Raw genomic sequence first — 57,671 nt, 5'->3', positions numbered from 1 at the left:
GTGATCACAAAGCTGATCACGCCTTATATCAAGGGGCGGAAGATCTTCACCATCGGCAACAGCATGGGCGGGTTCAACGCCATTCTGGCGGGTCACTATTTCCCTGTTGAGGCCTGCGTCGCCTTTGCACCCCAGTTCAGCGTCGATCGCCGTGTGGTGCCGTGGGAAGATCGCTGGAGCAAGGCGATTGCCAGAATTAAATCGTTCGACGTCGGCGTGATCTCGGATTTTATGAACGATACCACACGATATTACCTGTTTTCGGGTGGGCGCGGGCTGGATTATTTCCATGCGGCGCTGTTTCCCAAGGGGCCGAATATCTTTCACTATCGCTTCAACCGCCTTGGTCATCACCTGAGTGGCAAGCTGAAGAAAAGAGGTGCGCTGGATGATCTGATCCGCGGCTGCTTTGAGGGGGATGTGACCATGCCCAAAGGCCAGCCCGCAGAGGTGCTAAGCCCCGTGCGTCTGCGCCGTGAGCAAAAGCAGCGTATGCGCTTAGCGCGCGCTTCGGGCCGCCGCGCTGGCGCTGCACAGGCGGGATAGGGTCTGAAGGGCTGTGCTGGCGTCGGCCTGAAGCATGTCAGGCAGCGCCAGCTTCAGCGTTTCGGTCTGCCCCGCGCGCGAGCCAAGTTCGTGCTGGGTGTCCCACCGACGCTCCCACAATGAGACCGGCTGGCTCAGGGTAAAGCGCAGGAAGGTGCCATCGGATTCGGCAGGCTCTAGGGTCAGTGCCCCAAGATCAACGCTGGCATGGACCTCGACAAAGGGCATTTCGACGGCGCTTTCGGGGGCGGCCTCAAGGGCGGCGGTGGCGGGCAGTTGATCTTGTAGCACGCTCAGGCGGCACAGGGCCCCAAGGGTTTCACGGCTTTCCGGCAGCACACGTGTGGTGATCTGGTAGGGTAGCACCGGTCCAGCTGCGTTCTGCGTGTCAATGGGTGCGTCGGCGATCACCTTGTCCTGCGCCAAGAGCAGTTGCAACTGGTCCAAGAGACCCGCGCCATAGCTGAGATAGGGATCAATGACCGGCAAACCGCAGCCGCCTGCATCGGTCAGGAATAGGGGCGCACCACTTTCGGCAAGCGTCATTTGTGCGGTGCAACCATCTGCGATGAAATGCACCTGATACACGCCCTCTTCGGGTCGCGCAAAGAACTGCGTGTCCGAGCGGGGGGCACTGTCGGGAAAGACCACCAACTGCGCTCCGGCGCGGCAGACCATCTGGGCATAGTCCGACTGGCGCAGGGGAGGGATCACCGTCTCTGAAGCGCCTTCTTTCAGGCTGGCCAGATCTTCCGCAGCTTGAGTGCCCCAGATCGAAAGGCAGCCGCTGTCCACGTGAACCTCTTGTTCGCGCAGGCCGGTGACCGCGGAAAGCGCGTCATTCTGAACCAACGGCAGGAAGCCCTCAGAGATGCCGGCGATGCGGTCGGGGGACTGGCGTTCGTAGGTTTGCGCCTCGGCCATGGGGGTTAGTGTCATGGCGGCCTTGAAGGCCGTCGCCGTTTCTTCGTCCGTAAAGGGGCCGACCGCAGGCGCGATGCGTCCGCTGGTCAGTTGCAAGCCCAGAACGTAAAGGTCGAAATCCGCCAATGCGCCGCTGGTCAAAGCGTCCTGCAAGGCGGCCAGAATATCGGCGGTGCGGGTGCCACCTGCCTCGGCGGCGATTTCGGTCGCGACCTCGGGAGCTGTCAGCCAGAAGGTTCCTTCGGTGAACAGCATGTCCCGAAGGGCAAGACGGGCTTTGTCGGCCAATGACGGCTCGGGCGCTTCGGGGGCCACATCGGGATCGGCCAGCGCTTCGGGTGGGGTTTCGGGCGGCGTGTTCTTGGCGGGCAGCACAGGCACTGCAAAGCCGCTGTCCAACGGCGCGATGTATAGCACATCGGCAAAGGGCTCGGCGTCGGGGCCGCGGCCATCGGCCAGCATCAGGACGTTGTCGCGGTTGACGGTGTAAAGGCAGCGGGGCGGCGCGCCGGTCAGGGCCAGACAAATCTCGTCCGGATCAGAGAGGTTTACCAGCCCCAGCGCCTGCGTGTTGTCAGGACCGGTATAGCGCACCTCTTCGTCGAAATCGAAATCCAGATAGCGGATGTCGCCGGTGTCGTGATCACGCAGGTAAACGCGCTTGCCTTCCCAGTTCTGGACGCTGCCGTCATAGGTCGCAGGGTTGTGGGCAAAGCGGCCCGGCTTGGCCATGAAAATCTGCGAGCGGCCAATGGGTGCGTTCACCTCATATGCGCCATTCGATTCCGTTACGGTCGTCCAGTCGCGGCCACGGCCCAAAGGGGGCAGCGCCTTGCATTCCTCATTCGCGTCGGGGGCAAAGCGAAAGCATAGCACATCCTCAGAGGCCAGCCGCCACGGCACAGCGATCTGGGTGCCTGACTGGAACGAGAATTCGGCTACCCCCGCAGGGTCCAGATAGAGCGAGAACAGGGCATTATCAGCGGCATCTGCACCTACCAACGTATAGCCTGCAAGGTCCTTGGCGGCAGGAATGTCGGGGTCATCAGTTTGCTGTGCCTGCAAGGGCGCGATGCCCGTCATGGCAATCAAGCAAAAGGTGCCGAAAAGATGCTTTAAATAATTCAAGAGCGTGGCCAAGTGTGTTCCGGTAAACGCATCTTTCGCGATAGTCTGGTTTGATGAAACCTGCAATGCGCTGTTCGTATCCATTCGTATAGTAAGTTTCGATTTATTCCCGCAAGTTTTGCATCTTTTTGGGCGGTTGGTCGTAATTTATGCAGCGTCTGGATCATCCGCGTTTCCGAGATTGTAAGCAGCTGAATCGAAACAAACACTTAAAGGCGGGCGGCTGATTTGATGCGCTGAGGACAATTCTGATGTTACCCCAGCGGCATTTCCTCTCATAGCGGGACAGAGTCACATACTCTTATGCAACTTAAGCGGGAAATTACCCTTATCTGTCAAGGTGTCTGAGGTCTTCGATCGTACAATCTCTTATCTCACCATTGCCTGCGTGCCCTGAAAGGGGTGTTCTTGTCGGGTGGCTCTTGCCGAGCATCCTCAGGGTTGTGTCCTGAATGGGTAGAGCATTTTCCGATCCTATGATTTTGGAGGTCTACAAAATCCCAATTCAAGGGCCGGACAGCCTGCAATAATGTTCGAAACAGCTCATGTTTCTGTCGCATCATTTTTGCGGAAATATCGTGACTGATTCACAAAAAATTTTGCACATTTTCTGCAAATAGAACGAAAATTCTGCGAACATTTGATGGTGCGTCCGATGCCGCGGGTGCGGGGCTCAAACTGAAAGCGGTGCCTAAGTACTGCCCTTTGCCTCTGTCGGGTGTGGCCGATATGCACAAGTCCTACAGTTTTTAGTCGTGTAAGCGCGTCTTGCATTCGTCTGCGGGTTGAAATGACGGGCGCCGCAGCCCTACACCTGTGGAAAAGTGCCCGTTTAGAGGTGCTTAACACATGTTAACGAGCAGTTTTTATGACGATTTCTTATCTAGTGACCCACTCGGGCGGCTTTCATGCCGACGAGCTTCTCAGCTCTGTGGTGCTGACGCGCCTTTACCCTGAGGCGCAGATCGTGCGCACCCGAGATGAGGGCTGGATTACCCCTGCAGCGGGGCGGCTGATTTATGATGTGGGCCGCGATTATGATGCGGCGCGGGGGGTCTTCGATCATCACCAGCAGCAGAATCCCCTGCGGCCCGATGGGCGGCCGTACAGCAGTTTCGGGCTGATCTGGCATCACTACGGGCAGGATTATCTGCGCAGTCACAGCGTGCCAGAGGCGGATATCGCGGCGATCCATGACAAGATGGACCAGAATTGCGTGCTGCCGATTGACCTGATGGACAATGGCGCGGTGCAGCCTTCGGTCGCGGGGCCGCTGCTGTCGAAGCTGACCTTGCCGGTGCTGCTGGAAAGCCTGAAGCCGGTATTCGATGATCCCGATGACGGGGCCGAGGATCGGGCCTTTGCCCGCGCTTTGGACATCGCCCGTACCTTTGTCGAGGCCGCCGTTGCCGCCGAGGCTGCCAAGCGGCGGGCCGATGCGATGGTTAGGGACGCCATTCAAGCTGCTGGGACCGGGCGGGTGCTGGAATTGCAAAAGGGCATGCCGTTCCGGTCAGCGATCAAGGCAGCGCGGGCGGATCATCTGCTGTTTGTCGTCCATCCCCGCGCGACCGACTGGGTGCTGATGGGCATCCGCTTGGGCAGTGACACCTTTGACCAGCGGGCCGATCTGCCTGCCTCTTGGGCGGGGCTGACGGACGGGGCACTAGAGGCGGCCTCGGGGGTCAAGGGGGGCAAGTTCTGTCACAACCGCCGCTTTATCGCCGTGGCCGACAGCCGTGACGCCATTCTGGCGATGGCCGCAATCGCCGTGCAAGAGGCCACCACCTGACATCAACAAACGGAATCGGACGGGCGCGACAGATTCCGTTAATTCATTGGACGAAAGGGGGCTTTCGGGGCGACTCTGGGCTATGTCCCATGATCTGCCCTCGCCTCTTTATTTGACCCGCCGTGACGCCGCCCGCAATATGGCGCGGTTCTACGTGCTGTCGCTGGAAGAGACCCTGTTCGGAGAGATCGCCTTGGTCCGCAACTGGGGCCGCATCGGATCGGCGGGGCAAATGCAGCGGCAGACCTTTGACGGGCGCGGGGCGGCGGTGACGGTCTATCAGCGCCTGCTGAGGGTCAAGCAGCGCAAGGGCTATCGCGCCTCTGCAGCTTAGGCCACTTGCCGCAGGTCGTAATCCTCGGACCCGTTCCAGACCAGCAGCCAGGATGCACCGGGACGGACGTTCTGGATCGCTTGCGGCTCAAAGCAGACCAGACAGTTGCCCTCGGGTGCGCGGACCGAAGGGTAGATCAACCCCCGCGACCCATTGCGGCGCAACTGTTGGGCCAGCGCCTGCCCCTCAGGGTAGCCGGTGGCGGGGTCGGGGTGTAGGGCCGGATGATCGGGCGTGTCGGTCAGATCGTCAAAGGGGCCGATGAAATCCGCGTGCAGTTCCACATAGCGGGCTTCATCTTGGAAGATGCCGATATATGACAGCTCGCGCGTCCGGTGAAATGCCACCTCCGCGACCGAGGTCATCACGTCCCACGCGCAATACCACGCGCCCCGCTCGCCGCTGTTAAAGCGGTTGCCGCCGGTGCGGGTGTAGGTGAAGGCCGCGTTCACATGGGTTTCGCCATAAACACGCAGATCGGCGCGGCGGCGATGCCAAGCCAATTCGCGCGGGTCTAAATGAGGGCTCTTGCCGCGCTCGGCTGTCAGACGGGCGCTGGTCAAGCCTTCGAGTTCGGCCAGCAGGTCAGCCTCTTCGTCGCTGTCCACAAGGCCGCGCAGGACGGGGGGCTTGTGATAGGTGGCAGGCAACAGACGGATCAGGCCACGGTCCGAAAGCTGGGTGGTCTTCATAGACCGCCCCGCAGGGCATCCAGATAGGTGCGGATGTTCAGGATATGGGGCAGGCCCCCGTCAATCGCGCTGTCCACGGGCCGCGACCCATCGAACAAGGGGCCGGTGTTGGGCTGGGTGAACCACAGGCGGGCGACGGGTTCGGAAAAGTAAAGCTCTAGCGATTTGAAGATCCCCACCACCGCAGACAGGCGTAGCAACTGGTCTTTGGTCAGATCACCGGTAAAGCCTGGCTTCTTCGCCCGTTTCCACGTGCTTTCTGACATATCGGCCAAGGCGGCGGCCTCTTTCAGGCTTAGGCCCCATGCGCTGGCAATGCGGCCGTAGGCCTTTAGGGCCACGGCGTTCATGTCCGGCGTCTGGGTAACGGTCTGGCGCGGTTTCGCTGCGCTGTGCATGGCTGTGCCCTCAGGTTAGGGTCATTTGATCCTAATATATGGGCCATATGGACCGATATCAAGCACGATATGGGGGCATCTCTTTCGGATAGGGTCGGGATATCCACCAGTGCTGCAGTTGAAAATTGCCCGATGCAGGCGCAGCGGGTATTTGATCTTTATAAACTATTTCTTTGCCCTTCGGTTCTTAGGGTGAATTTTTTTCAGTACCGCACCTGCAATTCAATTGATTGAGGATGACGTCCCATGATGAACGGCGAAACCGTAATGATCGTTTCTACCATGCGGAACGAAGGCCCCTATATTCTGGAGTGGGTGGCCCATCATCTGTCAGTCGGTGTGGATGAGTTTCTGATTTTTACCAACGACTGCGATGACGGCACCGATGCGATCCTGTCGCGTTTGGGGCGGTTCCACAGGGTCACTCAGGTGCCGAACCCGAAGGTGATGTTCCGCGAAAAAGGCAACTGGCAGGTGATGGCGCAGCGCTATGCGCAGCAGTTCGGTGACTATCGGACTGCGGACTGGATTTACCACACGGATGCGGATGAATTTCTGCACATCAGGGCAGGCGATGGCACGCTGGAGGATTTCTATAAGGCCGCCGCTGACAAATCGGGGGATTTTCACGCGGTCTCTTTCTCGTCGATGCCGTTTTCGTCGGGGAACCAGAAGGCGCTGGATGATCAACTGGTCCAAAGCCGCTACACCCAGATGAGCAAATCCTATGGTGCGAGCCGTGAAGAGGGAACGCCGGTGCTGACTGCAGTGAAGACCATGTTCCGCAACGATGTATCCTTTGATCTGCGCCGCAACCACCGGCCCTATATGGCGGATTTCTCAGGGCAGGGGCTGACATGGGTTGATGGATCGGGCCGGTGGCTGGGGCCGGACTATACGGATAGCCGCATAAAGGCGCTGGATGCAGTTAGCAGTACGGATCTGGCGCAGATGAGCCACTATGCCATCAAATGTGCTGAGGCTTATATGGTCAAGCTGGATCGCGGAGATGTTGTTGGCTCGGACCGGTTGGGCAAGCAGTCCAACTATTGGAAGAACTACAACACCCAAGGCGATGAGGAGTTCGCATTCGCGACCCTGTCCCCTAAGGCGCAGGCGCTGTTGGACGGGTTTTTGGCGGACCCAGAACTGGCGCAACTGCACCGCGAGGCGCTGGACGTGCACAAGGCCAAAGTGGCCGCTATGCGCGAAAAGCCGGAATGGGAAGCAGTGGCGAGCCATATCGGGTTGGAATAGAGCCGCCCATCGCCAAACTGTGATTGTAAGAGCGCCTACCGCTTTGGTTATAGAGGGTCTGAACGGCCATTCGTGCCGGATTCCCTTGTTCCGCGATATCGGCTGAGATGCAGCCCGATCCCTTACCTGAGTGAGCCTACCTGTCATGCGCACCCTTCCTGTTCTTGCGTCTCTGCTTTTGGCATCTGCCGCGCCTGCCTTGGCGGATGTCTGCGATTATCGCCCCAGTGCCTTGATCAGTGGCGCGGGCGCTGCGGTGAAGAATGTGGACGCGGCAGACTTGGGCGCCAAGGCGGTCAGCTTTTACACCCTGACCCATGAGGTGACCGGCGCGACGATGTTGGGAACCTCGGCGGCGGGGGCCTCGGTCGCGGGGGGCTCGGGTCTGCTTGGGGGGTCCAGCGGCGCGCTGGGGGCGATGGCGGCGATTGCCACCGCGCCTGCCACCTTGATCGCGGCGGCGGTCGTGGGCACCGGTGTCGCGGCCTATGAGGGGGCGTGCTATTTCACCGTCGAGCGTCTGAAGGACCCCGAAGCGATCCGCGGCATTCTGAAGAACCTGGAAGAAAACGCCGACCCCGAGTATCTGCGCCTGACCCAGATCGACGGGAAAGAATATCTGCTGATTGCCAAAGAGCATGATGGGGCAGGGCGGGCCATCGATTGGACCCGGTATCGGGTCAGTAAGCTGTATATCGAGGACGGCATCCTGATGCACAGCGATCTGGGCCGGAACAGCAAGATCGGCCGTGTGCAGATGGTGCAAGCCGAGGCCGAGGAGTAAGCAGTCTTCTTTCTGGTCTTGGGGCGCGTTGCGAGGCGGGGCTCTGCCCCGCACCCCGAGGTATTTGTGCCAAGATGAAGAAGGCGGCACGCAAAGGGGTTTGGGTCAATAGGGGCACGTTGATTCCCATTCCGATGGCTATGCCCGAAAGACTTTGGTCCATCCGAAATAGCGTTTAAGTGCCCTTCGGAGATATTCGTATTTGCATGTATAAAATGCTGTGTTTGCGAATTTCCGTATAGGAATCGCGATACGGGCTGTCGGTGCCGAAAGATATGGCTGCCCTAGGGTAAAGGGGGCGAGCCGAAATTTTGTAGAACTTTTGGTATATTACGGATGGTTGTGGGGCTTGTCTCTTTGCAGGGTTTTGGATTTTGGGGTGTTTGCGTGGGTTTGGCTCAAGCTGCGTTGAGCGGACGAAAACCGATTTCTGCAAAGCGTTTTCAAACATCGCACTTGCAATATTGTCGTGTAGGGCCGACCTTTAGGGAAGCGAAAAGCCCAGTTGTCGGGGAGGTGTGTGCCCCAACGTCTGGGCTTTTTTTGTTCAGATTCTGGTTTCGTCCGGTTCCCTGCACCCCGCATTTTTCGGAAGGCGATCATGCTTCAGGTTGTACAGACAACCCATTATCTTGAAGATGAGCTTGCAGCCGTTGTGGCCGCAGGGGCACCTTTAGCAGGATATGTGACGCATCAGTCCCATGATGGAATGTGGGTGTGGGATTTGCAGGCGCCACAGAACGTCTGGGTCAGCCCCGAGTTCTGGCTGGTTCTTGGCTACGATCCTGCGGATCGGGACCACAGCGCCGAGGCGCTGGCAGAGGTCATATGGGAAAATGATCGGGTGAACTTCCCCGCCAGCCTTCTGGATGCAGATGTCGGGCACAATGGCATGATTGACCGGATCGTGCATTTCACCACCGCCTCGGGCGCGTTGATGCATTTCCGGTGCCGCGGGACGGCCTCTCGGCGCGAGGACGGGGCGGCGACCCGTATGCTGTTGGTGCTGGAAGACCTGAGCCCTCTGTTCAAGATGATCGAATTCCGCGAGTTGGCGGGTCTTTACGTGCAGCTGGCGGAAAAATCGCGCCAGACCGATGATTTCGAGCATTTCATGTTCGGCATGTCCCATGACATGCTGTCGCCGCTGAATGTGGCCTCATCGGCGCTGAAAGAGATCAAATACGAGCTTGAGGTCGGCAATCCGGACGAGGCCCATGCTTTGCTGGATTTGTGCGAGGATAGTCTGGCGCGGATGATTGGCTTGCTGAAAGGCATGCGCTCTTATTTCACCACGTCAAAGCCGGATGAGACCTATGCGGCGAGCGTCAGCTTGGCATCCGTGGCTAAGGCGGCGCGGGATGAATTGGCGCAGATGATTGAAAGCGCCCGGGCCGATGTCCATCTGGATTGTCCTCATCAGGTGGCGGGATCGGCGGCCCAGTTGCAGCTGCTGCTAAAGAACCTTCTGTCCAATGCCATCAAATTTTCCGGCCATAAGGGGGCGATATCGGTGCAGGTGCAGACGCGGCTGTTGCCGGGCGGCAAGGCTGTGCGCTTGAGCGTGCTCGACAATGGGATGGGCATTGATGAAAAGCACCGCCGGATCGTGTTCCATCCGTTCAAACGGTTACACCGGAACGCGAAGGGATCGGGATCGGGGCTTGGGCTTTCAATTTGCAAGCGGATCGCCAGCAATCACGGCACCACCGTCGAGATCAACGCCCTGCCCGAGGGCGGTACCGAAGTTTACATCGACTTACATGTGGGAGAGGCGCAATGAGAAGTGACAAAGCTCTTTCTTCCGTCTTGATTATTGACGACGACGAGATTGAGGTGATGCTGTACAGCCGACTGTGCAAACGTTCTGACGTTGTGGGGCGGATTGATGCCATTCATGATCCCGAGGCGGCGCTGCAGCATCTGCTGAGCCTGCCAAAGGTCGAATACGATCTGATCTTCGTTGATTACAATATGCCGTGCCTTGACGGGATCGAGTTGCTGCAGATGCTGCAAGAAAAGTCCGATCACCCTGTCTCGAAGGCCAATATCGTTATGCTGACCTCCTCGATCTGCCCTGCGGACGAGGCGGCTGCAAGAGGGTGCAGTTTGCTCTCGGATTTTATTACCAAGCCGCTCACCGAAGACATGCTCTTCAAACTCGCGCAGCGCTACGGTTCCGATGTAGGTGTCACCGCCCAAAGTTCACCCGCAGCCTGAAGCCAGAGGTTTCTCTGAGTTAGTGCACGAATTAGGGCGATGGTAACATCGCCCCTTTTTCTGTGCTGTGACAGTTCGGGTTTAGTCCAGCGTTGTGATGATTGCGGCGACCACCGCGTTCTTCTGAAGCGTACGGGGGCGGGCCATGCTGACGGTCAGGCGCACGTTGACGCCGTTCAGCATCCCTTCGGCCTGTACAGGGCGCTGGGTGGTCATGGCCCGTTCGCCCAGACTACCCCAATCGGCAAAATCCATTTTCACGCCGACGGACCGGATGTAGCGGCCCTTGTCGGTGTTCACCAGTTCCAGCAACTCACCTGCGCCGCGGGTGAAGGACGACAGGCGCATATCATGGGTTAGGAACAAGGCCGAGGTGCCGATCATATCCAGCGCGAATTCATAGGTGTCGATCTGCTCGGCCTCGCTTTGGATTTGCTTTTCGAAATCGGACGAGATCATCTGCAATTTTTCGTTCACCGCGTGCAACTCTTCGTTCGAGGCCTGTAGCTCCTCGTTCGAGGCCTGCAACTCTTCGTTGGACGAACTGAGTTCCTGGTTCGAGGCCCGCAGCAAGGCTGCGTGGTTCTCCAGGCGGTCGCTGACGAATTGCAGGCTTTCTTCGGTCAGACGCAGGTCACGGGTCAAATCAATGATCCGGCCGCGCAACTGGTCCAGATTTTCGTCCTTCATGACGGCCTTGAGGTAGGCTTCGTCCTCTTCGTTGATGTCGTCCAGACGGTGCAGGATCACCACGGCGCAGCGGGGGTAGGGGGGCGTCAGGGCCAGAGGCTCGACCTGAATGCGGACCTTGTGGGTGTCGGTCTCGGTCAGCTTGACGGTGACGGTGTCTTCGAAAACTTCGATGTCCCGTTCGCTAAAGCTTTGCAGGCCCTTGTAAATCGCGGGATGCAGGGCGGGGTGGACAACCGCGTCCACAGTCCAGTTGCCGGTCTGACCCTTGGCGTCCACGTAAAGGCCCGCCGATCCGCACCACGTCAGGACCTCATGGGCGGTGTTGACCAGAATGGACGAGGGCGCATAACGGCGCAGCATCGCATCAAAGCCTGCGTGGATCTTGGCGTTGGAGGTTGCGCTGCCTTGCGCGGGCTGGCTTTGGTGGGCCGGTGTCGCGGGGCGTTTCGGTGCGGGAAAGCTCTGGTCGCGGTCTTGATCGTTGCTCCAGCGCGAGGGTTGCTCGATCCGGCGCTGGGGGCTGGATTTCTGGAAGATGCGCCATGTCTCGTCGATGGTGGTCATCTTTTCTGTCAGCACGCTGGCTGATTCAGAAGGCCCTAATGCCAGAAACCCTTCATGCTTGAGGCCGAAAAAGAAGTTCGACAGCGCCAGATTTTGCCCGTGATCGCTGAAATAGATCAGCATGTTCCGGCAAGAGACCATGTCCAGCCGCAAGAAGGGCGCGTCTGTCAGCACGTTGTGCACCGAAAAGATGATCTTCTGGCGCAGGGTGTTCTTGATCCGGTAGCCGACGCCGGACACGTCGAAATACTTGTTGCGCAGGCGCGGGCTGAAAGGAACCAGCTGGTCCTCATTGTAGAACCCCAGCGATGCCTTCTTGATGGCGGGTTCATAGACATCGGTGGCGATAATGCGGAAGTTGGGCTCTAGCCCCAGTTCTTCCATCGCCTCATTCAACTCGATCGCGATCGAGTAGGCCTCTTCGCCGGTCGAGCAGGCAGGCACCCAGATCCGCAGCGGGTTGTTGCCGTTCAGGGTCTGGAACATCTCGGGGAAGACAGACTGGGTCAGGGACCGGTAATAGGCCGGATCGCGTATGAATTGGGTCACGTTGATCAGCACGTCACCGTAAAGTTCGGTCAGGGCCTCTGCATCGTTTTCCAGTAGGTCCAGATAGTCTTCGTCATTCTTGATTTCGCGCAGGCTCATGCGGCGGGCAATGCGCCGTTTGATGTTTTCCTGTTTGTATTCAAGGATATCCAGGCCATAGGTGTCATGGATCAGCTTGATGATACTTTGGTAAGTGCTTTCCATATCTGCATCGATGGCGGGCACCGGCATGCCGGACAGGCGGTCCTCGATCAACTGGGGCAGGTCTTCGGCAAAGGCGGCTTCGGCCTCGGGGACGGCCTTGATGGTGGCGTTAGGCATGGCCGAGAATTCGGCTTCCGAGGGGTCCTCGACGAAGACGTGACCGCCGGCCTGCGCGATGACACCAGCCCCTTTCGCCCCGTCCGAGCCCGAGCCCGACATGATCACCGCCGCAATTGGCTGGTGCTTGCTTTGGGCCAGCGAGATGAAAAAGTGGTCGATCGGCAGACGCGGCACATGGCCCGAGCTCAGGAACGGCTGGACGCGGAATTCGTCGCCTTCGATCTCGACATAGATTGAGGGGCTGTTCAGGTAGATCGTATTGGGCTGGATCGGATCGCCGTCTTCGATCTTTTTGATACGGATTTTCGACTGCCGCCCCAAGAGCTTGTCCATCATGGACTCAAAGCCCGGATGCAAATGCTGTATCACCACATAGCAAACGTCGGTTTGATCTGGCGCAGCAGAAAAGAACCGTTGCAAGGGCGTCAATCCTCCGGCGGATGTTCCGATGGCGACGACTTTGACCATATCTTCTCCCCTACCACGTTGAATGACGTGGAATTCGGCCGGAAAATCTCAACCTCTTGCTAAAGTATATCACTGAAACCTACCCTATAGACTAGGGAAACCGTACCAGTTGCGTCATATGGTGTTGTTTGCTCAGCCCTGTATCTTAGGTAGATGGCCCAAAAGCCGGAGACTGCAAAGAATGGCCCGTATTTTATGGTGCGATGACGATCCGATGTATTCGGTCGCCTTGTCGGCCATTCTGGGTGACTGGGGGCATCGCGTGCTGCTTGCGGAAAGCGCCGCAGAGGCTTTGAAGGTTCTGGAGGCCGAGCCGGTTGATCTGGCGATTTTGGACGTGGTGATGCCCGGCGGTGGCGGGGTCAGCCTGTTGCACCGGATCAAGGACATCTACCCGCGTCTGCCCACAGTGATCTGCACCGGCCGCGACTTTCTTTTTGAGACCCCTCTGATGGAGATCGGCCTGAGCAAGGCAGACGTTAAGATCAAAAAGGACATCTCGCCCGAAGATCTGTTCGACGTGATCAATCAACTGCTGGTCGCCTACGGAAGCTAGAGCCGATGCCGTTCAGCCAGTTCCTCGGAAAGAGCATCGTCTGGATTGCCGGTGCCCTGTGGATTCTGGTCTCGGTCGTGTGGCTGACGGTCACTTCGCTGCAAGTGCGTGACATCCTTCCGCAAGAAACGGCTCTGCGCCAGACCCTGCTGACCGCCGATGAGGCGCTGATCGAGTTGAACAACCAGCTTGGGTTCGGCGGTTTCATCCATAACTTCAAGAACGCCGTCCTGCGCCCCGCGGAAAAGCAGAGCTATCTAGAGGCTTTCCAGCAAAACGCTCTTGCGATCCGGCGCAGCAGTCAGCAGCTTTTGACCTACTGTCCCGACTTGGGTCTTCAGATAGGGGCGCTGCTTTCGACCGTTCAGGAATATGAGGACAAGGCGGAATTTCTGGCGCAGACGCAGCTGACGGGTCCGCTTGAGATCGACCCGCTGGTGCGGGTCAGTGATGACAACGCGATCGAGGCGTTGTTGGACATCGTTCACCAAAGTCAGGTGGCCACGATCCAGCACGCTGCAGAACTGGACCAGCGAAAGACGCGGCTTTACGGCCTTAGCGCCTTGCTGCTGTTCGGGATCATCGTGACGGCGCTGGGGCTTTACGCCTATGCCTTGCTGATCGTCCAGCGCAACCGCGCCAATACCGAAGCGATCCGCCTGTCCGCCGAAACGGTCGAAGGCATGAACGCCGCCATCCTGCGTCTGGACACAGACGGCGAGATCGAGGCTTCGAACAAGAACGCCCGCAAGCTTTTCGGTGATATCCTTGAGCCGGGGTCAGAGCCGCTGATCACCCGATTGATGCACAGCTTTCCCTCGGTGCGGTCCGAAGATCCTTTGTTTCGGGCTTTTCTGGGCATGTCGGTCGACAATGAGGTGGGGCTTTACACCTTGCCTGACGGGTCCCAGCGCTATCTGCGTATTCTGGGAATGCCCCGTTCCAACGATCTGGAGGACCGAAAAGGCGTGATCGAGGTGTCCGACGTCACTGAAAAAGTGGTGGCCGATACCCTGAAAGAGCAGAACCGGAACGTGCTGGTCCTGGGGCAGATGGCGCGGGGCATCGTCCATGATGTGCGCAACATCAACGCCACAATGCGCTTTACTCTGATGGCATTGGCAAAGCGGGGTGGGTCGGAAGATGCGCAGGGGCTGATCGAGAACGCCAACGCGGCGCTTTCGGCCAGTGATCAGCTGACCACGCGCCTTCTGGACTTTGCAACCGCCGGTCAGGAAGAGATGAGCACCTATCCTCTGTCCAAGGTCTTTGATACCCTGCGCAGCATGTCGTGTGGTCTGTCACTGGGGGATACGGCGATTGTGATCGAGCCCGCCTCTGATACCGCCTGTCTTAGCGGCAACCCCGATGCATTGCTGGCAGCCCTGATCAATCTGGTGGTGAATGCCCGCAATGCCCTGTCCAAAGTGCCGGAGGTGCAAGGCGAAATCCGTGTTTCCGTTGTCCCTGGTGAGACTGTCATCGGGCATCAGGGATGGAAAATCTGTCTGGTTGATAACGGCCCGGGCTTTCCCGATGCCATTCTGGCTGGGGCGCAGCCGGGCCGTATCAAGGGCGAGGGCTATGGTTTGGGCCTTTCGATTGCCCGCTCGGTCGCGGCGGATATGGGCGGTTATATGGACCTGTCCAACCGCCCCGAAGGTGGCGCCAGAGTTGTGCTGGAATTGCCCGCCGCACTGGCAGACCCTGATCATGATGCCGAGGAAACGGGTGATAGTGCAGCGCCAATTCTGGTGGTGGACGACAGCCATACCTCAGCTTGGTTGGTAACGCGCGAGTTGAAGGCCCTTGGCTATCCCACTCTGATCGCTTTGACGCCCCAAGAGGCGCTGACCGTGATACGGGGGACGGCGCTTCGGGCGGTGATCTCGGATCTGGATCTGAGAGATCACATGAGCGGTTACGATGTGCTGGCGGCGGCGCAAACGGTCACGGCAAGCCTGCCGGTCATGCTGTTCACCCGCACGCCGGAACTGGCCAAAGGGCATCCCGAGGTGCCGGTCTTTGGCAAGGGCAAGGACATGAAAATCCTGCTGACGCATCTTCAAGCCGAACTTGAAAAATCGGGTAATGCGATATTGCAAGAATGAAAGACCAGCCGCTTTTTGCAAAGATGATCTATGATTTCTTATGACAAACAGGGTGGTACAAATGTTGTGAAACGTGCAAATATTGTCTTGTATCGTTGAAGTATTCTGAAAAAGAAAATTTCGCCGCGCGTTGGGTTTGGCCGCGGCCCAAGACGGGATCGTTATGCAAAAGCCGGAAATTATCGTGGCCATTGGAGGCTCAGCCGGTGGGCTTGAGGCCTTGTCGGAATTTGTCGCGGCTTTGACATCCAGTGCCCCGATCTCGGTGGTGGTGGCGCAACCCTTGCCCCTCATAACAGTTCGGTGCTGACCCAGCTGATCTCTCGTCAGACGTCGTTGTCGGTGCATACGCTGGAACAGGATGTCGAGCCCGAGCGCGGCACCATCTATATCACGCCGCCCGATTCCGATGTGATCCTTGAGAACGGTATCATCCGGCTAATCAAACCCAGCGAGAAAGTCGGCCCGAAACCCAGTATCAACCGCCTGTTTCATTCGATCGCCAATGAGGCCACAAACCATCCGGATGCGCCGCAATATGTGGCGGCGGTGTTTTCGGGGACCGGCTCGGACGGGTCTGAATATTTGGGCGAATTGCGTAAGGCGGGCGTCACGGTGGTGGTTCAGGACCCCGAAAGCGCACGCTATAACGGCATGCCCTTCGCGGCGATCCACAAGAACCAATATGATCTGGTCGTGACCGCCGACCGCTTTGGCGAATTGCTGAATGGTGGCGATGTGATGGCCCTGAAAGAGGCCAGTTCAGGGCGCGATTTCAAAGATACCCAGATTTTGCGGTCCATCACCGATATCGTTCTTCAGGAAACCGGCATCGATTTTTCGGACTACAAGCGCTCGACGATGGAGCGGCGGGTTAAACGCCGCATGTCCGCCTTGGGCGTCACGAAATTTGAAGATTACTACGAATTCCTCGGCACACATGAGACCGAGGCGCATGTGCTACAGCAAGAACTGCTGGTGCCTGTGACCGAGTTCTTTCGCGACTACCAAGCCTTTGATGTCCTGCGTAAGCACATGCTGGTCTATCTTCAGCAAATGGAACCGGGCAGCACATACCGCATCTGGTGTGTGGGCTGTAGTTCTGGGCAAGAGGCCTACAGTCTGGCGATACTGGCCAGTGACCTGATTGAGGCGAATAGCTTTAAAATCGGTGTGCAGATCTTCGGCGCCGATCTGGACGAAAAAGCATTGGCCGAGGCCCGTAAAGCCGAGTACGACGTGCGCGAAATCTCGGGGATTCCGTCGCAGACTGTGAACCGGTATTTTACCTATCGCGACGGTATCTATCATGTGAAAGACATCATTCGGGATATGGTGACCTTTTCCAAGCACGGGCTTGGCACGGATGCGCCGTTTTCACGGATTGACCTGATTTCGTGCCGGAACCTGCTGATTTATTACAATGCCACCAGTCAGGAAACCTTCAGTCGCATCTTCCGCTATTCGCTGAACCGCGCTCGGGCTGTTGTTCCTGGGACAGGCCGAGGCCTTGGGGGATGAGAACGGCTTTGACACCCTTGATCTGCGCGGCAAGGTCTTTTCCCGTTCCATGAGTGCGAATTACTATTCCGGCCTTTCAATGACGATCCCGAATTTCAGCAGCAACTCTACAACAACAGCTGTGCGCAAGCAGCCTTCCAAGGCTGTGACCAGCCTGTCGGACCCGACGCTGAACATGCTGAACGTGCTGTTTCAGAAGTCATTCATCGGGGTCACGGACCGGCGCCGGCTTGCCTATATCTCGGAAAAGCTGCGGCACATCTTCCAGCTGCGCACCGGCTTGGTGGGCGGCACGATCGAGGATTTCTTCGAGCCCGAGATTGCCGATGCCATGAAGGCCAGCGTGTCTTCGGTGTCCAAACAGCATCTTCGTATGAACATCGTCCCGATCGAGATGCCGGACGCGGAAACCGGCGAAGTGCGCCGGTTCTACACGCAGGCATTCTCGGTTCCGCGGAATAATCTGGGGATCACAGTGGCCATCGTCTTTATCGAAGGCCACGCGGATGACAGCGCCACCGGCCTGACCGATGCCCACCATGAGATCATCTATCTGAAAGAGGCTCTGCACAACGCGGTGCAAGAGCTGGAACAGGCCAACGAGGCCCTGCAACTGGCCAACGAAGAACTGCAAAGTTCGAACGAAGAGTTGCAGAGCTCGAACGAAGAGCTTCAGACCACCAACGAAGAATTGCAGTCCACCAACGAAGAACTGCTGACTGTGAACGATGAAGTGCTGGCCAAGTCCGCGATCCTGAACACAGCGCAGCAGACCCTGACCGCCTTGCGGGCGGTGGTGCATGGGGATGTTCTGGTGATGTCCGAAGACGGAGAGTTGATGTTCGGTCAGAGCAGCGGCGTGGCGATCTCGAACAAGTCCGGCTCGCTGGACGGGCTGAAGTTCAGCGAATTGCGTTGGAACGTCGACGTGGGCGAGCTGACAAACATGCTGTTCGGCCCCAAGCAGTGGGGCGGCGAGACGACAACGCTGCTGCTTGGCAGCGGGGACGAAAGCTGTCAGGCTACGGTTTCGGCGGATAAGCAAAGCGGCAAGAAAACCATCTCGGTGGCGTTCCGCAAGATCTGACCCTGCTTTCGGGCCATGCGTCGATGATGCCCGGCCCATGTGCGTTTCATGTGCGATCTGTTTCCCTTTCAGTAGGCCCTGACAAACACTCGGGGCCCAGTGGCGGGTGGGAAATCCGCTGACGCAAAAGAGAGCACCTTTGCCGCAACCCTTGATGCTTGTTCAGAACCTTGTCGGGATCAGTCGGCTATTCCTGCTGTATTTCACTGCAGTGCCTCTTGTTTGCGTTGTGATTGATGTTCAGACGAACGGATTGACGCCGCAAACCTTCGGGCTGGTTCTGGCCAGTTTCTTCAGCCTTTTGTTCTCGGTCCCCCAGTCGTTCGGCGCGGCGCGGCAATTGTTGCTGGAGGCGTCACTGTTTGGCGCGCTTGTGCTGGTGTATTTCGCGTTCGCGGATTGGGGCCTTATGGCGGGGCTGGCGCAGGTCATGGGGATGTCCTTTGGCTATGGTTGCCTAAGGCGGTCCAAAGCCCGCGCGATGGCGGTGGTGGGTTTTATCCTGCTGGCGGCTTCTCCATTGCAGTCGCCGGACATCCAGCCGGTGCATCTGGTGCTATATTTGATTGGCTACGGCAACATGGTGCTGTTGGCTGAGTGGACGCGCACAACGATCAACCAGCAGCGGCGGCAGATGTCCGATGCGAATGACGATCTGGCGCGTGTGAACCAGCAACTACAGCGGACCCGTCACCTGTCCCGCGCTTATCTGGAGCATACCAATGCGGGCGTCATCATCCGCGACCCAGATCTGAGGGTGCTGGAATTCAACAAGCCTGCCACAGAGCTATTCGATTTTCTGGGGCTAGAGCTGTGTGTGGGCAGTAAATCCCGTGTCAGCGACGCCGACCCCGAGAGGTTCGAGGTCATAGTTGACCAGCCAGATGACTCGGTTCCGGCTTTGAAGGCGGTGGGCAACCATAAAGCCAGTATCACTTGCCCGAATGGTGAGACGCGGCATTTTATTTTCTCTGTCGGCTGCATTGAGGCCGATGAAGAGGTGCTGTGGCTGTCATCGTGGAACGATATCACAGAGACTGTCCTGACCGAGGAGCTGATGCGCAAGCGGCAAAACGAACTGACTGCGCTGTTTGACAATCAGTCGGTTCCCGCAGCGGTGTGGCGTTTGGGTCCGGAGATCGAACTGGCCTATATGAACAGTGCCTATATGGGGCTGGACGGGGCGGTTCTGACTTCGGACAAGGCTGAAACGCTGCAAGGCAAATGTTTGGAAAAGGTTTTCCGGCCCAACTACGTCAGCGTTGCCAAGTTGAACCTGAAACGCATCCTGAACGCGCTTGAAGCGGGCACCCAAAGCTTGGTGCTGCCCAAGCAGGATCACCAGAACGGGCGGCGCTATCAGGTTGAATTCAGTCTGGTGACCATCACGGCCGACAAGAACGAACGCTTTATCGTTCTGAACTATGTGGATGTGACCGTCATCGAAAAGACCCGCGCGGGGCTGGAAAAGCAGCTGATGGTAGATGATCTGACTGGCGTTCTGTCCCGCCGCGGCATCAACCATCACTGCGAGACGCGCGGGAAAGAGGACCAGGCTTTGTTTCTGATCGATCTGGACCAGTTCAAATCGGTGAATGACGGCTATGGTCACGATGTCGGCGACCGGCTGCTGGCCTCTTGCGGCGGGGTGCTGTCCGATCTGGTGGACGATCACGGCGTCGCAGGGCGGCTCGGGGGCGAGGAATTCGTGATCATCCGTCCGATGAGCGACTGGGATGAAATCAGCAGCTATGCGGAAAAGATAAGAGCGTCCATCGCCGCCTTGGAACTTGAAACCGAAGATGGCAGCCTGTCTCGTTCCGCCAGCATCGGTGTGTCTGCTTTCAAGTCGGATGACAGCCTGTCGGATGCCTTGGCCCAAGCTGATGTTGCCTTGGTGGATTCCAAGCGGTCGGGGCGCGACAAGGTGACTTTGGCGACCCCTGCCTACATCAGGAAATGCGAGGAAGAAGGCCGTTTCGTCACCGAACGGGATATCTATGACGCGCTGGTCAACAAAGAGATGTATTACGCTGTCCAGCCCATCATGAACACAAAGCGCAACAACATCAGCGGGTTCGAGGCGCTGATCCGCTGGGAACGCGCCGACGGCACGACGATCTCGCCCAGTACATTTTCGTCTCGGCTTTATGAGGCCGTCAAAAATCCCGAGTTCCGCGAACTCATGCTGGACCTACGGCTGCGGACGGTGCGTGATCTGACCTACTTTGACGACCGCTACATCAGCTTCAACCATCACGTTGAGGAACTTAATACTGCTGGGGCTAGTCGGATCCTGCTTGATCAGTTCAGCAGTATTCGCGATGTTCCGGGTCGGATCTTCGTGATCGAACTGTCAGAAAAGGCCCTGACCGAGCGCGTGGATATGGGCAGCGTAATCCGCAATCTGCAAGATTTGCGGCGGGAGGGGATATTGATCGCGCTCGATGACTTCGGGATTCAGGCCAGCAACCTGAACCGTTTGGCCGAGCTGCCCATCGATGTTATCAAGCTGGACAAATCACTGGTCCAGCGGGTCGTGTCGGACAATAAAACGCTGGAAGTTGTCCGCTCGACCGCGATCATGGCGGGGAAACTGGGGATCAAGACCATTGCCGAGGGGATTGAAACCCCTGCACAAGGGCGGATGATCCATCATATGAGCTCGGTAGAGCAGCAGGGCTTTCTACATGGCCGCCCGATGAAGACCTCTGACGTTTTCGATAACCTGATCAAAATCGGTTATGACCTGCGCAGCCCCTTACATTTGGGATATTAGGCTTCGCGGCTGACTGGCGGCACTCACCGGCCCTGAACCTGACATCTGCTGTAGCCTTTCGGTAGGCGCATAGCGGCTTTGCGGCATCGTCAGTTGTTAGCGCAAGCTTCACGCGCCATATAGCCCCCAGAGATGCGGTCCTCCTCCTCCCTGACCGGCATCTTTGATATTCAGGCGACGCACTTCTCCTCCTCCCTAGTGCGTCGCCTTTATTTTTCTCAGATCACAATGGCTTGGGCGATTTCCGGTGGCTTATTCCGCGGCCTTGATCGGCGCGGTGCTGTCTTGCCAATCGGTGCCACGCAGGCCAATGGGCATCGAACCCTACGGGATCGAGTGGAAATGGAAGTGACGCGAAGGCGCGCAAATCGCCTGTGCTGGCAATTGGATAGTGCGTTTAGCGGGACATCATCATTTCATGGACCGCCTGCATTCCGCGCTCGGCCATGGCCGAGACCTCTGCGGCGTGGACATGCATCGCCTCGACCAGTTCGGGATCGTCCGAGGTCTGGGTAACCACGATGCCTTCGTCGGTCACGTCGATGGTGCTGTCGATCTCTTCGGCGCGGTCAAAGAAGATATCCAGCGTCGGGCTCTGGATGAAGATTTTGGGGTCATCCTTGGCCTCGACCCGTCCGATCATGCCGACCACATGGCTGACCAGCGCCTCCATCACCGCAGGATCGCTAGAGCGGGTGACGGTGCGGATGCCGTTGGGCAGGTTCTTGACCTCACGGGAAAGGGTCTGGAAGTTGTTGAACATTACCGCCAGTTCGGCGCTTTCAGCCTCGGTCGCGTTTTCACCGCGCAGGCCGGGCATGTTCGTCTCATCGTGCTGGCCATCCTGACCATGCATCATGCCGTGGCCATGCCCGTTTCCGTGCATCTGCGCGATGGCACCGGAGCCAGCAATCAGCCCAAGCCCCAGCAGCGCCGCAAAACGTCCCGCGCGTAGATATCCCATCGTCAGACCCCTCCAAGAATACATGCGACTATAGGAATATTTTCATGCAGGACGCCAGCGCAAATCACCGTTACGTGCGGATCCAGGCCGCGGCGTCGGGCATGTCGTCCATGTCAAAGACCATGACTTGGGCGGGGGTCAGGTGACCAAAGAATTTGGTGCTGTGGCGCAGCCAGTCGACGTCCGTGACCAGCGCCACCTTGGTGAAGGTCGTCAGATGCCCAAGCCCCAGCCGCGCATCATCCCAGACCGCGCCAGCGGTGTAGCCTTCGAAATCGGGCCCGATCCGCACAAGGGTCTTTAGCTTGTCATGGCGTTTCAGCTTTTCCGAGACCAGAGGTACCAGCATGTCGCGGTAGACCTCGGACGAGATCGTGCCCACAACATCCAGAGCGATCACGTCGTTGGGAAAGCCGCTGAGCAGTTTGAACCCGCCCTTGCTGGTCTCATGGGAGGTCAGCCATGCTTTGGCTTGATCCAGTGCCTTTTCCGGGAAATGCCGCAGGCGTGCCGAGACGAAGACATCCGCCAGCGGCGGCAACAGGTTCAGCAGGACGCCATCCCCCACAAGCGCCACCTTCGAGATCATCTTCTGGTGGTTGCGCACGAACTGGATGTGGCGCGTCATGGCCGAGAAATCCTTCCATCCGGGAAAGGATTTGGCGTGGATCAGCAGGTTTGGAACACGGTCGTTGGCGTTGATATAGTCATTCGCCGCCTGTTTCAGTTCCGCGATATCCTCGGCCGAGATCGCGCCCTCGGGCGAGACGGTTATTAGGTTGGTGCTGGGATTGGTATGAATATGCATTGCTAAAATCTCCGGATCATACGGGACGTTCCGCGGGGCTTGGGGACTGTTCCCATGACATAGGAATGAAACTCTCCAAAGCCGCCCGAGTCTTTGATGCGGGTCAACACATTGTTGTGAAAGAGAAATATTTGCAGGGTGAATAACCGGCAATCGTGCCTTGTTGTCTGATGGCCGTATTAAGTTCTGCAATTATATCGGGAGGGCCCCGTTTCAGGGTTACGCCATTTTCCAAGTTTTATTCGCTGCATAAGGTATTGCGATTTCCAAAGGCGTCCCCTTCGCAGGGGGTATACGCCTCTTGTTTAGGTGCGTTTTTCATTACCCGCATAAGTATATTTTAAGATTGACCCATCGCGCCAGACGTTCCCATCATGTTACCTAGAGTGAGGAATCCGGCAAGTTAGCCTATATAATAAGGCCCTGAAAAATTTCGGCTCAGGGCCGCGTACGCAGGTTGAAAAAAGAAATTCCCTGCAAGGAAGCGTGCCTACCCTCTCTAACGCAAATTAGAGGATCAAGCGTGTTCCATTCGCGCTAATTATAAAGGCTTATTTTTATGACGACGAAATTAAGATACACAAAAGGCACGGTCGAGAGCGACAATATCCACGGCTACGGCTGGAAGGATAAGATGTCGGGCTATGAGGGTGATGACATTCTCTGGGGCGTCGGGGGTTGGGATACTCTGGCGGGCGGAAACGGGAATGACACCCTACTTGGCGGTGCGGGCAGCGACGTGATGGGTGGCGGCGCTGGCAATGACCTGTTGATCGGTAGCGAGGACGTGGGCCCAGAAGACTACCGGACCATGACGCTTGAGGAATACCTGCGCAAAATCATCTACGACAACGATCGCCTTTACGGCGGTGCGGGCGATGACACCATCTATGGCGGCTTTGGTCAGGACAAGCTGGTCGGCGGCTCTGGCCGTGATTATCTGGACGGGGGCGTCGGGCATGACTCGCTGAATGGCGGGTCGGGCAACGACATGCTGCACGGCGGTGAGGGGCGCGATACCCTGAAGGGTGGCGCGGGCGGCGATGTGCTGGACGGGGGCCGTGGCAATGACCGCGTGTTCGGTGGCGCAGGCGACGATCTGGGGGTCTTCGACTGGGGCGAGAACGTCGGGTTCCACAACATCTATAACGGCGGTCGCGGGGTGGATTACCTGCGGATCAAACTGACCGCAGCCGAATGGGCACGGGCCGATATCAAGGCTGACATTCTGGCGCTGGCCGAGGCGATGGCCGACCACACCGACCCCGTCACAGGCGAGCATGACAATACGGTCTTCAGGCTGGCCACCACCAATCTGAAAGTGCGCGGCTTCGAGAACCTGCAGGTCATGGTGGACAACTCTGTGTTGCCGACGCTGGTCGAGGCAGTGAATGATCACGTCACCGTGCAGGAAGATGCGCCCGTGACGGTCTTGGGCTCGGTTCTGTCGAATGATGTGAACGCCCATCTGGTGGACAAGGTCGAGGTGATCTGGGGCCCCGCGCAAGGTACGCTGGTGATGGATGCGAACACGGGCAATTACACCTTTGACAGCAGTACCGCGTTTACGGGTCTGTCCAGCGGGCAGAGCGCTGAGGTGACCTTCCGCTACCGGATCACCGATGTATTCGGCGGCACCGATGAGGCCGTTGGCCGGATCACCGTCAACGGCATCGACGATGTGCCGGTGGCCGCTGACGATTATTATACGATTTCCGAAGATGAAGTTCTGACCGTCTCCGTAGTTCCGGGCCTTTTGTCCAATGACACCTCGACCATTGGTACACCGTCGCTGACGGTTCAGGCGATCACTGGGTTCTCTGCCTTGGGCGCGCGGGTTACTATGAACGCTGATGGCAGCTTTACCTATGATCCCACAGGCTCTGCGGCTTTGCAGGGGTTGAACGAAGGCCAAGTTGAGGTAGATCGCTTTTCCTACACCGTAGAAGAGCCTGATGGAGATACGGCCTTCGGCACCGCCTTTGTCAACGTCTCTGGCCGATATGAGCTGCCCACTGCGGTTGATGATTTACATTTCGCAGTGCTGGAAACTGACGTTGCGTTGGGCAGCGACCGACTTCTCGATAATGACATTCCGGGAACCGTTGGCGACACCTTGTCGTTGGTCCCGGGAACGGTGACAACGGCCTATGGCGCGACAGTTGTCTTTAGAAACGATGGCTGGTTCATCTATGATCAGACAACCTCGCAAGCTCTGGATGAGTTGGCAGAAGGTGAAAAGGTGCAAGACACCTTTAGCTATACTGTCATTGATCAGAATTCGCAGACGGACACCGCGACAGTGAGGATTGAGGTCACTGGCGTTGCCGATCTGCCGACCGCCTCGCCCGATAGCTATAGCGCCTCAGAGGGTGTCGTGCTGACGGTGGATGCCGCCTCTGGCGTGCTGGCAAATGACACGACAGATGGCAACGCAGGGCATACCATCGCCGCAAAACCGCAGGTACTGACCTCGGCCACCACGGGGGCCACCCTTAGCCTGAACGCCGATGGCAGCTTTGTGTATGATCCAACGTCCTCATCGGTGATTGAAGCGTTGGAAGAAGGCCAGTTCCTGACCGACTCTTTCCAATACACCATTGAGGAAAGTGACAAGGATACGGCCACGGCCGAGATTGGCATTCTTGTCGCGGGGGCAGCCGAGACCATCGCGCCGATTTCCAATGACTACACCTATGAAGATGTCGAAGACACGTCGCCCCGCACAGGTATGCGACTGAATTCCGGCAATGACGACACCCTGTTCGATCACGTTCAGAAGGGGGCCGCGACAGATGTTCTGACCATGGATTTCGCTACCGAAGGTAGTTCCAGCATCAGAACTGACAAAGGTGGCACGGTCTTTGTCGCCGAAAACAGCTCATTCAGCTACTATGCGCCCTACACCAAGGAAACCGCGCTGCTGAACGCCGGGGAAAGCTTCACCGACACCTTTGATTTCACAGTCGAGAACCAGGCAGGACAGTCGTCAACCGGAACGATTACGCTGAAACTTGACGGGGTCGATGACAATCCAGATGCGACAGATGACAGCTATCCCGTATATCACTATGTCGGTCTCGATTGGAATATTCCCCAACACTTTGGCCTTCTGACCAATGACACCCCGCACATGTCCGGTGACGAGTTGATTGCGGTGCCCATGGCAGTCTTTGATGCAGATCCGGATAAAAACATTACTACCTTGCTCACGGACACTTCTAATTCCGCGACATTCTCCACCGATAAGGGCGGCGTTGTTACGCTATATGAGGATGGCAGCTTCACCTATGAAACAGCCGGAGTGGATGGCATAGGTGATTTGATAGCGGGGCAGAAGATTGTAGACAGTTTCGATTATCTGCTGCTCGACGAGTACTATAACGGCGATGTGGGGACGGTGACGCTCGATATCATGCTTGGCGAATACAGATAAGCGCCATCGCGCAGACAGATCACCCCCGCGCCCTTTCATCAGGGTGCGGGGTTTATTTTAGCCGCTGATGGGATCGAACTGATCGGCGGCAAAGACGGTGTGGATGACGTGGCCGTCGAACATCTCGAACAGTTTTTTCGAGGTTTCCTTGCTGGCCCAACGGGTGTCCGAGGCTAATGCCGCCTCGATATCCGCGCGGCTGGCGAATTTCATCGCCATGACCAGCGGGAAGGGGCTTTCGGGATCGTCGCTTTCAACCTCGCGCAGGACGCGCAGTTCTAGCAGATGGGGAAAGGCGCTCCAGAGGGGGACAAGGTTTTCCTGCCAATGGGCGTGAAAGGCTTCTTCCTGTCCGGCTTTGATTTTGCCTTTGAAGAACGCGCAACGGATGAACATTCGGGGTCTCACTTTCCTGAAAAGCGCCGTGGCGCTGTTACCGGTAACAGATCTACTGCGTTGCGCGTGCGCCGCCAAGCAAAACCCGCGGTCTTGGGGTGCTTGGCATGGGCGGCTTTCAAGTTTTTTCGACGGGATTTCCTGCCCGCTGCGTATCACTTGCGCGAACAGGAAAGAAAATGGCTTTGACGTATCACAAATACGCCCTCGCGGGCGTCGCCGCCCCTGCTTGTCTTGGGTGGTTCACCCTATCTGAAATCTCTGCACAAGGTGGGCTGCAAACTCCGCCAGTTGCGACCACTGTGCTGGACGATATTCCTGTCCCCTCGGCCGATGCGCAGACATTGGCGATCACCGATGCGGCGCAGGCTTTTCTGGCCACTCTTAGCGATGAACAGCGGGCGGCTGCGGTGTTTGACTTTGCCGACAACACCCAGCGCGCGAACTGGTCCAACTTTCCTGACGGGCCGGTGGTGCGCAAAGGCGTGATGCGGGGCGATATGACCGCGCCGCAACTGGCCGCGCTAGAGGCTCTGCTAAAGACCGTCATGAGCGATGAAGGTTATCGCAACATCGCCCTGCAATTGGCGGCTGAGGACGCGCTGGACAACGGGTTTGGCGGGCCGAACTTTGGATCACCCTATTACTATGTCTCGTTCCTTGGCACCCCCGCGACGGATGCTCCGTGGATGTTGCAATTCGGGGGCCACCATCTGGCGATTAACTTGACGATTGTCGGGCCGGACCTCAGCTTTTCGCCCATGCTGACAGGGGGCGAGCCGCTGCGGATCAATTTCGAAGATCAGGACGTTTACATCACCGAAGCTGAGACCGCCGCTGCGCAGGCGCTGATGGACAGTCTGGATGCGGCGCAGAAACAGCAGGCGATCCGAGGCAGCCGCCCGATCAATCTTCTGTTGGGGCCGGGAGCCTTCGGCAGCCAAGTCGCACCGGAAGGCATTCGGGGCGCTGATCTGAACGCGGGGCAGCGTCAGCTTTTGCTGGATGTGATCGCCGCGCGGCTGGGGTTCATCAACGCAGACGATTTTGCCGCCAAGATGACGGTCGTGCGCGCCGAACTGAATGACACCTATTTCGGCTGGTGGGGGCCAGAGGGCACCCTTGGCGCGGCTTATTTCCGTGTGACGGGGCCTTCGGTGGTGATGGAATATGCGCCGCAGGATCAGGACGGCGACAACACCGATCACGCGCACAACATGTACCGCGATCCGCAGAATGACTACGGCGCTGCGTGGATTGCCGCCAAATGAAGGCTCCTGTGACCTGCGCCCTTGCCCTTTGGGCAGGGGCGGCAATGGCCCATCCGCACAGCAGCGTGGATCAGCAGGTTCACCTGTCTGTCGGTTCGGATTGGGTGGAAATAGCCGTGCTGATCGTCCCCGCTGCCACCGATGGCGCGACAACGCGCGAGGTGCTGGATCTGGACGGCAACGGCAACTTTGACCCCGCCGAAGCGGCGGTCTTTCGGGACACTGTTTTGGCGAACCTTGAGGTGACGTTAAACGGTGCGCCCCTGACGCTGGAAGGAGGCGGGATACGCCACGATCCACTGGATACTTTGGCCGAGGGGCTTGGACACATCCAGATCACCGCCCAAGCGCCTGTTCAGGCTGATCTGCAAAGCCTGAGCGTTGCGATCCACTATGATGGGCTGGGGCCTGACTGGTTTATCCAGCCGTTCTACGCCAACGATCTGCCCGCGCCGTGGCCACAAGTGCTGCGCAGTGACGACACGCGGCGGATTGAGTTGCGCAAGTGAAACAGGGCGGCACCATAGGCCGCCCTTTTCCTTAACTCATCAGCCCGTTGCGCAGGGCAACCATATCCACATGTTTGGACATGAAGACCGCCCCCGCTTCAATCGCCGCGTCATAGACCTGCGGCGATGTGGTTAGCGCCCCCGCCGGTTTGCCCGCCGCTGTGATGCGGCGGATGCCGTCCAGTAGCGCCTTTGTCACGTCGGGGTGCGATGGTTCGCCCACGTGGCCCATGCTGGCGGCCAGATCGGCAGGGCCGATGAAGATGGCATCAATCCCGTCCACGGCTGCGATGGCCTCGATCTGGTCCAGCGCCTCAAGGGTTTCGACCTGCACGATCAGGCAAATCTCAGCGCGGGCCTGCTTGTGATAGCCCGCCACTTTGCCGAACCGCGTTGCCCGCGTGACGCCGGACACCCCGCGAATGCCTGCGGGCGCGTATTCCACAGCGGCCACCGCCTGCGCGGCCTCATCGGCGTTCTGCACATAGGGGATCAGCAAGGTCTGCGCCCCCAAATCCAACAGCTTTTTGATCTCTGCCGCGTGCAGCGATCCGGGCCGCACAATGGGCGAGACCGGATAGGGCGCGACTGCCTGCAACAGTGGCAGGACCGAGATCGGGTCCATCGGCGAATGCTCGGTGTCGAACATCATCCAATCGAAACCGCAGTCGGCCATCATCTCTGCCGCCAAGCTGTCGCGCAGGGTGCACCAGATTCCCCGTTGCAGCCGCCCCTCTTTCAGGGCGGCCTTGAAGGCATTTTTGTATGGGTCTGCCAAAGCCGCCCTCCTGTTATTCGAAGCTGACGCCGATAGACCCAAGCGGGCCGTAATCTGCAAAGATGACATCCCCAGAGGCAATATCGACAGGCCGCGTGAACGAGCCACCCAGCACGATATCGCCCTTCTTCAAGCCATCCCCCAGCGGCGCCAGCTTGTTCACCAACCACGCAATGCCCGCCGCTGGATGCCCCATGATCGCGGCCGAGACGCCAGATTCCTCGATCACGCCGTTCTTGGCCAGTGTCGCACCCACCCAGCGCACATCGATGTCGAAGGGCCGGAAAATGCGGCCCCCCATGACAATCGCGCCGAAGGCCGCGTTATCCGCGATGGTGTCCACGATTTGACGCGGCACTTCGGTGCGATAGTCGATGATCTCCAGCGCAGGGGTGACGAATTCGGTCGCCCGCATCACGTCATGCATCTGGCAGCCGCCCCCTTGCAGGTCTTCGCCCATAACAAAGGCCAGCTCGGTCTCAAGGCGCGGTTTGATAAAGGTGCCTGCGGGAATGCGGGCGCCGTCCTTGAACAGGGCATCGTCCAGAATGACGCCGTAGTCGGGCTCGGTCATTTTGCTGGCCATCTGCATGGCGCGGCTGGTCAGGCCGATCTTGCGGCCCACAATCTTTGCCCCTTTGGCCAGACGCCCTGCGGCCCAACGGCGCTGCACGTCATAGGCGTCCTCGATCTGCATCGCGGGGTAGGTTTTCGAGAGCTGGGGCACGGTGATGCGGGTCTGCTCGGCGGTCAGCAGGCTATCAGCCGCCGCCTGACGCTGTTCGTCGGAAAGCATAGCAGGTTCCTTATGATATCAGAGGGTTAAAGCGCGGCCTGAGTCAGTTCCTCGACCACGAAAGCGGCGCTGCCAAGCAGGGCGCAGCCGGTCATCAGGATGATGACAGCGGTGGTGAAGAGGGTGACGTTGGCATCGCACACGCCGAAAACGGGCAGCTTGAACGGGGGTACGCCGTTGACCTCATCCACCAGCGCGCCGCCGTAGATCGGGCGCATCAGAACGGCGGTCCAAAAGCCCCCGTAGGCGCAAACGCTCAGCAGGGCGGCGATCCAGATCGGCCACGCGTTGGTGCCTGCGGTCCAGATCAGGAACAGGGCCAGCACGCCGATGTAGACGTAGGACATCACCTGCCAGACGCAGTGAAAGCGGGCGTGCGGGGTCCAGCTGGGGTTGAACCAATGGGTTTTGTTGGAATCGAAGGCAAAGGGAATAAGGCTGTAGCCAAGCGACGAGATCGTCAGCAGGATTTTGGCGAACAATAGCATGTCGGGTCCTCCCGGATGTGTGGAAAAGGTCCGCTCCTCAACGGACTTGAGTCGTACCGCTATTCGGTACAGTGTATCGAAAAATGATTTGAACAGGCCAAGCTGTCAAGCGGCCTGATGCACGATGGCTGCACACAGAACCGGCGCACGGCCCAAGGCGCCTGCGTTTTCAAAGCTTTGAGGCTGAGAAATTTTTAGATCGAGGTGCCGAAGCGCGCCTGAACTTCGCGCCGAAAATTCAACAGCGCGGCCTTCAGGTCCTCTTCCCGCCGCTTGAATCGGGCGGTGGGCATGGCGATGGAAATCGCCAGCTTGCGCCCGCCAATCTCGGGCAGGGTGGTAGCCATCGCACAGGCATCAACGCCGTATTCTTCGCGGTCGATGAAGAGGCCAAACTCGGCAAATGCCTCGACCTGCGCCATCAGGCGGGCAGGGTCGGTGATGGAATGGCCGGTCAACGCGGGCATGCCGCGATCTTGCAGCAGGGCCAGTGCTGTTTCATGGGATAATTGCGACAGATGGGCCTTGCCATTGGCGGTGCAATGGACCGGATGTTCGCGCCCGACAAAGGAAATAACGCGGATATCCTCGTTCGAGGCGATCTGCTCGATCACAATCACTCGCCCGTCTTCCATCGCGGTCAGGTCGATGTTGTCCCCGATCTGGGCGTGCAATTCTTCCATCAGGGGCATCAACAGCGCGCGGGCGTTCAGGTTGACCTTGGCCCCGAGGCGGGCCAGCTCCATCCCCAGAAAGACCCCCTGGTGACCGGCGTTCTTGGTCACAAACCCTTCGTTGTTCAGGGCCGAGACCATGCGCTGCACCGTGGATCGAGCCATGCCCGTCGCCTTGGCGATGTCCCCCAATGAGCAGCCCTGATTGTCCGCAATCGCCCGCAAAACCGCGATCGCCTTTGAGATGGATTGCCCGTCGCTTGCGCGGGGTTTGTCATCAGCCACGTGTCTGCTCCTTGGTTCGGACCTGGGCAAAGGCCTGGGCCGCTTTAGCACTGCTACCTTGATGCGCGGTCTTCTTCAACGGCTGGCCGTGTCGCACATCAAATCATGCGGCGTCAGCAAACCTATTGACACGAATCCTATCCGCCTGCATTTTGGTATAGTGTACCGTATATTGGTACAATGCAAACAGCACAGCCCGCCGCCCGACTTTGATGGAGCAAAGTCGCGGGCAACAAGAGGGGCCGTGCGCTGAGGGAGGACACCATGATTTCCAGACGACGCCTTTTGAAAGGCGCCGCCGCCGCTGGCGTGCTTGGCGCAACTTCGAATTTTCCGCTGCCCGCATATGCAAAGACGCGGCCCATCAAGATCGGCTTTGTCACGCCCAAGACCGGCCCGCTGGCGATCTTTGCTGAGCCTGATGATTTCGTCCTTGGCCAGTTCCGCGAGGCCCTGAAAGATGGGCTGGAAATCAACGGCGCGAAACATCCCATTGAGTTCATCGTCAAGGACAGTCAGTCAAACTCGAACCGTGCCTCATCCGCCGCGCAAGAGCTGATCTTTGAGGATGAGGTGGACATCATTGCCGCCTCCTCGACCCCTGATACGACCAACCCCGTGGCGGATCAGGCGGAACTGAACGGCGTGCCTTGCGTAACCAATGATACCCCGTGGCAGCCGCATTTCTTTGGCCGTCAGGGCGATCCGAGCGTTGGGTTCGAATACACCAACCACTTTTTCTGGGGGCTTGAGGACATCATTCAGGTGTTCATGTCCCACTGGGACGCGATCGGCACCAACAAGATCGTCGGTGCCATGTGGCCCAACGATCCCGACGGCAACGGGTGGAGCCATCCGGAGCTTGGCTTTCCCCCTGTGATGCAGCAGGCGGGCTATACGCTGGTTGATCCGGGTCGCTACCAGAACATGACGGACGATTTCAGCGCACAGATCAGCGCCTTCAAGGATGCGGGGGTCGAGATTGTCTCGGGCGTGATGATCCCGCCGGATTTCACCACCTTCTGGACGCAAGCCGCGCAGCAGGGCTTTGCCCCCAAGGTGGTTAACGTGGCAAAGGCCAGCGAATTCCCGCAGGCGATGGCGGCCTTGGGCAATCGCGCCGATGGTCTGTCGGTTGAGGTCTGGTGGCACAAGTTTTTCCCCTATGCGTCCAGCTTCTCTGGCCAAAGCTGCGAGGCGCTGGCCGATGCCTATACGGCGGCGACCGGCAAGCCGTGGACCATGCCGTTGGGGGCCAAGCATTCCCTGTTCGAAGTGGTCATCGACAGTCTGCGCCGCAGTCAGGATCTGGATAGCCCCGAAAGCATCGCAGAGGCGATCCGAGGCACCGATCTGAATACGGTCTTTGGCCCTGTGAACTTCCAGACCGGCCCCGTGCCAAGCGTTTCGAAAACTCCGCTTGCCGGTGGGCAGTGGCAGCTGAACGGCGGGGAGCCGGAGCTACAGATTGTCACCAATTCCCACACGCCGGCGATCCCCACCACGGGTGAGATGAAGCCCATCGCCTAAGCGGAGCCTGCCGGAGCGTCCCATATGCGCTCCGGCCCTTATTTCAGAAAGGAGAGAGGATGGAGCCTCTTCTTCGGCTAACGGGCGTGAACAAATCCTTCGGCGCCCTGACCGTTTCCGACAACGTGACCTTTGATCTGCCCAAGGGGCAGGCGCTTGGGATCATCGGCCCCAATGGGGCTGGGAAATCGACCCTGTTCAACCTGATCGGCGGGGCCTTGGCGCCGTCTTCCGGCATGGTGATGTTCAAGGGTCAGGATGTGACGGCGCAGCCTGCCTCGGCCCGCTGCCGCGCGGGGATCGCGCGGTCGTTTCAGATCCCTCACCCTTTCGTGGGCATGACGGTGTTTGAAAACCTGCTGGTCGCCTCGTCCTTCGGCGGGGCAGGGCACCATGATGCGCGTGAAGCCTGCCATGACATTCTGGAACGCACCGGCCTTTTGCCAAAGGCGAACCGCCCTGCAGGCAGTCTGACCTTGCTGGAACGCAAGCGGCTGGAATTGTCCCGCGCCTTGGCCACCGGCCCTGAACTGCTGCTGCTGGATGAAATCGCAGGCGGTCTGACAGAGGCCGAATGTCATGCGCTGGTCGAGACCATTCAGGCCATCCACGCCAGCGGTGTTTCGATCATCTGGATTGAACACATCGTCCACGCGCTGCTGGCGGTGGTGGACCGGCTGATCGTCATCGATTTCGGCAAGATCGTCGCCGAGGGTGCCCCTCGTGCAGTGATGGCCGATCCGATGGTTCAGGAAATCTACATGGGGATCTCGGTTGATGACCAAGCTGCTTGAGGTATCGGGCCTGACCGCCCACTACGGCGATTTTCAAGCCCTGTTCGGGATCGATATGACCGTCGAGGCGGGCGAGACCGTGGCGATTATCGGCTCGAACGGGGCGGGGAAATCCACCTTTCTGCGTAGCCTGACGGGTCTGCATTCAACGCGCGGGCAGGATATCCGGTTCTGCGATCAGCCCATCGCGGGCATGGCTGCCGACCAGATCCACAAGCGCGGCCTTGCGATGGTGCCCGAAGGCCGCCGCCTGTTCCGGTCCTTAAGCGTTGAGGAAAACCTGCTGATCGGCGCCGCGGGCAAACGCAAAGGCCCGTGGTCGCTGGCCGAGGTCTACAGCCTGTTCCCAGACCTCAAGGCAAAGAAGAACAACCCCGGCACGGCGCTATCGGGCGGGCAGCAACAGATGGTGGCCATTGGCCGCGCGCTGATGTCGAACCCCACGCTGCTGCTGTGCGATGAGATCAGCCTTGGCCTTGCGCCAAAGGTCATCAAAGACATCTATGAGGCCGTGCCGCTGATCCGCGAACGGGGTACCGCCATTCTGGTGGTCGAACAGGACGTGGGCCAGGCGCTGGCCGTGGCCGACCGCATCTACTGCTTTATGGAGGGGCGCGTTTCCCTGACCGGAACGCCGGACAGCCTCAGCCGCGAGCAAATCGCCAACGCATATTTCGGAATAGGGGAGGCCGCCTGATGGTCTGGATCAACTCGGTCATCCAAGGGGTGATGCTTGGCGGGCTATACGCGCTGTTCGCCGCTGGCCTGAGCCTGATGTTCGGCGTTATGCGCTTTGTGAACATCGCCCACGGGGATTTCATCGTGGTGGGCGCGTATCTGATCGTGACCTTCATCGTCAGCTGGGGCCTGCATCCCGCGATTGGGGTGGCGATGGTGCTGCTGCTGGTGGCCTGCGCGGGCTACCTGAACCAGCGGGTGCTGCTGAACCGTGTGCTTGGCAAAGATATCCTGCCGCCCATTCTGGTGACCTTCGGCATGTCGATCATCATCCAGAACGGCCTGCTTGAGTTGTATTCAGCCGACAGCCAGAAACTTCAGACCGGCTGGCTGGAAACCACCAGTCTGCAAGTGGCCGACAAGCTGGCAATCGGCCTGTTGCCTGCCCTGATGTTCCTGACCGCATTGGGCGTGATCGCCATGTTGCAGTTCATCTTCTACCGCACGCCTTTGGGGCGGATGCTGCGGGCCACCTCGGACGATCCAGAGATCGTGCCACTGATGGGGGGGCGCAATGCGCATACCTTTGCGCTGGCCACGGGGCTGGCGTCCTTGGTGGTGGGGATCGCGGGCATCTGGCTGGCGATGAAAACCAACTTTGATCCCGCCGCTGGCCCCGCGCGTCTGCTGTTCGCGTTCGAGGCCGTGATCATCGGCGGTCTTGGCAACATCTGGGGCACGCTTTTGGGCGGCATCATCCTTGGGGTGGCGCAGACCATCGGTGCGCAGATCGATGCGGGCGTCCAGATCCTTGCGGGCCATCTGGCCTTTCTTCTGGTGCTGGTGATCCGGCCCACGGGCCTCTTCCCGAAAGTGAGCCACTGACATGACCATGATTGCACACACCCAAAGCAAACCCGTCCTGCAATTCGGCGCATCGGTGCTGATCCTTGGCGGCGCCCTTCTTGTGCTGGCCAGCGCCCCTTTCTGGGCAGGCCGTGCCGAGCTGCGCCTCTTGATGGAGGCCCTCAGCTATCTGGCTCTGGCGCAAATGTGGAACCTGCTGGCGGGCTACACCGGCCTTGTCAGCGTCGGCCAACAGGCATTTGTGGGGCTTGGCGGCTATCTGTTCTTTGCCTTGGCGATCTTTGGCGGGATCGGCGTTGTACCAGCCCTGATCCTTAGCGCCTTTGGTACGGCCATCATTGCCATTCCAACCGGCTGGCTGGCCTTTCGCCTGAACGGGGCCTACTTCGCTATCGGCACATGGGTTATCGCCGAGGTCTATCGGCTGGGGGTCGCGCAGGTCTCGGCCCTTGGGGGCGGATCGGGGATTTCGTTGCCCGTGGACATCGCCCGATCCCTTGCCGAAGGGCGGGCCGAGCGAGAGATGGTCATGTATTACATCGCCTTCGCCATCGGCACTGCGTCTGTCCTGCTGGTCTGGGGCATCCTGAAATCCCGCTGGGGTCTGGCGATGACCGCCATCCGTGACAGCGAACTGGCGGCCGAGACCATTGGCGTGAACACCCGCCGTCTCAAGTTTTCGGTCTATGTGCTAACGGCAGGCTTTACCGCGCTGGCGGGGGGCTTTTTGTTCCTGCAAAAGCTGCGGATTACCCCTGATGCCGCCTTCAGTGTGAACGACTGGACCGCGTTTGTGCTGTTCATCGTGGTGATCGGCGGGCTTGGCACGATTGAGGGGCCGATCATCGGAACCATCCTGTTCTTTGCCCTGCGGCAAGTCGCAGCGGATTGGGGCACATGGTATCTGATGTTGATGGGGGCCATCGCCATCGGCGTCATGCTGATGGACAAGCGCGGCATCTGGGGCTGGATTGCCGCCCGCACAGGCTGGAGCCTGTTTCCAACCCGTCGCCTGCTTTAACCCTGTTCCTGAACATACAAAGGCCGCGGCACCCTGTGGGTTCGCGGCCTTTGCATTTGGGTTGACCGTTGCGGGAGGATCGCCGGTCAACTCTGTCCCGTCCATTGTCGCAAGACGGAACTCAGCGCCTGACGCAGGGCGGCGTCCAGCGCAAAGGATTTGGGCTCATTGATGGCAGTGCCGGCCTCTGCCTCAAGAATTCTGTCCAGCGTCACGTAGGTCATGGTGCTGCCTTGGGCCAACCGGCTTTCGACCGCTTGGGTCACGGTCTCTTCCGCGACGATTTCTGAAGTGCTGACCTTCACCAGCCGCAGGTTTACCGTGATGATGTCGCGCCGGATGCGTTCCTTGACGCCGATATTGGCCACGCGAAGGCCGCCGCCGCCGTTGATCACGTCGTGATCGTAAGACACGATGGCCCCAGTGATCAGGTAATCCGCAGGGATGATGTCATCCATCGGCTTGCCCAGAACAAAGGCCGAGAACGGTACCTCTTTCCCGATCTCCGAGATCCGGCGGGCGCGGTAGCGGTCCAGATTGTCTAGTGTCTGTTCAATAGGCGGCAGGTTCTGCTGCGCGGGCTGACCGCCCCCGACGCCGTAATCGCGATAAACATCGCTGCGCAGCTTTTCCACGTCCTGATCTACTGCATCGGTTTCCGCCTTGATGCGGCCCCGTTCGGCTTGGGTGTGGGCGCGTTGCGCGTCTTCGGTGAACTGGCCGGTGACCAGCCGGCGCTCTTGCAGGACAGGCTCTAGAAAGCGGCGCTCGACCACGCGGAACCAGCTACCGCCGCCGACCTCACGCAAAGCCGCAACCACATAGGCATCCGCCCCTTGCGAGACCGTCTTGCTAAGCTCCGAATAACTGTCGTTCTTGGCCATCTGCCCCGTCAAATCGGGAAAGTCATAGACGGCGATGCTGGTCTTTTGCCCTCGCTTGGGAAAGCTTTTCAGCGGTGTATAATTGGCCGATTGCGCCGCCACGGTTTCCCCGCCGGTCTGGGTCTTGGTCATTTGCGCGTCGTGATAAACGCCCGCGCATCCGCCAAGGGCGATGGTTCCGCTGAGAAGCGCCGCGATGGCCCTAAGATGCATCCGTCAACTCCGGCACGACGATCTCGGTGGTCGAATTTCCGTCATTGAGTGTGATAATCACATCCCCGTTTGAATCCGTGGTGTAGTTGACGCTGAGATCACCAATCTCAAAGCTGCCGCCCGGCGTTGCATCGCTACCAAATATCTTTTGCGTGATGTCTGACGCTAGAGTGGTCAGCAAACGCCGCTCCAGATCCTCGCGGAAACGCTCCAATTGGGTCTGCTCGGGCTCTTCCTCTTCAAAGGTCTGTTTCTGGCTTTCCAGCAAGGTCATGTAATAGGAATTGTTCATCCCGTTGCCGCCAAAGGCCGGAAGGTCGAAATTAAACCGTAAATCAGAGGCTTGGGCGCTAAAGGGAAACGCCAGAATGGCTAGGCAGAGCAAACGTTTCATTCCGGCATCTCCATTCGTATGGAGGAAGGGCGGCCCCTTCCGTTTAGGCATGATAGTCTTTGCAATTTTGCGGTCCAATATATACTAAGGATAGCTGCGTACCCGATGTGGTAGCGCAGCATCCGCCAGCCCCAGTATTCGGTAGGTCTTTGCATGTGGCATGCCAGAGTCGAAAAACGGGCAAGCCGTTAAGCTTGCCCGTCTCCGGAGACCCGAGGCTGCGCCAAGTTAAGGGGAGGTGAGGCCGACGCAGTCGGGGTATAATTAGCGCTGGGTCAGGTAGACGTTGCCGCCGGTGCCATACATGGCCACTGCAACCTGACGCATGTTCGAGGTCTGAACCGCGTTAAACATGTTGTTGCTGCCGTCCTGAAGCAGAGTGATCCCGCTGTTGCGGCCCGACTGGGTCGAGAACACTTCGTTGCCGTCACCATTCTGATTTACAATGATCGAGTTGCCGCCGAAGTCACCGTTCTGGGTGATGTGTATGGTGTTTTCGTTACCATCAGTGGTTACTTCTACGCTGCTGGCGTTGGCCGTGGTGCCGTTCACGTCGCCCTGATAGACTTCCATAAAGTTATCGTTACCCCACTGGTTCAGCATCGCGGTGTTGGTCGAGTACTGACGAACCAGCATGCCGTTGCCGACACCGATCTGGTTGGCTTCCAGATAGCTGCTATCGCCAGCCTGTAGGACGTCAGCTTGGTTGTTTCCACCGCTCTGGTACAGGTCGGCCACGTTGTAATCGCCAAGCTGGTTGATCACAGCGCCGTTGTCATCCCCGTACTGGTCAACGTCCAGCAGGTTGCCGGTGGCCGTAGTGACCGCACCGCGGCTGAAGGTCTGGGTAAAGCCGAACTGGCGGTCGTATGCAGCTTCGGCTGCCAGATCACGACCCAGCGAGATATCATCTGCCTGCCCGTGTTTGAAATCCATAACGCGATCCGAGTCGATTGCAGCACGCGAAATGGTCTCTTCAAAGACCGTGTCCGAACCCTGAGAGAAGTTCAGCGCGTTGCGGTTGCCATGCTGGATCGCATTTACACGGTTGTTGTCACCCACCTGCTTGGCCGCGCTGTAATCCGTCGGATAGCTGCTGGTTGCGGTTTGCGCCCAAGTGACATTGGTATAGGCGAAATAGCGCAGGTCAGTCACAGGGCGACCATCCATGGTGGTGTTGCCAAAACCCTTGGATTTTTCGCTTTGCCAGGTGCCGGTGGTCTGGGCCGCGCTGGAATTCGCAGGCGCTTCTGAACCGACGCTGTTGCCCGTGCCCTGAAGCTGCAGGTACAGACTGTTGACGCCCTCTTGGCTGGAGTAGGTTACGCTGTTAGCGAAAGCCGGTGCCGCTCCGAGTGCGAGAGCAGCGGCGACGTAGAGTGTCTTAGACATAACTTTTCCTTCAAGCATTTTGTTGAGCACCACGAGGAACCGTCCGAGTTAACGTACAAGCATGCAAAAGCGTGTGTGCGATGTTCTTAAGATCGACAAAAACGTCATTTCGGTAACGTGTTCTGAAGTGTGGGAAATGCGCAAAAGGCTGTGTTTTTGCGTCAGAAAACCGACACCCACAAAGGTGATCAACTTTTCAGGGAAATTCAGAGGTCGGCAGCAGGAGATGCCCTTTGCATGCAGCGGCAGAAGACTCGTCTTAAGCTGTTGAAAACATGAGATACTGGACTTTTCCCGCGTGCGGTGCTGTCCATTTAGCTCATTTTAGCTAAAGAATAGACTTTCAACCTTTGGCTGCGTGACAAATGTGACATTTTCGTAAGCTTTCACCCTAAGATACCGACTAACAGCGGGAACCCCATACAATAAGGTAGGGTAACTTTCATGTTAAGCGCGCCGAATCCGATTCCGTTAGCGGCTAAACCGACCGATTGGTTGGTCTTGAATTGCAAAAATTTGCGCCCAAGACAGCCTTTTTTGCGCGAAGGTATAGTTTGGTATCGGTCGGTTCATGCCGCCGTTGCCGCCAGTTCCCTTGCCAGCGTTTGTACCAAAGCCGCTGCCGCCATCGGGCGGGCGCGTGCTGCCCCTGTCCCTGCCCACTGAGCGCCGTACCCATGCTCGCCGCAGGCTTTGGCGACGGCGTTCAGGGCTTTGCCCGCGTCATAGGCGGTGGGGTAGGCGGGGATAGGAATGGTTTGATCTGCGGCCCATGCGGTAAAGCGGTTGGCCAGACAGCGGGCCGGTCGGCCGGAAATCGCGGGGGTCATGACAGTGCCGCCCTGATTGGCGCTGCTTGAGGCGGCAGATAGGGCGGTGCGGTAGGCGGCATCTGCGGCGCTTTCGGGGCAGGCGACAAAGGCGGTTCCCATTTGCGCTGCCGCCGCGCCCCAGCCAAGAGCCGCGCGGATGTCCTTGCCATCCATGATCCCGCCCGCCGCAATCACGGGGCGGCTGATGTTGGCGGTCAGCAGTCGGGTCAGCTGTTCGGTGCTTAGGCGCTCATCTGGTCCCGCGGGGTCAAAGATCCCCCGATGACCCCCCGCCTCATGCCCTTGGGCGACAATGGCATCGATCCCTGCGTTTTGGGCGGCTTGGGCCTCAGGCAGATTGGTGGCGCTGGCAAAGAGCAAGCAGCCCACCTGTTTCAGTGCGGCGATCCGCTGGGGGTCTGGCAGTCCGAAATGAAAACTGACCACAGGCGGAGCCATCTGTACGAGGGTGCGCAGCATCGCGTCATCATTGGCAAAGCTCTTGTAGATCACTTGCAGCGCCTGAGGCGGGGCAGCGTTGAAGCGTGCGAACTCGGGCGCGAGGGCGGCGCACCAGCGGGCGGCGATCTGTGGATCAGGGGTCGGGTCCTTGTGAACAAACACATTCACGTTGAAGGAGGCGGATGTGGCGGCTTGCAGAGCCTTGATCATCTTTTGCGCGCCCTCTGCATTGGTTGCGCCGACCCCCAAAGAGCCCAGAGCCCCCGCATTGCTGACCGCTGCCGCCAGTTCCGGTGTTGCGACACCGGCCATGGGAGCCTGCACCAAAGGCACCGAAAGTCCGAGTTGTTCCAGCAGATCCATCACGCCCTCTCTTCATGAGCCAAGTGCAGCTGGATCAAGCCTAGCAGACTGGCGGGGGTTTGATAGGCCTTCGGTTTTCCGGGAGCTTTGCTGCCTGTTCGGCCCCATGCCCTGTGGGGCGGGGCGTGCAGTAGGTATTTATGCCAAGATGAAAGCCAGAGGGCGCGCCTTTGCTGTCAGGGGCGGCGGGGCGGTTAGCTGGCTCTGTTGCACAAATCGGCTGAACGCCGAGTTTCCACTTTCCCAGGTGGACTTATCCTATGGGCTCAGTGACAGGTATGCCAAGATCTGTGTAGCGGTTGAGCACCGTGATACGGACTTGGAGTTCGGCCACCAGCCGGTCGAAGTCTCGGGCCATGGGGCCTTGGCAAAGAAGTTTGGCGCAGTTCATCTTCGTTTCTGCGCGGCTGCGGCGGTGATATCCAGTCCATTTTCTCCTGAGCACCCGGCCAAGGTCCTTGCAGGCCCTTACGGCCTTGTTTCTCGCCACGGCGCTCGCCGTGGTTGGCTTCCAAAGTCGGGCATTCTTGCGCGGAGGGATGATGGCAGCGGCTCCTCGAGCGGCAATAACATTGTGGCATCTGGGCGTGTCATGGGCCCCATCGGCAGGGGCCGTGGCGATATCTTGATCAGCTGGGATTTGCTCCAACAGGTCAGGCAGCATCGGGGCATCGCCGACATTGCTTGTGGTGACCCCGACTGCGCGGATCTGCAGTGTTTCCTCGTCCATACCGAGGTGAAGCTTGCGCCACAGGCGCTTCTTTGGGCCGCCATGCTTGTGCGCATTCCATTCGCCTTTACCTTCGGCCATGATCCCCGTCGCATCAATCAACAGATGGAGCGGCCCCGACCCGCCACGATAAGGGATGGCAACGTTCAGTGTCTTCTGACGGCGGCACAGAGTGCTGAAGTCGGGAATTTTCCAGTCAAGCCGAGCCAAACGCAGCAGGCTTTCTACGAAGCCTGTTGTTTGCCTCAAGGGTATGCCGAACAGTCCCTTTATCGTCAAACAACTCTGGATCCCTGCGTCGCTAAACTCGGGTTGATACCCCCGCTTGCCTGTCGGCGGCGCATACCACGACATCTCGGGGTCAAACCAGATTGATAGCGAACCGCGCTGCCTCAGCGCCGTGTTGCACGAAGGCCAGTTCCTGGTCTTGAACTTTGTAGGGGACCAACTGCTTATGGACCGGTGCTACCCCACTGGATTCACACAGTGAATCCTTAACATTATTTGAGCAACGTCTTTCCGTCCCCTAGATGGTTCATTTGTAAATTAACAGAAGGCCGCTGACCGCTGCTTTTGCTTCGCGAGAATTGATCGGATTGGCTTTGCCGAGGATCGCTTTGAAGAACGTATGCCTTGGCCCATCGCGCCTAAAGTTGCGGCGCAGACACGGATTTGAGGCAAAAGATGCCGCGATCTTTGCTTGCGCTCATGGCCCCTGCCAAATCCTTGGCGAATATGGTTTTGCAACCGCAACATAACTGATCCGCCCCAGATCCTACCGGAAAGACCAATGGACGCACGCAAGCTTGAAATGACCGTTCTGATGACCCCTGACATGGCCAACTTTTCTGGCAAAGTGCATGGGGGTGCCTTGTTGAACCTGCTGGATCGGGTGGCCTTTTCCTGCGCGTCACGGTTTTCCCATCGCTATGCAGTCACGCTATCTGTGGATCAGGTGACCTTTAAAGAACCGATTAACGTGGGCGAGCTGGTGACATTCCGCGCCAGTGTGAACTATGCGGGCCGCACCTCGATGGAGATCGGTATCCGTGTTGAAGCCGAAGACATCCGTAGCGGCAAATCACGTCACACCAACTCTTGCTATTTTACCATGGTGGCGGTGGATGATGCGGGCAAACCTTCCGAAGTGCCGGATTTGCAGGTTCTGACCGAGCTGGAGCAAAAGCGCCATAACGCCGCCGAAGTGCGCCGCCGTCTGCGTCGCCAGTTCTCGGAAGAGATGAAGAAGGCGTCGGAAGGGACGATCTGACGTCAGGATCGCGGTTCTGTCAAATTTTGCGGGAAGGCGGCCTTACGGGTCGCTTGTGCAGATGTGGTAGGCTGCCGCCTTTCGCCGCCGAAAAACCGCTCGGGTTTCAAGCTGGTCGACATCTCTGCGGCCAGCTTTTTCTTTGGCGATGACTCGGGGCTGATGATGGGGCGTGACGGGAAATCGCCGTATAGGTGTGCCGCAAAGGATCGTGCGGAAAGGATTTTTCTGATCAGTGGCGTGATGCTGAGGGCATTGGGTGTGGGCGGCACTCCGGCCAAAACTTGTCTAAACCTTCGTAGAATAAGGGTAGCGGCAAGGTTCGCTCTGTGGCTACGGCTGCGCAAACGGGCCTGCCGAGGCGACTAACACAAATAGTCATTATACCAGTTGACAGAGTGATGATTATCCCCCACCCTCAGCCTTGGCCACAGGAGGACACACCCATTCCGTGTGAAGTTGGCCATTGGAGGAGAGATATGAATTTGAACCGACGCCATTTTATGTCTGGCGTGGCTGTAGCTGCTGTGTTGCCTGCGGTCCGTCCTGCGTTTGCTGCGGAAAAGGGCTTGATCGCCATCATCACCCCCAGCCATGACAACCCGTTCTTCAAAGCCGAAGCCGTTGGTGCGGAAAAGCGGGCGATCGAACTGGGGTATGAGACCCTTGTGATGGTCCATGACGATGACCCGAACAAACAGTCCGAACTGTTCGACACCGCCATCGCGCGGGGTGCAAATGCCATCGTTCTGGACAACGCTGGCGCGGATGCCACCGTGGCGGCTGTTCAGCGGGCCAAGGATGCGGGTATCCCGTCCTTCCTGATCGACCGCGAAATCAAGGAATCCGGCATCGCCGTCAGCCAGATCGTTTCGAACAACTATCAGGGCGCGCAGCTTGGCGCGGAAGAGTTCGTCATGCTGATGGGCGAGGCGGGCAACTACGTGGAACTGGTGGGCCGTGAGGCGGACACCAACGCGGGCATCCGCTCGTCGGGGTATCACGATATCATTGACCAGTATCCCGATATGGTCATGGTCGCGCAGCAGTCGGCGAACTGGTCGCAGACCGAAGGCTATGAGAAGATGGAGACCATCCTTCAGGCCAACCCCGATATCAAGGGCGTGATCTGTGGCAACGACACTATGGCGATGGGCGCGTGGGCCGCGCTTGAGGCGGCGGGCCGGACCGATGTGATCGTCGTGGGCTTTGATGGCTCGAACGACGTGCGCGACTCCATTCTGGCAGGCGGCATCAAGGCGACGGTTCTGCAACCGGCCTATCGTCAGGCCCAGTGGGCGGTTGAGCAAGCCGACCAGTACCTGAGCACCGGCAGCACCGGTCACGACGAAAAGCAGCTGATGGATTGCGTGCTGATCAACGGCGACAACGCCGCCAAGCTGGAAACCTTCGCCCTGGAGGGCTGATCGTTCCGGAGCGGGCGCGTGGCTCCCATCCGCGCCCGCTATTTTCCAGATTTCAAGGATTCAGAATGCGCGAGATTTTCATGCCGCTGGCGATCCTGTCGTGCGCGGTGTTGCCGCTGGCGGGTTGCAAGATCGTCAAAACGCCAGACCCCGAAGCATCGAACGCTCAGGCGGTCGAGATGACGGACGAGGCGCGTATGGCGGCCTATGCGTCCTCGATTTGGGCCGAGAAAGTGCTGCCGACCGTGGCGCAGCATGCCGTGCCCTTTGACGACCTTCAGGCCAAGCTGGCGTCTGACGGGCTGGACGGTGCCGGGCAGGCCCACGGGCTGCGTCCCAAGGGCGAGGCAAACTCGTGGAACTTTGCTGTCAAAGGCACCGGCACGATCACCGAGGCCAATACCGAAAGCCGCGCCGCGAAACTGATGGTGGATATGAACGGTGACGGGGCGGCGGATTTGACCGTGCAACTGGGGCCGGTGATCCGTGGCACGGCGCTGCGGGACGCGATGCCCTTCCTGATCTTTACCGATTTCCGCGACCAGATCGAATTTGCCAAGCTGGCCCGTGCGTTGAACGATCTGGCCAATGCTGGCGTTGCCTTGCCCGAAAGTGATCTGGTGGGCCGCAGCGTGACCTTCGAAGGGGTCTATGCCCTGAAAAACGCGGGCGACAAGATTGAACTGGTGCCAACCGTGGTGCAGGTGCAATGACCCATCCCATCGGTCTGAAAATCCGTGGCGGCACCAAGGTGTACCCCGGCACGGTGGCCCTGAAGAACGCGGATTTCGATCTGCGGATGGGGGCTGTGAACGTGCTGGTGGGCGAAAACGGTGCGGGCAAATCCACCATGATGAAGGTCATCGCGGGGGTGGAGCAGCTGACCTCGGGTACGATCTACATCGACGATCAAGAGGTGCAGCTGACCTCGACCGAGGATGCGGTGCGCCACGGCATCGGGATCGTGTTTCAGGAATTGAACCTCTTTCCCAATATGTCGGTGGCCGACAACATCTTTATCAACCGCGAAAAGACCCGTTTCGGCGTGGATATTGACCGCGTCAAGCAGCGCGAGGAAACCCGCGCCCTGATGCGGCGGCTGGAGCATGACATTGATCCCGACACGCTGGTCGGTGATCTGAAGGTCGGACAGCAGCAGATCGTCGAGATTGCCAAATCGCTGGCCCAGAACGCCCGTATCCTGATTTTGGACGAGCCGACCTCGGCCCTGTCTGCCGCTGAGGTAGAGATCCTCTTCCGCGTGATTGATGAGTTGAAACGCGATGGTGTGGGCATTGTCTACATCAGCCACCGGCTAGAGGAGCTGATCCGCGTGGGCGATTACATCACCGTTCTGCGGGACGGGGTGATCACTGGCGCGCGGTCCATGCAGGGGGTGGATATTCCGTGGATCGTGCTGAACATGATCGGCGATGCCAGCAAGGATTTCCCCAAGACGATTGATCATCCCTTCGGGGCCGAGGTCTTCCGCGCCGAGGATGTCTATCTGCCCAACACATCGGGCGGCTATTCCGTAGAAGGGGTCTCACTTTCGCTGCAAGCCGGTGAAATTCTGGGCATTTACGGTCTGATGGGCGCGGGCCGGACCGAGTTTGTGGAAACCGCCATGGGCCGTTATCCCCACGCACGGGGCACCTTCTACGTGGATGGAAAACCCGCCAAATCGCCCCATGTGTCGGACCGCATCCGCATGGGGCTGGCAATCATCCCCGAAGACCGCAAGCAGGACGGCTTGGTCCAAATCCTGTCGATCCGCGAGAATATGACGTTGTCGTCTTTGGACCGTCTGGCCACCGCCGGTCATCTGGACGTGGTGCGGGAAAAGAAGACCGTTGGCGATTATGTGCGCCAATTGATGATCAAGATCGCCTCGGCCGAGAATGCAGTGTCGTCCCTGTCGGGGGGCAACCAGCAGAAGGTGGTGATCGGCAAGGCGCTGATGACCAAACCCAAAGTGCTGCTGATGGATGAGCCAAGCCGCGGCATCGACATCGGCGCCAAGGCCGAGGTGTTCCGCGTCATGCGCCAACTGGCCGCCGAGGGGCTAGGCATCATCTTTGTGACCTCGGATCTGGAAGAGGTCATGGGCCTCTCGGACCGGATCATCGTCATGTCGAATGGCAAGGTCACTGGCGAATTCACTAAAGGCACGGCCACGGAAACCGCACTGATCGCTGCTTCGGCGGTCGGGCATTCGGTTTCACACGCACAGGCCATTCAGGCAAACAAGGAACAGGTTCTATGACGGCCAACACAGTATCGACCGTCCCTTCGGGCAACTCGAACGCGCTTTTGCTGCTGCTCAAGGCGCGGACATTCATCGCATTGATCCTTGTGACGGTCTTTTTCACCATCTTCGCCCCGAACTTTCTGTCGGCGGCGAACCTAGTGATCATGTCAAAACACGTGGCGCTGAACGCCTTTCTGGCAATCGGGATGACCTTTGTGATCATCTCAGGCGGGATTGACCTGTCTGTCGGGTCCATCGTCGGGCTCTGCGGCATGGTCGCGGGCTATCTGGTGCTGCACGGGATCGATCTGGGGCTGGGGTGGTCCATCCAGTTCAACACCCTAGAGATTTGCCTGATGGTGATTGTCGTCGGCATCTTTATCGGCGCAATCAACGCTTTTCTGATCACCAAGCTGAACGTCGCGCCCTTTATCGCAACGCTGGGGACGCTTTATGTGGCGCGGGGCGCGGCGATGCTGTCGTCGGACGGGCGCACCTTTCCGAACCTGAACGGCAATCCCGAATACGGCTCGGACAGTTTCCGCTGGATCGGCGCGGGGGATGTTCTGGGGATTCCGGTCTCGATCTGGATGCTGGTCGCGGTTGGTGTGCTGGCCGCGTATATCGCCATGCGCACCCCCTTGGGACGGTTCATCTACGCCGTCGGCGGGAACGAGCGTGCGGCGGGCCTGTCGGGGGTCAAGGTCACGCAGGTCAAATACTTTGTCTACATGTTCTCAGGGTTCTGCGGGGCGCTGGTGGGGATCATCATCTCGTCCCAGTTGGTGGCGGCCCATCCTGCAACGGGCGACACGTTTGAACTGAACGCCATCGCGGCGGCGGTGCTGGGGGGGACCTCAATGGCGGGCGGACGCGGCAAGATCGGGGGCACCATCATCGGCGCCTTTGTGATCGGGGTTCTGTCCGATGGTCTGGTGATGATGGGCGTGTCGTCCTTCTGGCAGACCGTGATCAAGGGGCTTGTCATCATCGCCGCAGTGGTGATCGATCAGGCACAGCAGCGGGTGCAGGCCCGCGTGGCCTTGCAGCAGCAAGCCGCCCTTGGACAGTAGGAGCCAGCCCATGAAAATCGCCGTAATCGGGTGCGGATTTTTCGCGATGAACCAGCTGCATGGCTGGAAGGGGATCAAAGGGGCCGAGGTTGTTGCCCTCTGTGACCGCGATCCCGCGCGGCTGGCGGTGGCCGGCAAGCTATGCAGCGGTGCCCGCACCTATACCGATGCCGCAGCGATGATGGCTGACGGGGGCTTCGACGTGGTGGATATCGCGACAACGGTGTCGTCGCACCGGCCTTTGGTGGAACTGGCCGCAAAGCACAACGTCCATGTCATCTGCCAAAAGCCCTTTGCCCTGAACCTCAGTGATGCCCGCGCCATGGTGAATGCTGTCGCAGCCACGGGCAAAACCCTGATGGTGCATGAGAATTTCCGCTGGCAATCGGCCATCCGCGCCGCGATTGATGAGGTCCGCAGCGGGGCCATCGGCACGCCGTTCTTCGGGCGGATTTCGTTCCGGTCGGGCTATGATGTATTCTCAGGCCAGCCCTATCTGGCCGAGGGCGAGCGGTTCATTATCGAAGACCTTGGCATCCACATTCTGGACATTGCGCGGGCCTTGTTCGGCGATGCCACCCGTATCACTGCCACCACCCGCCGCATCAACCCCGCCATCAAGGGCGAGGATGTGGCCACCATGTTGCTGGAACACGGGGGCGGAGTGACCTCGGTCGTGGATTGCTCTTATGCGACGCGGCGCGTGCCTGAGACCTTCCCCGAAAGCCTTTTGGAAATCGACGGGGACAAAGGCACCTTGCGGCTGGACGCGGGCTATCGGCTGACCGTTCAGGTGGACGGAGAGGAGCGCGTCCGCGATGTCTCGCCCCCCGTGCTGCCGTGGGCCGAGCGGCCTTGGCACAACATTCAGGAAAGCGTGCAGATCATCCAGCAGCACTTCGTGGATTGCATCGCCCGCGGCGAACAGCCCGAAACCAGCGGCGCGGACAACCTGCAAACCTTCGCCTTGGTCGAGGCAGCGTATCTGTCCGCCCGCGAACACCGCACGGTTGAACTGGCCAGCCTATGAGCGATCCGGTCACCCTTTACGGCACCGCCCATCGCCCGCCGCAGGCGGAGCAGATCACTTTAGGGGATCTGAGCTTCACCCTGCAAGACGGTGCCCTGCGGCACATCTGCAAAGGCGGGACCGAGATGCTGCGGGCGATCTCCTTTCTGGTGCGCGACCGCGATTGGGGCACCTTGGTGCCAGAGTTCACCGAAATCTCGCGCCATCATGACGGGGATTTCCGGCTATCGGCTAGGGCGGTCTACACCAGTGGCGGAGCCACGCTGGCGATTGATCTAGAGATTATGGCCGACGATCAGGGCCTGCGGGTCAGCGCTTCTGGCGCACCTGATCAGCGGTTCGAGACCAACCGCACCGGCTTTACCATCCTGCATCCGGCCCATTTGGCGGGCAGTCCGGTGGTGGTCGGCCATGGGGATGAGGCCGATGAAAGCGCGATTTTCCCCGTGGAAATCGACCCGTGGCAACCTTTCATGAACATCACCTCTCTGACCCATGATCATGGCGGGCTGAGGGTGCGTTGCGCCATGCAGGGCGACACGTTTGAGATGGAGGACCAGCGCCAGTGGGGCGATGCCTCCTACAAGACCTACAACCGCCCTTTGGCGCTGCCTTGGCCGTTCCATCTGGACGCGGGGGTGGTGTTTTCGCAGGCGGTGCATCTGACGTGGCAACCTGTTGAAACTGCGCCTGCCACGCAGGCCGCCGACCTGCCCGAAGGTCTTACCTTCCCCGAAACCGCGATTGTCCTGACCCCAGAGGATGCGCGGCGACTGGCAAAAACGCCAACAGATATTGCCAAGGTCGCGCCCCAGCGATTGCTTTGTCACATCGACGGGGCCTTGGGCGAGACACAAGCGCAGATTGACGCCTTTGGAACGCTACAACAGGCCCTGCCTGACCCTACTTATGATGCGGAACTGATCTGCGCCTTTGATGATCCGCCAGAGGCGGAACTGACCCGCCTACGGCACGAATGTGATGCGGCAGGGTTCCGGCCCGATAGCGTTCTGGTCTGCCCCTCGGTCGATCGGCAGTCCACACCGCCGGGGTCCGATTGGCCCGAGTGCCCTCCGCTGGAAGACATCCACATCGCAGCGGCAAAGGCTTTTCCCGATGTGACACGGGGCGGCGGTATGGTCAGCTTTTTCCCCGAACTGAACCGCAAGCGCCCGCCGCTAGAGCATCTTGCCTTTGTCGCGCACGGGCTTTGCCCGATCATCCACGCTGCCGATGATCTAAGCGTGATGGAGACCCTGCAGACGATCCTCCATATCACCCGCTCGGCCCGTGCGATTATCAAGGATCGTGACTACCGGATCGGACCTGCGACGATTGCCATGCGGCAGAACCCCTATGGGACGCGGACCATTCCGAACCCTGATGGCCAGCGCATGTGTATGAGCGACGATGACCCCCGTCATCGCGCCTTGTTCGGTGCGGCTTATGTGATCGGGCTGGCGACGGCCTTGGCGGGGGCAGGGATCACTGTCTGGACACCTGCTGCCCTCTATGGTCCGCGCGGGTTGGAAGGGCCGATCACGCAGGCAATCGCGGCTTTGGCGGCTTGCGCAGGACAGCCGGTGCATGAGGCGCGCCTTCACGACGGGCTGGCCACGCTGGTCGTGGGGGACTGCCGCTTTCAGGCCAACCTGACCGGCACGCCTCAGGCCGGACTTGCACCCTATGAATGGCGTCGCTTGGTCGCTTAATCGCTTCAGGTCTTGGCGCGGTAAAGCTCTGGCTCGATCTGTTCCAGAACCGGCGTGGTTGTGTGTTCCAGATGCCAGAACGCCCGCTGGACCAGTTTTTTATGGCGTTGGCGGATCATATGGACCGGAAAGCGCAACAACTGGCCAAAGGGCTCGTAGTCGAAACAGCCAAAGGCGCAGGTCTGCAATTCGTCCTCTGGCAGGGTCGCGATAAAGTGCATCGCCCCTTCAAAGACGGAATCCGAGTTGATGAATAGGCCCCGTGGCAAGCCCCCAAGCTGGCCGTAAAGATCGGCAATAGCCTGCGTGGCGGCGTCTTTGGCATAGGTCTTGGCGATGATCTGGTCTGGCGCGACGGACCCCGTAACGGCGCGTATCGCCTCGGAAAATCCTTCGATCCGGTTGTAGGTCGAGGGCAGGCGGCGGTCGCCTCCCAGAAAATACACCCGATCCCGTAGCGGATCGCCGGTGGCCGCAGGCATCGAGGCCAGTATCTGCTGGGTCAGCATCAGGGCGCCCGCACGGTTGTCTGTCACCACCGAAGGGGCCAGTGCGCACGGTTGGTCCACGAAGACATGGGGGATTTGCGCGTCCTTGCACTGGCGGCTGAGATCCTCGGGCGAGACGGACCCCACGAAGAAAATCGAATCGATCTGCCAATTGCTCAGATCCTCGACGATGTGGCGCTCTTCTTTGGGGTCGCGCTCGGTCGAGATGATGACCGGACACAGGTTCCGCGCCCGCACTTCCTGCGAAAAGGTCTGCGCGATATTCGAGAAGAAGCGGTTATATTCCGGCACCAAGAGCGCCACCAGACCAGAGCGCGACGTACGCAAGGCGCGGGCCTGATTGTTGGTGGTATAGCCTTGTTCGCGGGCGATCTGGATGATCCTTTGCGCAGTTTTCTCGGAAATCCGGCGTTTCTTCCATGTGCCGTTCAAGGCCGCGCTGACGGTCGAGGCCGATGCCCCTGCTTTTTGGGCGATGTCGTAGATCGTTTCTTTTTGTTTGTTCGACATGAACAGCGGGCCCTCGGGGACATTTTTCAAGATGTGGTTGACAGGATGCACGAAAGCCATGATGCTTTGCAACATCGATTGTGCAAAAGCAGTCAGCTAGCTACCGCGACGTCAGAGGAGAGGTCGTGGTTTTTTTAGCCGCAGTAGCACAATCGGTTGTGCAATTTTATGTGCAGCTTTTGCGATCGTGCGGGGCAACCGCGCGAAGGGAGGATAAAATGAAGAAATTCACCGGGCTGGTCAGCGCGTTGGCACTGACTGTGGGTTTTGCATCGACCGCTATGGCCGAGACAAGCATGGGCATTGTTGTGAAAATCGGCGGCATTCCGTGGTTCAACGCCATGGAAGACGGCATCAAACGCCGCGCTGATGAACTGGGCGTCACCGCCGAGATGATCGGCCCCGTTTCCGCCGACCCTGCGTTGCAGGTTCAGGCGATCGAGGATCTGATCGCCAAGGGCGTGGACGTGATCGGCGTGGTTCCCAACGATGAGGCGGCGCTAGAGCCGGTCCTGAAGAAGGCCCGTGATGCGGGCATCGTGGTGATTTCCCACGAAGGGCCGGGCCTTGAGAATGTGGACTGGAACTTTGAGCTGGCCTCGGCTGACGGCTTTGGCGAGGCCCATGCCGAACTACTGTCGCAGAAGGTGCCTGATGGCGGCAAATACGCGGTCTATGTGGGCTCGCTCACAGTGCCGCTGCACAACGCTTGGGCTGATGCGGCAATTGCGTGGATGGCCGCAAACAGGCCTGATCTTGAGATCGTCGGCGACCGCTACGGTGTGGCGGAAAACGTGGATGACAGCCGCTCGACCGCGCTGGACCTGATCGCCGCGAACCCTGACCTTAAGGGCTTTCTGGCCTTCGGCAGCCAAGGCCCCATCGGTGCTGGTCGCGCCGTGGAAGAGCGCCGTAAGACCGGCGAAATCCACGTGATGGGTCCGTTCTCGCCCGGTCAGGGCCGCCAGATGATCCATTCGGGCGTGCTGACGGGTGGTTACATGTGGAACCCTGCACAAGCGGGCGAGGTCTTCGTGACCCTTGGCAACATGCTGGCCAATGGTGAGACGGTGGAAGATGGCGCCGATATCCCGGGTCTGGGTGTGGTCCATCCCGATGCGGCGGGGCACGACATCATCACCAACAACCTGCTTGAAATCAACAAGGACACGGTGGACGAGCTGGCCGAAAAAGGCCTGTAAGTTCTCCGCTCCCCGGCGGGCGTGTGTGTGAGTGGCCGCGCCCGCCACCCTAGTTTCCCCAGAGGTATGTTATGACAACTGCTCCGGCAGAGCGTTTCGCGTTGCGCCTTCACAAGGTGTCAAAGGCGTTCGGCGGTGTTCAAGCGCTGAATGCGGTGGACTTTGAGGTCCGCGCGGGCGAGGTTCACTGTCTGGCCGGCGAGAACGGCTGTGGCAAATCCACCCTGATCAAGGTGGTCACCGGCGTGCATCGTCCCGAAAGCGCCGATCTGATTGAATTATTCGGCCAACCTGTGGACCGGATCACCCCCGTACAGGCCCGCGAGATGGGCGTTTCGGTGATCTGGCAGGACTTGGCCCTGTTTCCCCATATGTCCGTTGCCGAGAATATCGCCTTTGACGATCTGGTTGGCCTCCGGCCCCGCTCGGTCCGCTATGGGCAGATGAAAGCCCGCGCCGCCGAGGTCCTGGACCGTCTGGGTGTCCGCATGGACCTTGCCGCGCCCTTGCACAGCCTGCCCATCGCGCAGCGGCAGGTGGTGGCGATTGCCCGCGCATTGATGAACGATGCGCGCTTGATTTTCATGGACGAACCCACGGCCTCGCTGACCCAGTCAGAGACCGACCGGCTGCTGGACATCGTCCGCAAACTTTCCGCCGAAGGGGTGGCGATTGTCTTTGTCAGCCACCGTCTGGCCGAAGTTCTTGAGATCGCCGAACGTGTGACCGTGGTTCGCGATGGCAATCTGGTGGGCGTCTATCCGACCCAAGGCATGACGCAGGCCCGATTGGGCGAGTTGATGACTGGCCATCTGATCGAAAATCAGGTCTCGGCCCGTGACCTGCCCGATGCGCCTGTCGCGTTTCAGGCGAAGGGCCTGTCGCGCCACGGGGAATTCAGTGACATCAACCTGACAATCAAAGCGGGCGAGGTCGTGGGCCTGACCGGCTTGATCGGGGCAGGGCGCACGGAACTGGCCCATGTGATGATGGGGATGCGCCGCGCCGACAGTGGCCAGATGACCCTGAACGGCGCCACCTATCGCCCGACCTCGGCGCGGGCGGCTATTGAACAGGGGATGGCCTATGTGTCGGAAGACCGGCTGTCGCTGGGGCTGCTGCAAAAGCAGTCGATTGCGGATAACACGGTGATCTCGGTCCTGCGCAAGCTGACCACGGCGGCGGGGCTGATCTCGGAAACACGCAAGGCCGATCTGGTGGCCCATTGGATCAAGCAGATGGGCGTCAAGATTGGTCTGCCGCAGGATGCGATTTCGACACTTTCGGGGGGCAACCAGCAAAAGGTTGTGCTGGCCAAATGGCTGGCGACCGCGCCGCGCCTTCTGATCTTGGACAGCCCCACGGTGGGGGTCGATGTTGGCGCCCGCGCGGGCATCTTTCGCATCGTGCGCCAACTGGCCGAGGATGGCTTGGCGATCCTGCTGATCTCGGACGAGGTGACAGAGGTCATGCATCACGCCGACCGCATCATGCACATGGCCGATGGCCGGATCGTGCAGGAATACGACCCGCGCCGCATCACCGTCCCCCAGTTGGAGGAGCGGATTTATGCGTGATCTTCTGTCCTCTTACCGAATTGAGGCCCGATTGGCCGTGGTGCTGGCGCTGATCTGTGTCGGTCTCAGCATTGCCGCGCCCCAATTTGCCACCTTGCCCAATGCCACCAGCCTGCTGAACAACAGCGCCGTGAACCTCATCTGGGCCGTGGGCCTGCTGGTGGTGCTGATCGCCGGAGGCATTGATATCTCGTTCGCGGTGGCCTCTTCGGTTGTGCAATATGTGGCGGCCAAGATGCTGATGGGGATCGGTGGCGGCAATTGGGTGCTTGGGTTCCTGTTCTGCGGCTGCCTTGGCATTCTGCTGGGTCTTCTGAATGCTTGGCTGATCCACGGGTTCCGCATCATCTCGATCGTCGTGACGATTGCCACGTTCAACGCGTTCTTCGGCCTGCTGATGTTCTTTTCCGGTGGGCGCAACATCTACAGCCTGCCCGATTGGTGGACCGCGCGGATTTTCATCTTTGAACATGAGAACGCCCAAGGCGTCTGGTCCGAACTGACTCTGTCAGTCGCGGTGATGATCGCTTGCGTGGTGGCGACATGGGCGCTGATCCGGCGCACCAACATCGGCCGTCAGCTGTACGCCTTTGGCGACAACCCCGAAGGGGCGCGTAGGGCAGGGGTGAACATCGCTGTCATGCAAGGGGTCGCCTTTGGCTGGATGGGGCTGATGGCGGGCATCGCGGGCCTGTGTCAGGTGAATATCGTCAAGGAAGTCGTCCCCAACGCCCTTTACGGGCGCGAGCTGGACGTGCTGGCCGCTGTGGTCTTGGGCGGCGCGCGATTGGGCGGCGGCAAGGGCACCATCTTGGGCTGCGTGCTGGGGGTGATGTTTGTGGCGATCACCCAGAACGGGCTGAATCTGCTGGGGGTCTCGCCCTTTGCGTTCCAGATGATCATCGGCGCGGCGATCCTGATCGCGATCTCGACCTCGAACATCGATCTCAGCCAGATCCTGCGCAAGACGGAGACCCGCCAATGACCGCTTTGACCAAACATATGGCGCGGCTGAAATCCGGCCCCGCAGGCGAGAATACTGGCCTTTTGCTGATGCTTGCCGTACTGGTGATGGCCTTTTCACTGGCCTCGCCCCGTTTTCTAACGGGCGCAAATCTGGGATCGATGGGGTTTCAGATGCCGCTTTTGGGGCTACTGACGCTGGCGATGCTGGCACCGATCATCTCGGGCGGGCTTAATCTGGCGATTGTCTATACGGCGAACATCTGCGGGCTGACGCTGGCCTGGACGCTAATGCAATTCGGCGGCGCCGAGGCAGGGATAGGCGCGTTCCTTCTGGGCGGCGCTCTGGCGGTGATCGTCGGCGTGATCGCTGGGGCGATTATGGGTGCGGTGATCGCCTATGTGGGCGCGCATCCGATCCTTGTTTCGCTGGCGATGATGATCTTTCTGCGCGGCTTGGGCGAGTTCCTGACCCGCGGCGGCGATATCTCCGGCTTTCCCGAGTATATGCGGGTGCTGGGACATGGAACCGTGGCGGGCGTGCCGGTGCCGCTGATCCTTTTCGCGGTGATCGCCTTTGGTTGGCACGTTCTGCTGCGGCGCACACCGCACGGGTTCTCGGTCTATATGACCGGCTCGAATTTGAAGGCGACCGAATACGCGGGGCTGAACGCGAAACGCACGCTTGTCCTGATCTACGCGCTTTCGGGTCTGCTCTGTGCCATCGCGGGGATTCTGATGGCGGCGCGCTTTAACTCGGTCCGCGTGGGTCACGGCGAGGCGATGCTGCTGATCACCGTGCTGGCCTGCTTCCTTGGGGGGATTGATCCCTTTGGCGGTCATGGCCGCGTCTTTCCCGTCATCATTGCGCTGGTGATTTTGCAGGTGCTGTCCTCGGGGCTGAACCTGATCGGCGCGAACCAACATTTGGCAACTGCTGTCTGGGGCCTGTTCCTGATCGCCGTCATGGTACTGCGCTCAGATCAGCTGCGTCTGCTCGGCAAACTGTTTTTTCGAAAGGACAATTGAATGGAAGGCTTTGGCGTACACACCAGTATGTGGACGATGAACTGGGACCGCGAAGGGGCCGAGCGGGCCGTGGCGGGGGCATCGCATTACGGGGTGGATTTCATTGAAATCCCCATGCTGCAACCCACCCAGATCGACACCGCCCACACAGCGGGCCTGCTGGACAAATCCGGCTTGCGGGCGGTCTGCTCGCTTGGGCTACCGGAAGAGGTCTGGGCCTCGGTCAACCCTGAAGGGGCGATCGATTACCTGAAGGTGGCCATCGACAAGACCAAAGCCTGCGGGGCCGAGGCGCTGTCGGGCGTGACCTTTGGCGGCATCGGTCAGCGCACGGGGGATTACCCGACCCAAGGGGAATACGACAACATCGCTCATGTGCTGGACAAGGCCTCGGCCTATGCCAAATCGGTGGGCCTGTTGTTTGGAATCGAACCCGTGAACCGCTATGAAAACCATCTGATAAACACCGGCTGGCAAGCGCGGGATATGATCGAGCGTGTGGGCTCGGACAATATCTTCATCCACCTTGATACCTACCACATGAACATCGAGGAAAAAGGCGCTGCAAACGGCATTCTGGATGCCCGTGATTACCTGCGTTACATCCACCTTTCGGAAAGCGACCGCGGCACGCCGGGTGAAGGCTGCTGCGACTGGGACGAGATCTTTGCAACCCTCAAGGCCATCGGCTTTACCGGCGGTCTAGCGATGGAAAGCTTTATCAATATGCCGCCCGAGATCGGTTTTGGTCTGGCGGTCTGGCGCCCCGTCGCCAAAGACCACGAAGAGGTCATGTCCAAGGGTCTGCCCTTCTTGCGCAACAAGGCGGCACAGTACCGGCTAATCTAAGGGCCACGTGTTCAGGGGCAGGGCGCAATCCGCGCTTTGCCCCCAAGATTTTCCGCGCAAATTCCCAGAACTGCCCTAAGCTCTGCCCCAGTGGTTGCAAAGGAGTTTGATATGGAAATTACCTGGCTTGGTCATTCGGGGTTCCGGTTAGAGACCGGCGGTGAGGTTCTGCTGATTGACCCGTGGCTGACGGGCAATCCCAGCTTTCCCGAAGAACGATGGGCGGACGCTACAAAAGGCGTCACCGCGATTTTGCTGTCCCACGGACACGGCGACCACGCCGGAAACGCGATCACCATCGCAAAAGAGGCAGGCGTGCCGATCTATTGCATTCACGAACTGTCGAAATGGCTGTCGAAACAGGGTGCCGAAGCGGTCGGTTTCGGCAAAGGCGGCACCGTGCAGATCGGCGACGTGGCGGTGAGCTTGGTGACGGCGGTGCACTCTTCTTCGGTCGATTTTGGCGACGGGGATGTGATCTACGCGGGCGGCGAGGCCGGTTTTGTCATCAAGGCCGAGGGTCACACGATCTATTTCTCGGGCGATACGGACGTGACGATGGAGATGGACATCATCGCAGACCGCTACAAACCGGACGTGGGCATTCTCTGCGCGGGCGGTCATTACACGATGGATATGGCAGGCGCGGCCTATGCGGCGAAGCGGTTCTTTGACTTCAAGACCCTGATCCCGTGCCATTACGGTACCTTCCCGATCCTTGAGCAATCGGCGCAGCCCTTGATCGACGCGCTGCCTGACGTAGACGTGCGCGTGATGACAGTGATGCAGCCGGATACGCTATAAGCTACAGTCGGGGCGCATCGACGGGTGCGCCCCTTGGCCTTAGATGACTGTCCTGTATTTTACATAATTCTGGTTATCGGTGGCCACACTTGTAGTGGGGCACATTCTAATCTGCGTTGCGACACACTCTCTATCTTGCTGAAAAGCAAGGAGACCGGACATGGCCCACACAGAACTGGATTTACATGAAAGA

50 protein-coding genes and 1 pseudogene (1 of these 51 running past the window's edge) are annotated in these 57,671 nt (G+C 59.1%); 34 read left to right on the top strand and 17 right to left on the bottom strand.

Annotated elements, in window-relative coordinates; all coding sequences use genetic code 11:
* A protein-coding gene (locus CLV74_RS12505; protein ID WP_106265251.1) for an alpha/beta fold hydrolase domain-containing protein crosses the window boundary here: on the top strand, positions 1 to 546 show its 3' portion. The gene continues 222 nt to the left of window position 1, outside the view; only the last 546 of its 768 coding nucleotides appear in the window; its start codon lies off the left edge, out of view; the stop codon is at positions 544 to 546.
* Here the strand turns inward: CLV74_RS12505 and CLV74_RS12500 are convergent.
* On the bottom strand, positions 499 to 2,562 hold the full coding sequence (locus CLV74_RS12500; RefSeq protein WP_146134951.1) for a hypothetical protein: 2,064 nt from the start codon (positions 2,560 to 2,562) through the stop codon (positions 499 to 501). The two genes, CLV74_RS12505 and CLV74_RS12500, sit on opposite strands and share 48 nt — an antisense overlap.
* Before the next feature lie 904 nt (positions 2,563 to 3,466).
* Between CLV74_RS12500 and CLV74_RS12495 the strand changes: the two genes are divergently transcribed.
* Together CLV74_RS12495 and CLV74_RS12490 are read left to right on the top strand one after the other, a co-directional pair.
* A complete protein-coding gene (locus CLV74_RS12495; RefSeq protein ID WP_106265247.1) occupies positions 3,467 to 4,390 on the top strand; it encodes an MYG1 family protein in 924 nt (307 codons plus the stop codon).
* Positions 4,391 to 4,472: 82 nt separating this feature from the next.
* Positions 4,473 to 4,724, top strand: coding sequence for a WGR domain-containing protein (locus tag CLV74_RS12490; protein WP_106265245.1), 252 nt, complete (start codon positions 4,473 to 4,475; stop codon positions 4,722 to 4,724).
* On the opposite strand, the gene CLV74_RS12485 is transcribed toward CLV74_RS12490, so the two are convergent.
* Both CLV74_RS12485 and CLV74_RS12480 read right to left on the bottom strand, forming a co-directional pair.
* Complete coding sequence (locus CLV74_RS12485) at positions 4,721 to 5,416, bottom strand: RES family NAD+ phosphorylase (RefSeq protein WP_106265243.1); 696 nt, start codon at positions 5,414 to 5,416, stop codon at positions 4,721 to 4,723. The genes CLV74_RS12490 and CLV74_RS12485 overlap by 4 nt on opposite strands.
* Positions 5,413 to 5,814: an antitoxin Xre-like helix-turn-helix domain-containing protein gene (locus tag CLV74_RS12480; RefSeq protein WP_106265241.1), complete on the bottom strand. Its 402-nt coding sequence runs from the start codon at positions 5,812 to 5,814 to the stop codon at positions 5,413 to 5,415. The genes CLV74_RS12485 and CLV74_RS12480 overlap by 4 nt, the downstream gene beginning before the upstream one ends.
* Before the next feature lie 246 nt (positions 5,815 to 6,060).
* On the opposite strand from CLV74_RS12480, the gene CLV74_RS12475 reads away from it, so the two are divergent.
* The 4 genes from CLV74_RS12475 to CLV74_RS12460 all read left to right on the top strand — a co-directional run bounded on the left by CLV74_RS12475 (position 6,061) and on the right by CLV74_RS12460 (position 10,075).
* Entirely contained in the window at positions 6,061 to 7,071 is a 1,011-nt protein-coding gene (locus CLV74_RS12475; protein ID WP_106265239.1) for a glycosyltransferase family 2 protein, read from the top strand.
* Between the two features lie 145 nt (positions 7,072 to 7,216).
* On the top strand, positions 7,217 to 7,855 hold the full coding sequence (locus CLV74_RS12470; RefSeq protein WP_106265238.1) for a hypothetical protein: 639 nt from the start codon (positions 7,217 to 7,219) through the stop codon (positions 7,853 to 7,855).
* Positions 7,856 to 8,456: 601 nt separating this feature from the next.
* Entirely contained in the window at positions 8,457 to 9,638 is a 1,182-nt protein-coding gene (locus tag CLV74_RS12465) for a sensor histidine kinase (RefSeq protein WP_106265237.1), read from the top strand.
* Positions 9,635 to 10,075 carry a response regulator gene (locus CLV74_RS12460; protein ID WP_106265234.1) on the top strand — a complete coding sequence of 147 codons (441 nt, stop codon included), beginning with the start codon at positions 9,635 to 9,637 and terminating at the stop codon, positions 10,073 to 10,075. The genes CLV74_RS12465 and CLV74_RS12460 overlap by 4 nt, the downstream gene beginning before the upstream one ends.
* A gap of 81 nt (positions 10,076 to 10,156) precedes the next feature.
* Here the strand turns inward: CLV74_RS12460 and CLV74_RS12455 are convergent, their stop codons facing one another.
* Positions 10,157 to 12,673 (bottom strand): chemotaxis protein CheB, encoded by a 2,517-nt coding sequence (locus CLV74_RS12455; RefSeq protein ID WP_106265232.1) that lies wholly within the window; start codon positions 12,671 to 12,673, stop codon positions 10,157 to 10,159.
* A gap of 181 nt (positions 12,674 to 12,854) precedes the next feature.
* On the opposite strand from CLV74_RS12455, the gene CLV74_RS12450 reads away from it, so the two are divergent.
* The 6 genes and pseudogenes from CLV74_RS12450 (at position 12,855) to CLV74_RS12425 (ending at position 20,727) form a co-directional block, all read left to right on the top strand.
* The gene (locus CLV74_RS12450) at positions 12,855 to 13,229 is read left to right on the top strand and encodes a response regulator (RefSeq protein ID WP_170108039.1); all 375 of its coding nucleotides are present in this window, start codon (positions 12,855 to 12,857) and stop codon (positions 13,227 to 13,229) included.
* A gap of 5 nt (positions 13,230 to 13,234) precedes the next feature.
* Entirely contained in the window at positions 13,235 to 15,340 is a 2,106-nt protein-coding gene (locus CLV74_RS12445) for a sensor histidine kinase (RefSeq protein ID WP_106265228.1), read from the top strand.
* Between the two features lie 163 nt (positions 15,341 to 15,503).
* Positions 15,504 to 16,000, top strand: a pseudogene (locus tag CLV74_RS23465) (chemotaxis protein CheB); the annotation flags it as partial.
* Entirely contained in the window at positions 15,995 to 16,861 is an 867-nt protein-coding gene (locus CLV74_RS12435; RefSeq protein WP_425430979.1) for a CheR family methyltransferase, read from the top strand. The pseudogene CLV74_RS23465 and the gene CLV74_RS12435, both read left to right, overlap by 6 nt.
* On the top strand, positions 16,827 to 17,948 hold the full coding sequence (locus tag CLV74_RS23385; RefSeq protein ID WP_211299042.1) for a coiled-coil domain-containing protein: 1,122 nt from the start codon (positions 16,827 to 16,829) through the stop codon (positions 17,946 to 17,948). The genes CLV74_RS12435 and CLV74_RS23385 overlap by 35 nt, the downstream gene beginning before the upstream one ends.
* A 139-nt stretch (positions 17,949 to 18,087) precedes the next feature.
* Positions 18,088 to 20,727, top strand: coding sequence for a sensor domain-containing protein (locus tag CLV74_RS12425; protein WP_146134949.1), 2,640 nt, complete (start codon positions 18,088 to 18,090; stop codon positions 20,725 to 20,727).
* 397 nt (positions 20,728 to 21,124) lie between these two features.
* Here CLV74_RS12425 and CLV74_RS12420 read toward each other — a convergent pair whose 3' ends face one another.
* Together CLV74_RS12420 and CLV74_RS12415 are read right to left on the bottom strand one after the other, a co-directional pair.
* The gene (locus CLV74_RS12420) at positions 21,125 to 21,691 is read right to left on the bottom strand and encodes a hypothetical protein (RefSeq protein ID WP_245888540.1); all 567 of its coding nucleotides are present in this window, start codon (positions 21,689 to 21,691) and stop codon (positions 21,125 to 21,127) included.
* A 70-nt stretch (positions 21,692 to 21,761) separates the two neighbouring features.
* Positions 21,762 to 22,499: a SpoIIAA family protein gene (locus CLV74_RS12415; protein WP_106265220.1), complete on the bottom strand. Its 738-nt coding sequence runs from the start codon at positions 22,497 to 22,499 to the stop codon at positions 21,762 to 21,764.
* Between the two features lie 559 nt (positions 22,500 to 23,058).
* Here CLV74_RS12415 and CLV74_RS12410 point away from each other — a divergent pair.
* Positions 23,059 to 25,935 (top strand): Ig-like domain-containing protein, encoded by a 2,877-nt coding sequence (locus CLV74_RS12410; protein WP_146134948.1) that lies wholly within the window; start codon positions 23,059 to 23,061, stop codon positions 25,933 to 25,935.
* Between the two features lie 57 nt (positions 25,936 to 25,992).
* Here the strand turns inward: CLV74_RS12410 and CLV74_RS12405 are convergent, their stop codons facing one another.
* A complete protein-coding gene (locus CLV74_RS12405) occupies positions 25,993 to 26,331 on the bottom strand; it encodes an EthD family reductase (protein ID WP_106265217.1) in 339 nt (112 codons plus the stop codon).
* Positions 26,332 to 26,510: 179 nt separating this feature from the next.
* On the opposite strand from CLV74_RS12405, the gene CLV74_RS12400 reads away from it, so the two are divergent.
* Entirely contained in the window at positions 26,511 to 27,602 is a 1,092-nt protein-coding gene (locus CLV74_RS12400; RefSeq protein WP_170108038.1) for a DUF3500 domain-containing protein, read from the top strand.
* Complete coding sequence (locus CLV74_RS12395; protein ID WP_106265213.1) at positions 27,599 to 28,111, top strand: DUF1007 family protein; 513 nt, start codon at positions 27,599 to 27,601, stop codon at positions 28,109 to 28,111. The genes CLV74_RS12400 and CLV74_RS12395 overlap by 4 nt, the downstream gene beginning before the upstream one ends.
* A gap of 31 nt (positions 28,112 to 28,142) precedes the next feature.
* Here the strand turns inward: CLV74_RS12395 and CLV74_RS12390 are convergent, their stop codons facing one another.
* The 4 genes from CLV74_RS12390 to CLV74_RS12375 form a co-directional block, all read right to left on the bottom strand.
* Positions 28,143 to 28,889, bottom strand: coding sequence for an HpcH/HpaI aldolase family protein (locus CLV74_RS12390; protein ID WP_245888539.1), 747 nt, complete (start codon positions 28,887 to 28,889; stop codon positions 28,143 to 28,145).
* 13 nt (positions 28,890 to 28,902) lie between these two features.
* The gene (gene hpaH, locus CLV74_RS12385) at positions 28,903 to 29,685 is read right to left on the bottom strand and encodes a 2-oxo-hept-4-ene-1,7-dioate hydratase (protein ID WP_106265208.1); all 783 of its coding nucleotides are present in this window, start codon (positions 29,683 to 29,685) and stop codon (positions 28,903 to 28,905) included.
* Positions 29,686 to 29,711: 26 nt separating this feature from the next.
* A complete protein-coding gene (locus tag CLV74_RS12380; RefSeq protein ID WP_106265205.1) occupies positions 29,712 to 30,173 on the bottom strand; it encodes a hypothetical protein in 462 nt (153 codons plus the stop codon).
* 194 nt (positions 30,174 to 30,367) lie between these two features.
* Complete coding sequence (locus tag CLV74_RS12375; RefSeq protein ID WP_146134947.1) at positions 30,368 to 31,132, bottom strand: IclR family transcriptional regulator; 765 nt, start codon at positions 31,130 to 31,132, stop codon at positions 30,368 to 30,370.
* 264 nt (positions 31,133 to 31,396) lie between these two features.
* Here CLV74_RS12375 and CLV74_RS12370 point away from each other — a divergent pair, with 264 nt between their 5' ends.
* Genes CLV74_RS12370 through CLV74_RS12350 form a run of 5 tightly spaced genes read left to right on the top strand, consistent with a single transcriptional unit; the run spans position 31,397 to position 36,022 of the window.
* Positions 31,397 to 32,662 carry an ABC transporter substrate-binding protein gene (locus tag CLV74_RS12370; RefSeq protein ID WP_106265199.1) on the top strand — a complete coding sequence of 422 codons (1,266 nt, stop codon included), beginning with the start codon at positions 31,397 to 31,399 and terminating at the stop codon, positions 32,660 to 32,662.
* Between the two features lie 59 nt (positions 32,663 to 32,721).
* Positions 32,722 to 33,456 carry an ABC transporter ATP-binding protein gene (locus CLV74_RS12365; RefSeq protein WP_106265197.1) on the top strand — a complete coding sequence of 245 codons (735 nt, stop codon included), beginning with the start codon at positions 32,722 to 32,724 and terminating at the stop codon, positions 33,454 to 33,456.
* Positions 33,440 to 34,153 (top strand): ABC transporter ATP-binding protein, encoded by a 714-nt coding sequence (locus tag CLV74_RS12360; RefSeq protein WP_106265195.1) that lies wholly within the window; start codon positions 33,440 to 33,442, stop codon positions 34,151 to 34,153. The genes CLV74_RS12365 and CLV74_RS12360 overlap by 17 nt, the downstream gene beginning before the upstream one ends.
* Positions 34,153 to 35,019: a branched-chain amino acid ABC transporter permease gene (locus tag CLV74_RS12355; RefSeq protein WP_106265193.1), complete on the top strand. Its 867-nt coding sequence runs from the start codon at positions 34,153 to 34,155 to the stop codon at positions 35,017 to 35,019. Before CLV74_RS12360 ends, CLV74_RS12355 begins: the two co-directional genes overlap by 1 nt.
* Position 35,020: 1 nt before the next feature.
* A complete protein-coding gene (locus CLV74_RS12350) occupies positions 35,021 to 36,022 on the top strand; it encodes a branched-chain amino acid ABC transporter permease (protein ID WP_106265191.1) in 1,002 nt (333 codons plus the stop codon).
* Positions 36,023 to 36,108: 86 nt separating this feature from the next.
* Here CLV74_RS12350 and CLV74_RS12345 read toward each other — a convergent pair whose 3' ends face one another.
* The 5 genes from CLV74_RS12345 to CLV74_RS12325 form a co-directional block, all read right to left on the bottom strand.
* Positions 36,109 to 37,119, bottom strand: coding sequence for a CsgG/HfaB family protein (locus CLV74_RS12345; protein ID WP_106265189.1), 1,011 nt, complete (start codon positions 37,117 to 37,119; stop codon positions 36,109 to 36,111).
* On the bottom strand, positions 37,109 to 37,513 hold the full coding sequence (locus CLV74_RS12340) for a curli assembly protein CsgF (protein ID WP_170108037.1): 405 nt from the start codon (positions 37,511 to 37,513) through the stop codon (positions 37,109 to 37,111). Before CLV74_RS12340 ends, CLV74_RS12345 begins: the two co-directional genes overlap by 11 nt.
* A 264-nt stretch (positions 37,514 to 37,777) precedes the next feature.
* A complete protein-coding gene (locus tag CLV74_RS12335) occupies positions 37,778 to 38,905 on the bottom strand; it encodes a hypothetical protein (protein ID WP_106265184.1) in 1,128 nt (375 codons plus the stop codon).
* A 569-nt stretch (positions 38,906 to 39,474) separates the two neighbouring features.
* A complete protein-coding gene (locus CLV74_RS12330) occupies positions 39,475 to 40,542 on the bottom strand; it encodes an NAD(P)H-dependent flavin oxidoreductase (protein WP_106265181.1) in 1,068 nt (355 codons plus the stop codon).
* 253 nt (positions 40,543 to 40,795) lie between these two features.
* The gene (locus CLV74_RS12325; protein ID WP_106265179.1) at positions 40,796 to 41,728 is read right to left on the bottom strand and encodes an IS5 family transposase; all 933 of its coding nucleotides are present in this window, start codon (positions 41,726 to 41,728) and stop codon (positions 40,796 to 40,798) included.
* A 334-nt stretch (positions 41,729 to 42,062) separates the two neighbouring features.
* On the opposite strand from CLV74_RS12325, the gene CLV74_RS12320 reads away from it, so the two are divergent.
* The 7 genes from CLV74_RS12320 (at position 42,063) to CLV74_RS12290 (ending at position 50,035) form a co-directional block, all read left to right on the top strand.
* The gene (locus tag CLV74_RS12320; protein WP_106265177.1) at positions 42,063 to 42,542 is read left to right on the top strand and encodes an acyl-CoA thioesterase; all 480 of its coding nucleotides are present in this window, start codon (positions 42,063 to 42,065) and stop codon (positions 42,540 to 42,542) included.
* Positions 42,543 to 43,021: 479 nt separating this feature from the next.
* Positions 43,022 to 43,969: a D-ribose ABC transporter substrate-binding protein gene (locus tag CLV74_RS12315; protein WP_106265174.1), complete on the top strand. Its 948-nt coding sequence runs from the start codon at positions 43,022 to 43,024 to the stop codon at positions 43,967 to 43,969.
* Positions 43,970 to 44,034: 65 nt separating this feature from the next.
* Positions 44,035 to 44,682, top strand: a complete 648-nt coding sequence (locus CLV74_RS12310; protein WP_106265172.1) for a DUF2291 family protein — start codon at positions 44,035 to 44,037, stop codon at positions 44,680 to 44,682.
* Positions 44,679 to 46,235, top strand: coding sequence for a sugar ABC transporter ATP-binding protein (locus CLV74_RS12305; RefSeq protein WP_106265170.1), 1,557 nt, complete (start codon positions 44,679 to 44,681; stop codon positions 46,233 to 46,235). Before CLV74_RS12310 ends, CLV74_RS12305 begins: the two co-directional genes overlap by 4 nt.
* The gene (locus CLV74_RS12300) at positions 46,232 to 47,293 is read left to right on the top strand and encodes an ABC transporter permease (RefSeq protein ID WP_106265168.1); all 1,062 of its coding nucleotides are present in this window, start codon (positions 46,232 to 46,234) and stop codon (positions 47,291 to 47,293) included. Before CLV74_RS12305 ends, CLV74_RS12300 begins: the two co-directional genes overlap by 4 nt.
* 10 nt (positions 47,294 to 47,303) lie before the next feature.
* On the top strand, positions 47,304 to 48,323 hold the full coding sequence (locus CLV74_RS12295) for a Gfo/Idh/MocA family protein (protein ID WP_106265166.1): 1,020 nt from the start codon (positions 47,304 to 47,306) through the stop codon (positions 48,321 to 48,323).
* Positions 48,320 to 50,035, top strand: a complete 1,716-nt coding sequence (locus tag CLV74_RS12290; RefSeq protein WP_106265164.1) for a D-apionate lactonase family protein — start codon at positions 48,320 to 48,322, stop codon at positions 50,033 to 50,035. Before CLV74_RS12295 ends, CLV74_RS12290 begins: the two co-directional genes overlap by 4 nt.
* Positions 50,036 to 50,040: 5 nt before the next feature.
* Here CLV74_RS12290 and CLV74_RS12285 read toward each other — a convergent pair whose 3' ends face one another.
* Positions 50,041 to 51,054 (bottom strand): LacI family DNA-binding transcriptional regulator, encoded by a 1,014-nt coding sequence (locus tag CLV74_RS12285; RefSeq protein ID WP_245888538.1) that lies wholly within the window; start codon positions 51,052 to 51,054, stop codon positions 50,041 to 50,043.
* Positions 51,055 to 51,272: 218 nt separating this feature from the next.
* On the opposite strand from CLV74_RS12285, the gene CLV74_RS12280 reads away from it, so the two are divergent.
* The 6 genes from CLV74_RS12280 (at position 51,273) to CLV74_RS12255 (ending at position 57,478) form a co-directional block, all read left to right on the top strand.
* Complete coding sequence (locus CLV74_RS12280) at positions 51,273 to 52,256, top strand: substrate-binding domain-containing protein (protein WP_106265161.1); 984 nt, start codon at positions 51,273 to 51,275, stop codon at positions 52,254 to 52,256.
* A gap of 71 nt (positions 52,257 to 52,327) precedes the next feature.
* Positions 52,328 to 53,833 (top strand): sugar ABC transporter ATP-binding protein, encoded by a 1,506-nt coding sequence (locus tag CLV74_RS12275; RefSeq protein ID WP_106265158.1) that lies wholly within the window; start codon positions 52,328 to 52,330, stop codon positions 53,831 to 53,833.
* Positions 53,826 to 54,818, top strand: coding sequence for an ABC transporter permease (locus CLV74_RS12270; protein WP_106265156.1), 993 nt, complete (start codon positions 53,826 to 53,828; stop codon positions 54,816 to 54,818). Before CLV74_RS12275 ends, CLV74_RS12270 begins: the two co-directional genes overlap by 8 nt.
* Positions 54,815 to 55,825: an ABC transporter permease gene (locus CLV74_RS12265; RefSeq protein WP_106265153.1), complete on the top strand. Its 1,011-nt coding sequence runs from the start codon at positions 54,815 to 54,817 to the stop codon at positions 55,823 to 55,825. The genes CLV74_RS12270 and CLV74_RS12265 overlap by 4 nt, the downstream gene beginning before the upstream one ends.
* Positions 55,826 to 56,674 (top strand): sugar phosphate isomerase/epimerase family protein, encoded by an 849-nt coding sequence (locus CLV74_RS12260; protein WP_106265151.1) that lies wholly within the window; start codon positions 55,826 to 55,828, stop codon positions 56,672 to 56,674.
* Positions 56,675 to 56,785: 111 nt separating this feature from the next.
* Complete coding sequence (locus CLV74_RS12255) at positions 56,786 to 57,478, top strand: metal-dependent hydrolase (RefSeq protein WP_106265149.1); 693 nt, start codon at positions 56,786 to 56,788, stop codon at positions 57,476 to 57,478.
* Positions 57,479 to 57,671 lie beyond the last annotated feature (193 nt).

Source organism: Donghicola tyrosinivorans (genome assembly GCF_003003355.1).
Classification (GTDB): Bacteria; Pseudomonadota; Alphaproteobacteria; order Rhodobacterales; family Rhodobacteraceae; genus Donghicola; species Donghicola tyrosinivorans.
Note: the sequence above shows the minus strand (reverse complement) of the source record. Positions and strands in the feature narration are given on the sequence as shown.

Coding starts and splice junctions, on each gene's coding strand:
- CLV74_RS12495 (WP_106265247.1), top strand. CDS start 3,467: ATGACGATTTCTTATCTAGTGACCCACTCGGGCGGCTTTCATGCCGAC.
- CLV74_RS12490 (WP_106265245.1), top strand. CDS start 4,473: ATGTCCCATGATCTGCCCTCGCCTCTTTATTTGACCCGCCGTGACGCC.
- CLV74_RS12485 (WP_106265243.1), bottom strand. CDS start 5,416: ATGAAGACCACCCAGCTTTCGGACCGTGGCCTGATCCGTCTGTTGCCT.
- CLV74_RS12480 (WP_106265241.1), bottom strand. CDS start 5,814: ATGCACAGCGCAGCGAAACCGCGCCAGACCGTTACCCAGACGCCGGAC.
- CLV74_RS12475 (WP_106265239.1), top strand. CDS start 6,061: ATGATGAACGGCGAAACCGTAATGATCGTTTCTACCATGCGGAACGAA.
- CLV74_RS12470 (WP_106265238.1), top strand. CDS start 7,217: ATGCGCACCCTTCCTGTTCTTGCGTCTCTGCTTTTGGCATCTGCCGCG.
- CLV74_RS12465 (WP_106265237.1), top strand. CDS start 8,457: ATGCTTCAGGTTGTACAGACAACCCATTATCTTGAAGATGAGCTTGCA.
- CLV74_RS12460 (WP_106265234.1), top strand. CDS start 9,635: ATGAGAAGTGACAAAGCTCTTTCTTCCGTCTTGATTATTGACGACGAC.
- CLV74_RS12455 (WP_106265232.1), bottom strand. CDS start 12,673: ATGGTCAAAGTCGTCGCCATCGGAACATCCGCCGGAGGATTGACGCCC.
- CLV74_RS12450 (WP_170108039.1), top strand. CDS start 12,855: ATGGCCCGTATTTTATGGTGCGATGACGATCCGATGTATTCGGTCGCC.
- CLV74_RS12445 (WP_106265228.1), top strand. CDS start 13,235: ATGCCGTTCAGCCAGTTCCTCGGAAAGAGCATCGTCTGGATTGCCGGT.
- CLV74_RS12435 (WP_425430979.1), top strand. CDS start 15,995: ATGCCCTTCGCGGCGATCCACAAGAACCAATATGATCTGGTCGTGACC.
- CLV74_RS12420 (WP_245888540.1), bottom strand. CDS start 21,691: ATGGGATATCTACGCGCGGGACGTTTTGCGGCGCTGCTGGGGCTTGGG.
- CLV74_RS12415 (WP_106265220.1), bottom strand. CDS start 22,499: ATGCATATTCATACCAATCCCAGCACCAACCTAATAACCGTCTCGCCC.
- CLV74_RS12410 (WP_146134948.1), top strand. CDS start 23,059: ATGACGACGAAATTAAGATACACAAAAGGCACGGTCGAGAGCGACAAT.
- CLV74_RS12405 (WP_106265217.1), bottom strand. CDS start 26,331: ATGTTCATCCGTTGCGCGTTCTTCAAAGGCAAAATCAAAGCCGGACAG.
- CLV74_RS12400 (WP_170108038.1), top strand. CDS start 26,511: ATGGCTTTGACGTATCACAAATACGCCCTCGCGGGCGTCGCCGCCCCT.
- CLV74_RS12395 (WP_106265213.1), top strand. CDS start 27,599: ATGAAGGCTCCTGTGACCTGCGCCCTTGCCCTTTGGGCAGGGGCGGCA.
- hpaH (WP_106265208.1), bottom strand. CDS start 29,685: ATGCTTTCCGACGAACAGCGTCAGGCGGCGGCTGATAGCCTGCTGACC.
- CLV74_RS12380 (WP_106265205.1), bottom strand. CDS start 30,173: ATGCTATTGTTCGCCAAAATCCTGCTGACGATCTCGTCGCTTGGCTAC.
- CLV74_RS12370 (WP_106265199.1), top strand. CDS start 31,397: ATGATTTCCAGACGACGCCTTTTGAAAGGCGCCGCCGCCGCTGGCGTG.
- CLV74_RS12365 (WP_106265197.1), top strand. CDS start 32,722: ATGGAGCCTCTTCTTCGGCTAACGGGCGTGAACAAATCCTTCGGCGCC.
- CLV74_RS12360 (WP_106265195.1), top strand. CDS start 33,440: ATGACCAAGCTGCTTGAGGTATCGGGCCTGACCGCCCACTACGGCGAT.
- CLV74_RS12355 (WP_106265193.1), top strand. CDS start 34,153: ATGGTCTGGATCAACTCGGTCATCCAAGGGGTGATGCTTGGCGGGCTA.
- CLV74_RS12350 (WP_106265191.1), top strand. CDS start 35,021: ATGACCATGATTGCACACACCCAAAGCAAACCCGTCCTGCAATTCGGC.
- CLV74_RS12345 (WP_106265189.1), bottom strand. CDS start 37,119: ATGCATCTTAGGGCCATCGCGGCGCTTCTCAGCGGAACCATCGCCCTT.
- CLV74_RS12340 (WP_170108037.1), bottom strand. CDS start 37,513: ATGAAACGTTTGCTCTGCCTAGCCATTCTGGCGTTTCCCTTTAGCGCC.
- CLV74_RS12335 (WP_106265184.1), bottom strand. CDS start 38,905: ATGTCTAAGACACTCTACGTCGCCGCTGCTCTCGCACTCGGAGCGGCA.
- CLV74_RS12330 (WP_106265181.1), bottom strand. CDS start 40,542: ATGGATCTGCTGGAACAACTCGGACTTTCGGTGCCTTTGGTGCAGGCT.
- CLV74_RS12320 (WP_106265177.1), top strand. CDS start 42,063: ATGGACGCACGCAAGCTTGAAATGACCGTTCTGATGACCCCTGACATG.
- CLV74_RS12315 (WP_106265174.1), top strand. CDS start 43,022: ATGAATTTGAACCGACGCCATTTTATGTCTGGCGTGGCTGTAGCTGCT.
- CLV74_RS12310 (WP_106265172.1), top strand. CDS start 44,035: ATGCGCGAGATTTTCATGCCGCTGGCGATCCTGTCGTGCGCGGTGTTG.
- CLV74_RS12305 (WP_106265170.1), top strand. CDS start 44,679: ATGACCCATCCCATCGGTCTGAAAATCCGTGGCGGCACCAAGGTGTAC.
- CLV74_RS12300 (WP_106265168.1), top strand. CDS start 46,232: ATGACGGCCAACACAGTATCGACCGTCCCTTCGGGCAACTCGAACGCG.
- CLV74_RS12295 (WP_106265166.1), top strand. CDS start 47,304: ATGAAAATCGCCGTAATCGGGTGCGGATTTTTCGCGATGAACCAGCTG.
- CLV74_RS12290 (WP_106265164.1), top strand. CDS start 48,320: ATGAGCGATCCGGTCACCCTTTACGGCACCGCCCATCGCCCGCCGCAG.
- CLV74_RS12285 (WP_245888538.1), bottom strand. CDS start 51,054: ATGTCGAACAAACAAAAAGAAACGATCTACGACATCGCCCAAAAAGCA.
- CLV74_RS12280 (WP_106265161.1), top strand. CDS start 51,273: ATGAAGAAATTCACCGGGCTGGTCAGCGCGTTGGCACTGACTGTGGGT.
- CLV74_RS12275 (WP_106265158.1), top strand. CDS start 52,328: ATGACAACTGCTCCGGCAGAGCGTTTCGCGTTGCGCCTTCACAAGGTG.
- CLV74_RS12270 (WP_106265156.1), top strand. CDS start 53,826: ATGCGTGATCTTCTGTCCTCTTACCGAATTGAGGCCCGATTGGCCGTG.
- CLV74_RS12265 (WP_106265153.1), top strand. CDS start 54,815: ATGACCGCTTTGACCAAACATATGGCGCGGCTGAAATCCGGCCCCGCA.
- CLV74_RS12260 (WP_106265151.1), top strand. CDS start 55,826: ATGGAAGGCTTTGGCGTACACACCAGTATGTGGACGATGAACTGGGAC.
- CLV74_RS12255 (WP_106265149.1), top strand. CDS start 56,786: ATGGAAATTACCTGGCTTGGTCATTCGGGGTTCCGGTTAGAGACCGGC.